General features: G+C 71.5%; 58 protein-coding genes and 1 pseudogene (1 of these 59 cut by a window edge). 32 read left to right on the plus strand and 27 right to left on the minus strand.

The genetic code is table 11. The features are described 5' to 3' along the window. A pseudogene (locus tag ACFHWS_RS11185) lies at positions 1-505 on the plus strand (hypothetical protein); the annotation flags it as partial. 9 nt (positions 506-514) lie between these two features. On the opposite strand, the gene ACFHWS_RS11190 reads toward ACFHWS_RS11185, so the two are convergent. From ACFHWS_RS11190 to ACFHWS_RS11250, 13 genes are all read right to left on the minus strand, one after another. Next, positions 515-871 (minus strand): hypothetical protein, encoded by a 357-nt coding sequence (locus tag ACFHWS_RS11190; RefSeq protein WP_416552982.1) that lies wholly within the window; start codon positions 869-871, stop codon positions 515-517. A gap of 442 nt (positions 872-1313) precedes the next feature. Continuing rightward, positions 1314-1886: a GNAT family N-acetyltransferase gene (locus ACFHWS_RS11195; RefSeq protein WP_416568131.1), complete on the minus strand. Its 573-nt coding sequence runs from the start codon at positions 1884-1886 to the stop codon at positions 1314-1316. Positions 1887-1923: 37 nt separating this feature from the next. Beyond that, entirely contained in the window at positions 1924-2421 is a 498-nt protein-coding gene (gene rnhA / locus ACFHWS_RS11200) for a ribonuclease HI (RefSeq protein ID WP_416552978.1), read from the minus strand. An 11-nt stretch (positions 2422-2432) separates the two neighbouring features. Beyond that, positions 2433-3050 (minus strand): hypothetical protein, encoded by a 618-nt coding sequence (locus tag ACFHWS_RS11205; RefSeq protein WP_416552977.1) that lies wholly within the window; start codon positions 3048-3050, stop codon positions 2433-2435. A 62-nt stretch (positions 3051-3112) separates the two neighbouring features. Then, entirely contained in the window at positions 3113-3919 is an 807-nt protein-coding gene (locus tag ACFHWS_RS11210; protein ID WP_416552975.1) for an IclR family transcriptional regulator domain-containing protein, read from the minus strand. A gap of 29 nt (positions 3920-3948) precedes the next feature. Next, the gene (pcaC, locus tag ACFHWS_RS11215; RefSeq protein ID WP_416552973.1) at positions 3949-4455 is read right to left on the minus strand and encodes a 4-carboxymuconolactone decarboxylase; all 507 of its coding nucleotides are present in this window, start codon (positions 4453-4455) and stop codon (positions 3949-3951) included. Continuing rightward, entirely contained in the window at positions 4433-5251 is an 819-nt protein-coding gene (gene pcaD, locus ACFHWS_RS11220; RefSeq protein ID WP_416568132.1) for a 3-oxoadipate enol-lactonase, read from the minus strand. Before pcaD ends, pcaC begins: the two co-directional genes overlap by 23 nt. Then, on the minus strand, positions 5251-6696 hold the full coding sequence (pcaB, locus tag ACFHWS_RS11225) for a 3-carboxy-cis,cis-muconate cycloisomerase (RefSeq protein ID WP_416568133.1): 1446 nt from the start codon (positions 6694-6696) through the stop codon (positions 5251-5253). Before pcaB ends, pcaD begins: the two co-directional genes overlap by 1 nt. Next, positions 6671-7258, minus strand: coding sequence for a protocatechuate 3,4-dioxygenase subunit alpha (gene pcaG / locus ACFHWS_RS11230; RefSeq protein ID WP_416568134.1), 588 nt, complete (start codon positions 7256-7258; stop codon positions 6671-6673). The genes pcaB and pcaG overlap by 26 nt, the downstream gene beginning before the upstream one ends. Further along, positions 7255-8001, minus strand: a complete 747-nt coding sequence (gene pcaH / locus ACFHWS_RS11235; RefSeq protein WP_416568135.1) for a protocatechuate 3,4-dioxygenase subunit beta — start codon at positions 7999-8001, stop codon at positions 7255-7257. Before pcaH ends, pcaG begins: the two co-directional genes overlap by 4 nt. A 36-nt stretch (positions 8002-8037) precedes the next feature. After that, a complete protein-coding gene (locus ACFHWS_RS11240) occupies positions 8038-8763 on the minus strand; it encodes a CoA-transferase subunit beta (protein ID WP_416553156.1) in 726 nt (241 codons plus the stop codon). Positions 8764-8801: 38 nt separating this feature from the next. After that, positions 8802-9641, minus strand: a complete 840-nt coding sequence (locus ACFHWS_RS11245; RefSeq protein WP_416552963.1) for a CoA transferase subunit A — start codon at positions 9639-9641, stop codon at positions 8802-8804. Positions 9642-9677: 36 nt separating this feature from the next. Beyond that, the gene (locus tag ACFHWS_RS11250) at positions 9678-10901 is read right to left on the minus strand and encodes a 4-hydroxybenzoate 3-monooxygenase (RefSeq protein ID WP_416568136.1); all 1224 of its coding nucleotides are present in this window, start codon (positions 10899-10901) and stop codon (positions 9678-9680) included. Positions 10902-11053: 152 nt separating this feature from the next. Here ACFHWS_RS11250 and ACFHWS_RS11255 point away from each other — a divergent pair, with 152 nt between their 5' ends. The 7 genes from ACFHWS_RS11255 (at position 11054) to ACFHWS_RS11285 (ending at position 18937) form a co-directional block, all read left to right on the plus strand. Then, positions 11054-12016, plus strand: coding sequence for an ABC transporter substrate-binding protein (locus tag ACFHWS_RS11255; protein ID WP_416552959.1), 963 nt, complete (start codon positions 11054-11056; stop codon positions 12014-12016). Continuing rightward, positions 12013-12882 (plus strand): ABC transporter permease, encoded by an 870-nt coding sequence (locus ACFHWS_RS11260; protein WP_416552957.1) that lies wholly within the window; start codon positions 12013-12015, stop codon positions 12880-12882. The genes ACFHWS_RS11255 and ACFHWS_RS11260 overlap by 4 nt, the downstream gene beginning before the upstream one ends. Continuing rightward, on the plus strand, positions 12879-13661 hold the full coding sequence (locus tag ACFHWS_RS11265) for an ABC transporter permease (RefSeq protein WP_416552955.1): 783 nt from the start codon (positions 12879-12881) through the stop codon (positions 13659-13661). Before ACFHWS_RS11260 ends, ACFHWS_RS11265 begins: the two co-directional genes overlap by 4 nt. 62 nt (positions 13662-13723) lie before the next feature. Then, positions 13724-14521, plus strand: a complete 798-nt coding sequence (locus tag ACFHWS_RS11270; RefSeq protein ID WP_416552953.1) for an ABC transporter ATP-binding protein — start codon at positions 13724-13726, stop codon at positions 14519-14521. Positions 14522-14550: 29 nt separating this feature from the next. Next, the gene (gene pcaF, locus ACFHWS_RS11275) at positions 14551-15756 is read left to right on the plus strand and encodes a 3-oxoadipyl-CoA thiolase (protein ID WP_416552951.1); all 1206 of its coding nucleotides are present in this window, start codon (positions 14551-14553) and stop codon (positions 15754-15756) included. A 194-nt stretch (positions 15757-15950) separates the two neighbouring features. After that, on the plus strand, positions 15951-16772 hold the full coding sequence (locus tag ACFHWS_RS11280; protein WP_416568137.1) for an SAM-dependent methyltransferase: 822 nt from the start codon (positions 15951-15953) through the stop codon (positions 16770-16772). 2 nt (positions 16773-16774) lie between these two features. Next, positions 16775-18937, plus strand: coding sequence for a putative bifunctional diguanylate cyclase/phosphodiesterase (locus tag ACFHWS_RS11285; RefSeq protein WP_416552947.1), 2163 nt, complete (start codon positions 16775-16777; stop codon positions 18935-18937). Here the strand turns inward: ACFHWS_RS11285 and ACFHWS_RS11290 are convergent. Then, positions 18888-19406 (minus strand): DUF309 domain-containing protein, encoded by a 519-nt coding sequence (locus ACFHWS_RS11290; RefSeq protein ID WP_416552945.1) that lies wholly within the window; start codon positions 19404-19406, stop codon positions 18888-18890. The two genes, ACFHWS_RS11285 and ACFHWS_RS11290, sit on opposite strands and share 50 nt — an antisense overlap. 49 nt (positions 19407-19455) lie before the next feature. Then, positions 19456-20424 (minus strand): hypothetical protein, encoded by a 969-nt coding sequence (locus ACFHWS_RS11295; RefSeq protein WP_416552943.1) that lies wholly within the window; start codon positions 20422-20424, stop codon positions 19456-19458. Positions 20425-20563: 139 nt separating this feature from the next. On the opposite strand from ACFHWS_RS11295, the gene ACFHWS_RS11300 reads away from it, so the two are divergent. Next, the gene (locus ACFHWS_RS11300; RefSeq protein WP_416552941.1) at positions 20564-20746 is read left to right on the plus strand and encodes a hypothetical protein; all 183 of its coding nucleotides are present in this window, start codon (positions 20564-20566) and stop codon (positions 20744-20746) included. A gap of 253 nt (positions 20747-20999) precedes the next feature. Next, on the plus strand, positions 21000-24698 hold the full coding sequence (locus tag ACFHWS_RS11305; protein ID WP_416568138.1) for a SpoIIE family protein phosphatase: 3699 nt from the start codon (positions 21000-21002) through the stop codon (positions 24696-24698). Here ACFHWS_RS11305 and ACFHWS_RS11310 read toward each other — a convergent pair. Continuing rightward, positions 24655-25041 (minus strand): STAS domain-containing protein, encoded by a 387-nt coding sequence (locus ACFHWS_RS11310; RefSeq protein ID WP_416552937.1) that lies wholly within the window; start codon positions 25039-25041, stop codon positions 24655-24657. The two genes, ACFHWS_RS11305 and ACFHWS_RS11310, sit on opposite strands and share 44 nt — an antisense overlap. A 128-nt stretch (positions 25042-25169) precedes the next feature. Between ACFHWS_RS11310 and map the strand changes: the two genes are divergently transcribed. Further along, entirely contained in the window at positions 25170-26030 is an 861-nt protein-coding gene (map, locus tag ACFHWS_RS11315; protein ID WP_278167949.1) for a type I methionyl aminopeptidase, read from the plus strand. Here the strand turns inward: map and ACFHWS_RS11320 are convergent. The 3 genes from ACFHWS_RS11320 to ACFHWS_RS11330 form a co-directional block, all read right to left on the minus strand. Continuing rightward, a complete protein-coding gene (locus tag ACFHWS_RS11320) occupies positions 26017-26544 on the minus strand; it encodes a PadR family transcriptional regulator (protein ID WP_416552935.1) in 528 nt (175 codons plus the stop codon). The genes map and ACFHWS_RS11320 overlap by 14 nt on opposite strands. A 98-nt stretch (positions 26545-26642) precedes the next feature. Continuing rightward, on the minus strand, positions 26643-27056 hold the full coding sequence (locus ACFHWS_RS11325; RefSeq protein WP_416552933.1) for a ferritin-like domain-containing protein: 414 nt from the start codon (positions 27054-27056) through the stop codon (positions 26643-26645). A gap of 33 nt (positions 27057-27089) precedes the next feature. Next, positions 27090-27701 (minus strand): hypothetical protein, encoded by a 612-nt coding sequence (locus tag ACFHWS_RS11330; RefSeq protein ID WP_416552931.1) that lies wholly within the window; start codon positions 27699-27701, stop codon positions 27090-27092. Positions 27702-27991: 290 nt separating this feature from the next. Here ACFHWS_RS11330 and rimP point away from each other — a divergent pair, with 290 nt between their 5' ends. The 16 genes from rimP to dapB all read left to right on the plus strand — a co-directional run bounded on the left by rimP (position 27992) and on the right by dapB (position 45016). Then, positions 27992-28639: a ribosome maturation factor RimP gene (gene rimP, locus ACFHWS_RS11335; RefSeq protein WP_416552929.1), complete on the plus strand. Its 648-nt coding sequence runs from the start codon at positions 27992-27994 to the stop codon at positions 28637-28639. Next, positions 28636-29673 (plus strand): transcription termination factor NusA, encoded by a 1038-nt coding sequence (nusA, locus tag ACFHWS_RS11340; RefSeq protein WP_416552927.1) that lies wholly within the window; start codon positions 28636-28638, stop codon positions 29671-29673. Before rimP ends, nusA begins: the two co-directional genes overlap by 4 nt. A gap of 42 nt (positions 29674-29715) precedes the next feature. Next, the gene (locus ACFHWS_RS11345; RefSeq protein WP_278174420.1) at positions 29716-30015 is read left to right on the plus strand and encodes a YlxR family protein; all 300 of its coding nucleotides are present in this window, start codon (positions 29716-29718) and stop codon (positions 30013-30015) included. A gap of 93 nt (positions 30016-30108) precedes the next feature. Further along, positions 30109-33054: a translation initiation factor IF-2 gene (gene infB / locus ACFHWS_RS11350; protein ID WP_416568139.1), complete on the plus strand. Its 2946-nt coding sequence runs from the start codon at positions 30109-30111 to the stop codon at positions 33052-33054. Positions 33055-33182: 128 nt separating this feature from the next. Then, the gene (locus ACFHWS_RS11355; RefSeq protein WP_416552921.1) at positions 33183-33476 is read left to right on the plus strand and encodes a DUF503 domain-containing protein; all 294 of its coding nucleotides are present in this window, start codon (positions 33183-33185) and stop codon (positions 33474-33476) included. A 100-nt stretch (positions 33477-33576) separates the two neighbouring features. After that, positions 33577-34110 carry a 30S ribosome-binding factor RbfA gene (gene rbfA / locus ACFHWS_RS11360; RefSeq protein WP_416568140.1) on the plus strand — a complete coding sequence of 178 codons (534 nt, stop codon included), beginning with the start codon at positions 33577-33579 and terminating at the stop codon, positions 34108-34110. Next, complete coding sequence (locus ACFHWS_RS11365) at positions 34107-35141, plus strand: DHH family phosphoesterase (protein ID WP_416568141.1); 1035 nt, start codon at positions 34107-34109, stop codon at positions 35139-35141. Before rbfA ends, ACFHWS_RS11365 begins: the two co-directional genes overlap by 4 nt. Before the next feature lie 120 nt (positions 35142-35261). Then, positions 35262-35669 carry a hypothetical protein gene (locus ACFHWS_RS11370; protein WP_416552915.1) on the plus strand — a complete coding sequence of 136 codons (408 nt, stop codon included), beginning with the start codon at positions 35262-35264 and terminating at the stop codon, positions 35667-35669. Then, the gene (locus ACFHWS_RS11375; RefSeq protein ID WP_416552913.1) at positions 35666-35884 is read left to right on the plus strand and encodes a DUF6186 family protein; all 219 of its coding nucleotides are present in this window, start codon (positions 35666-35668) and stop codon (positions 35882-35884) included. Before ACFHWS_RS11370 ends, ACFHWS_RS11375 begins: the two co-directional genes overlap by 4 nt. Before the next feature lie 420 nt (positions 35885-36304). Next, positions 36305-37687, plus strand: a complete 1383-nt coding sequence (locus ACFHWS_RS11380; RefSeq protein WP_416552911.1) for an MATE family efflux transporter — start codon at positions 36305-36307, stop codon at positions 37685-37687. A gap of 98 nt (positions 37688-37785) precedes the next feature. Beyond that, entirely contained in the window at positions 37786-38670 is an 885-nt protein-coding gene (gene truB / locus ACFHWS_RS11385; RefSeq protein WP_416568142.1) for a tRNA pseudouridine(55) synthase TruB, read from the plus strand. Positions 38671-38732: 62 nt separating this feature from the next. Beyond that, complete coding sequence (locus ACFHWS_RS11390; RefSeq protein ID WP_416552909.1) at positions 38733-39695, plus strand: bifunctional riboflavin kinase/FAD synthetase; 963 nt, start codon at positions 38733-38735, stop codon at positions 39693-39695. Between the two features lie 228 nt (positions 39696-39923). Further along, positions 39924-40193 carry a 30S ribosomal protein S15 gene (gene rpsO / locus ACFHWS_RS11395; RefSeq protein WP_123600601.1) on the plus strand — a complete coding sequence of 90 codons (270 nt, stop codon included), beginning with the start codon at positions 39924-39926 and terminating at the stop codon, positions 40191-40193. A 240-nt stretch (positions 40194-40433) separates the two neighbouring features. After that, positions 40434-42779 carry a polyribonucleotide nucleotidyltransferase gene (locus tag ACFHWS_RS11400; RefSeq protein ID WP_416552906.1) on the plus strand — a complete coding sequence of 782 codons (2346 nt, stop codon included), beginning with the start codon at positions 40434-40436 and terminating at the stop codon, positions 42777-42779. 11 nt (positions 42780-42790) lie between these two features. Next, positions 42791-44158 carry a M16 family metallopeptidase gene (locus ACFHWS_RS11405; protein WP_416552904.1) on the plus strand — a complete coding sequence of 456 codons (1368 nt, stop codon included), beginning with the start codon at positions 42791-42793 and terminating at the stop codon, positions 44156-44158. A 93-nt stretch (positions 44159-44251) separates the two neighbouring features. Continuing rightward, entirely contained in the window at positions 44252-45016 is a 765-nt protein-coding gene (gene dapB, locus ACFHWS_RS11410) for a 4-hydroxy-tetrahydrodipicolinate reductase (protein ID WP_416553152.1), read from the plus strand. A gap of 51 nt (positions 45017-45067) precedes the next feature. Here dapB and ACFHWS_RS11415 read toward each other — a convergent pair whose 3' ends face one another. Next, positions 45068-45646 (minus strand): GNAT family N-acetyltransferase, encoded by a 579-nt coding sequence (locus ACFHWS_RS11415; RefSeq protein ID WP_416552902.1) that lies wholly within the window; start codon positions 45644-45646, stop codon positions 45068-45070. 31 nt (positions 45647-45677) lie between these two features. Between ACFHWS_RS11415 and ACFHWS_RS11420 the strand changes: the two genes are divergently transcribed. After that, the gene (locus ACFHWS_RS11420) at positions 45678-46922 is read left to right on the plus strand and encodes a glycosyltransferase 87 family protein (RefSeq protein ID WP_416552900.1); all 1245 of its coding nucleotides are present in this window, start codon (positions 45678-45680) and stop codon (positions 46920-46922) included. A gap of 63 nt (positions 46923-46985) precedes the next feature. On the opposite strand, the gene ACFHWS_RS11425 is transcribed toward ACFHWS_RS11420, so the two are convergent. The 6 genes from ACFHWS_RS11425 to ACFHWS_RS11450 all read right to left on the minus strand — a co-directional run bounded on the left by ACFHWS_RS11425 (position 46986) and on the right by ACFHWS_RS11450 (position 51801). After that, entirely contained in the window at positions 46986-47633 is a 648-nt protein-coding gene (locus tag ACFHWS_RS11425; protein ID WP_416568143.1) for a GNAT family N-acetyltransferase, read from the minus strand. Beyond that, the gene (locus tag ACFHWS_RS11430; protein ID WP_416568144.1) at positions 47630-48394 is read right to left on the minus strand and encodes a GOLPH3/VPS74 family protein; all 765 of its coding nucleotides are present in this window, start codon (positions 48392-48394) and stop codon (positions 47630-47632) included. The genes ACFHWS_RS11425 and ACFHWS_RS11430 overlap by 4 nt, the downstream gene beginning before the upstream one ends. Then, positions 48391-48771 (minus strand): hypothetical protein, encoded by a 381-nt coding sequence (locus tag ACFHWS_RS11435; protein WP_416568145.1) that lies wholly within the window; start codon positions 48769-48771, stop codon positions 48391-48393. Before ACFHWS_RS11435 ends, ACFHWS_RS11430 begins: the two co-directional genes overlap by 4 nt. A gap of 316 nt (positions 48772-49087) precedes the next feature. Further along, positions 49088-49564, minus strand: a complete 477-nt coding sequence (locus tag ACFHWS_RS11440) for a GNAT family N-acetyltransferase (RefSeq protein WP_416568146.1) — start codon at positions 49562-49564, stop codon at positions 49088-49090. A gap of 50 nt (positions 49565-49614) precedes the next feature. After that, complete coding sequence (locus ACFHWS_RS11445; RefSeq protein WP_416568147.1) at positions 49615-50736, minus strand: hypothetical protein; 1122 nt, start codon at positions 50734-50736, stop codon at positions 49615-49617. Between the two features lie 489 nt (positions 50737-51225). After that, a complete protein-coding gene (locus tag ACFHWS_RS11450) occupies positions 51226-51801 on the minus strand; it encodes a GNAT family N-acetyltransferase (protein ID WP_416552890.1) in 576 nt (191 codons plus the stop codon). Positions 51802-51909: 108 nt separating this feature from the next. Here ACFHWS_RS11450 and ACFHWS_RS11455 point away from each other — a divergent pair, with 108 nt between their 5' ends. Beyond that, a complete protein-coding gene (locus tag ACFHWS_RS11455; RefSeq protein ID WP_416552888.1) occupies positions 51910-52374 on the plus strand; it encodes a MaoC family dehydratase in 465 nt (154 codons plus the stop codon). A gap of 6 nt (positions 52375-52380) precedes the next feature. Here ACFHWS_RS11455 and ACFHWS_RS11460 read toward each other — a convergent pair whose 3' ends face one another. Beyond that, entirely contained in the window at positions 52381-52659 is a 279-nt protein-coding gene (locus ACFHWS_RS11460) for a YggT family protein (protein WP_416552886.1), read from the minus strand. A gap of 176 nt (positions 52660-52835) precedes the next feature. Between ACFHWS_RS11460 and ACFHWS_RS11465 the strand changes: the two genes are divergently transcribed. From ACFHWS_RS11465 to thyX, 3 genes are all read left to right on the plus strand, one after another. Continuing rightward, on the plus strand, positions 52836-54071 hold the full coding sequence (locus ACFHWS_RS11465) for a winged helix-turn-helix domain-containing protein (protein WP_416552884.1): 1236 nt from the start codon (positions 52836-52838) through the stop codon (positions 54069-54071). Positions 54072-54161: 90 nt separating this feature from the next. Continuing rightward, complete coding sequence (locus ACFHWS_RS11470) at positions 54162-54740, plus strand: DUF2752 domain-containing protein (RefSeq protein WP_416552882.1); 579 nt, start codon at positions 54162-54164, stop codon at positions 54738-54740. An 86-nt stretch (positions 54741-54826) separates the two neighbouring features. Continuing rightward, on the plus strand, positions 54827-55261 hold the 5' portion of the coding sequence (gene thyX / locus ACFHWS_RS11475) for an FAD-dependent thymidylate synthase (RefSeq protein WP_416552880.1). The gene runs 321 nt beyond the window's last position; only the first 435 of its 756 coding nucleotides appear in the window; the start codon lies at positions 54827-54829; the stop codon falls past the right edge of the window.

Below are 55261 nucleotides of genomic sequence, written 5' to 3' on the forward strand. Positions count from 1 at the left end.
CCGACAGCAGCCACACAACCGCAGGCCACACCCCAAGATCAACTTAAGCTACGCAGCATTGGGCCCATCCTTCGCCAGCGGCGACACCAACACAGGTCGCAACATCAGCGCTGCGTCCACCAACCACGTCGGCAACCTCGTCTGCTCCGGCGGATCCTTCTCCGGCTCCGCCTGCGGCTGGACCGTCCAAGCGCTCAACCAGACCCTCACGCCCATCGGCGGACCCACGATTCGAGGCCTGGTCCGAGCTGAGGGCGCCAACCGCGTCGCCGCCGTCGGCAACGGCGACAGCGGCGGCCCCGTCTATGTGCAGTCCGGCAACAGCGGCACGGCCCGCGGCATCATCAGCCTACGCTCGGCCAACCGCGACGAAATTGTGCCCTGCAACGGAGTACCCAGCGGAGACATCAACGATCCCAACTCCCGGCAATGCTCGTGGAAGTGGTGGTACGTCGACATCAACGAGCAACTTTCCCGGCTCAGCGTAAACTTCCTCACCCCCTAACATTATTGTTCAGCTACTGGTCGGTCCGGACGGAATTCCGTCCGGACCGACCGAGAAAGGCGCAAACTCAGCTGAGCCCCGTTCCACCACGATCGGCTTCCGATAATGGTCAGATAGTCTCTCCGCCTCACCTGCTGCCCCATCCACCGTCATCACCAGAACAGCTGAGCCGTCGGGCGACGGACCCGCGCCGGAAACAGCGATACCTTCGCTGCGCCAGTACTCCACATCGGCCATGACCTGCTCGGTCAACACCAGCATCTCCTGCTCCGAGAGCCGGGCGTCCGCGAATCGGATTTCGACGTTGGCGAACTGATTTCGGACCACCACGTCGAGATCGCTGCCCGGCTTACGATAGACGGTCATCGTCCCGGCGGACTCATCCAGTATGATACCCGCATACCATCGTGCGTACCTTGTGCGCAGCAAATCCTCTACCTGCTCCGCAGCTTGGTCAGGCCTGGCCCCACCAACGTCGTCTCCCACGGCGCACCCAGTAGCGGCCAGCACCACGGCGACAACCAAGGCCAAGATTCTAGTTTTGCTGGGCACTACGCTTCTCCTCACTACACGAGTACTATCTCTCGCATTCGACGCTGCACGGGCTGCCCGGGTTCCCGTCCTGCTGCATCCCATGGGTCCTCGCATGGGGACGGTGAGCGCGCGGTGGGTCGGCGGATTGAAGCAGGCACAGAATGTCTTTGTCGACCATCACTGTTGGCATCACGTCGTCGGACACACCCTGGGCTCCCGGAAGCCGGCACGGACACGTCGCTGACAGCCTGAGCCGTCCGGCCGGCGATCGACGTCACAGCAGATCGAGCCGCATGAGCGCCCGCGCGAACCCGGCGAGCACCGAGGTGGTGTCGGCTGCCTTCACGAAACCGGCGTGCTCGAAGACCGCGCGGGTCCCTACGTAGGCCATCGTGAGGTCCACCTTCTCGCCACGGTTGTCGACGGGGTAGCCCTCGATCGCCGGTGCGCCGCGCTCGCGGGCGAAGCCGACGGCACCGGCGAGCAGGTGGTGCACGATACCCTGCTTGCGGTGGCCCGGCCGTACCCGAAAGCACCACACGCTCCACACATCGAGATCGTCGAGGTGCGGGATTCGCCTGTTGCCGGCGAAGCTCGTGTCGGCTCGCGGGTGCACCGCCGCCCAGCCGACGACCTCGTCGCCGTCATAGGCGAGTACTCCGGGAGGGGGATCGAGCCCGATGAGTCCGCGTACCCGCTCACCGCGCATCGGCCCGCGCAGCTGCAGATTCTCCTTCGAGCCGATGCGGTAGCTCAGGCACCAGCACACGTTCGCGTCCGGTCGCTTCGGGCCGACGACAGTCGCGACGTCCTCGAACACCGTCGCCGGGCGGACTTCGATCGTCATGACGCCTACCCTGCCACCGTCCACCGACACACGGCGGTCAGCTGCGGCGCGGTGTCGCTCGGCGGCGCGGCTGCGGCACCGGCGGCACCGGGACGCCGGCGGCCTCCAGGGCCTCCCGCTGACCGCGAGCGGCGAGCCGGTCGGCGCGCTCGTTCTCCACGTGGCCGGAGTGGCCCTTCACCCAGTGCCAGACGACCTCGTGGTGACGGGTGACGGCCGCATCGAGCTCCCGCCACAGGTCCTCGTTCTTGACCGGCTCGCCCGCTTTCGTACGCCAGCCGTTGCGTTTCCAGTTCGCCATCCACGACATGACACCGTTACGGACGTACGTGCTGTCGGTGTAGAGGTCGACGGCGGATGCCCGGGTCAGCGCGGCCAGTGCCCGGATCGGGGCGGTGAGTTCCATCCGGTTGTTCGTGGTCGGGCTGGCCTCACCGCCGCACAGTTCCTTCTCGGCGTCGCCGTAGCGCAGCAGGGCACCCCAACCGCCCGGCCCCGGGTTGCCGCTGCACGCGCCGTCGGTCCAGATCTGCACCCGTGTCGTCCTCAGCCCCGCCACCCGGACAACCTACTGGTCGGCTTCACCGCGGTCGTCCCGGCATGGACGTTTTCCTCCAGTCGGAGAGTCCGCTCCGGCGCGGCCTGCCCCACCTGCTGACCGGGCACGACGTCGCGGTCCGGGGTCAGCGCCAGCGAGCGCCGCAACGACGCGGTCGAGCACAGCCCGACGAGCCCGGCCGCCAGCGCGCCGTAGAGCGCCTCGATCATCGACCGCTGCGGCAGCAGGACGACCTCCAGCAGGATCCATCCGCCGAGCGCGATGCCCGCCAGTCCGGTGGCGGCCCACGACCAGTGCCGGCCGGTCACCCGTTGCACCGGGGCAAGCCAGCGCCACCGTGGTCTGCGCAGCAGCCCGAACGCGCTGACCAGCGAGCCGAGCCCGAGACCGAGCCCCAGTACCAGGCCGGGTAGCCGCCAGGTGTCGACCAACGGCAGGTCGTGCAGCCATTCCGTACGGACGAAGTCGTTGCCGTACGGGTACAGCCACATCTCCACGCCACCGCCGACCGCCGTGACGCCGACGAAGATCAGCAGGCCGGCCGCCACCCGTACCGTCCACGGGCGGGCCCTGGTCGGCCCGGAAAGCTCGGTGGTTGAGCCCATACCTCAACGGTGGCCGGCCGGCCCTGCGCTGGCATCGGGCCGAAGGTCCCGGGACGCGGCGGTCAGGCGCCGGGCAGGCGGGTGGCGCGGCCCGGTGCGGCGATCCGCAGATCGGCTTCGATCTTGGCGGCGGTGGCCAGCAGGTGCGGCAGCAGTTCGCGGCGGATCGACTCGACGGTGTTGCGGCTGGCGTGCACCGAGATGTTCACCGCGGCGACCACTTTGCCGGCCCGGTCCCGGATGGGTGCCGCCACCGACCGCAGGCCCTCCTCCAACTCCTGGTCGACGATGGCGTACCCCTGGGCGCGGACCCGGTTCAGCTCCGCCCGCAACGCCGCCATGGTGTGGACGGTACGGCCGGTGAGCCGGTCCAGCCGGCTGCGCTCCAGCCGGATGATCGCCTCTTCCTCGGGCAGGTGCGCCAGCAGCACCCGGCCGACCGAGGTGGCGTACGCCGGGAACCGGGTCCCGACGTTGATCGACACCGTCATGATCCGCGAGGTCGGCACCCGGGAGACGTAGACGATCGAGTCGCCGTCCAGCACGCACACCGACGACGACTCGTGCACCTGGGCGACCAGCCGTTCCAGGTGCGGTTCGGCCACCTCGGGCAGCGAGATGCTGGACAGGTAGGCGTAGCCCAGCTCCAGCACCCGGGGGGTGAGCGAGAACATCCGCCCGTCGGTGCGGACGTAGCCGAGGTCGACCAGGGTGAGCAGGAACCGGCGGGCGGCGGCGCGGGTCAGGTCGCAGATCCGGGCCACCTCGCTGAGTGTCAACTCAGGATGCTGGGCGTCGAAGGCGCGGATCACGGCCAGGCCACGCTCCAACGACTGCACGAAATGAGCTTCCCGCCCGTGCTCGCTCATAATTCTCCTGTGGTGATGGTCGCCGAACCCTAACCGGATTCCACGGTGCCCGGATCCGCCGATGATCTTGTTCCGCTGTCGGGGATCCGACCATCCGGTCCCAGGTTCTCGGCCAGCTCCCGCTGTGCCACCGCGTACGCGCTGTTCGCGGCCGGCACGCCCGCGTAGACCGCCGTGTGCAGCAGCACCTCGTTGATCTCCTGCGCGGTCAACCCGTTGCGCAGCGCCGCCCGCACGTGCATCGCCAGCTCGTCGGTGCAGTGCAGGGCGGTCAGTACGGCGAGCGTGACGCAGCTGCGGGTCCGCCGGTCCAGCCCGTCGCGGGTCCAGACGCTGCCCCATGCGTACCGGGTGATGAAGTCCTGGAAGTCGGCGGTGAACTCGGTCGTGTTGGCCACCGCCCGGTCCACGTGCGCGTCGCCGAGAACCGCCCGGCGTACCGCCATCCCGGCGTCATACCTCGGATCCGACGACGACGGTACGGCCCGAGGGCCGGGCGACGGGGTCGTGGCGTCAACCGGCGGATCGGTCGGCATCGCCGGTCACCTCCTGTCCAGTGAGATGCGTCAGGATCAGCTCGGACACCTGCTCAGCCTGCTCGACGCTGGCCAGATGGGCAGCGTCGGCGACGATCCGCAAAGTGGCGTCGGGAATGCCGGCGACGATCGTCTCGCTGTGCGACGGCGGGGTGGCCGGGTCGTCGGCGCCGGCGATCACCAGGGTCGGCGCGGCGATCCTCGGCAGCAGCCCGGTCAGGTCCATCTGTCCGATAGCGACGCAGCAGCCGGCGTACCCCTCGGCCGGGGTGGCCGCGATCATCTCGCGGGCGGCGGCGAAGACGTCGGGTCGCCGTACGGCGAACCCGGGGGTGAACCAGCGGACCGCCACCGTGTCGGCCACCGCTCCGGTGCCTTCGGCCCGCACCGTGGCCGCCCGGTCGGCCCACGCCTGCGCCGGGCCGAGCAGCGCCGAGGTGCAGCAGAGCACCAGCCGGTCGACCCGGGCACCGGCGTGTCCGGCCAGCCACATTCCGGTCATCCCGCCGAGGGACACCCCGGCCACGTGGACCCGGTCCAGCTCCAGACGGTCCAGCAGGGCGAGCACGTCGGCCCCGAGATCGTCCAGACTGTACGGACCGGGCGGTACCGGGGAGCGGCCGTGCCCCCGGGTGTCGTAGCGCAGCACCCGCAGCCCGGCACCGGTGAGCACCGGCACCTGCGGATCCCACATCGCTCTTGTGCTGCCCAGCGAGTTGGCCAGCAGCACCACCGGCGCACCGTCGGGTCCGACGATCTCGTGGTCGACCGCCACCGGGTGGCTGTCGGTGGTCATCAGCGGTCCTCCTGCGTCGGTCGGCTGTGGTGGTCGCGCAGCGCCCGGTCGATCAGCTCGCCGTACGCGCCGAGGTAGCCGGCGGGGTCGAGCAGCTCGTCCAGCTGTGCCCGGCTGAGTACCGTGCTGACCTGCGGGTTGGCGGCCAGCCGTTCGGCCAGCCCGGCGGCGGGCCCGCCGCCGGTGACCGCCGCCTTGACGATCTCGTTGGCCCGGTGCCGGCCGAGCTGCCCGGCCAGTGCCCCGCTGACCCGTTCGGCGAGCAGCGCCCCGCCGGTCAGGTCGAGGTTGGCCCGCATCCGTACGGCGTCCACCCGCAGCCCTTCCAGGCAGGTACGCAGCCAGTAGGCGGCCGAGCCGACCGACTCCAGCAGGTTGCGCAGCGCCCGCCACTCGGCGTGCCAGCCGCCGGCCGCCCGTTGGTGCTCCTGGGCCATCGCGGCCAGCAGGGTGGCGACCAGGCCGGGGACCTGGCCGGCGCAGGCGACGGCGGTGACGGCCGCGACCGGGTTGCGTTTGTGCGGCAGGGTCGACGACCCGCCGGAGCGTTCCTCGGCTAGCTCGGCGACCTCGGTCTGGGCGTGCAGCGTGACGTCGCGGGCGATCTTGCTGATGCTGCCGGCGGTGCCGCCGAGCACGCCGGCCAGGTCGGCCAGCCGGCTCCGGTCGGTGTGCCAGGGCAGCTGCGGGGCGGCCAGGTCGAGCTCGGCGGCGAGCCGGTCGACCAGGGCCGGGCCGTCGGCGCCGAACGCGGCGAGGGTGCCGGCGGCACCACCGAGCTGAACGGCGGGGACCTCGTCCCGGGCAGTGCTTAGCCGGCGGACGGCGGTGTCCAGCGCGGTCAGCCAGCCGGCGGCGACCAGTCCGAAGGTGGTCGGCAGCGCCTGCTGCAGCAGGGTCCGGGCGGGCAGCAGGGTGTCCCGGTGCGTCTCGGCCAGCCGGGCGGCGGCCGAGGCGGCCCGCCGCACGTCGTCCAGCATCGGGCCCAGCGCCCGGCGGACCACCAGCATGGCGGCCGTGTCCAGGATGTCCTGGCTGGTGGCCCCGGCGTGCACGTACCGGGCGGTGTCCGGCCCGACGGCGGCGCGTAACGCGGCGACCAGCGGCACCACCGGGTTGCCGGCGCTGGTCGCACCCGCGCCGATCGCCGCCGGGTCGAACCGGTGGTCGCGGGCGGTGGCGGTGATCGCCTCGGCGGCGGCTGCCGGCACCGACCCGCAGGACGCCTGGGCGCGGGCCAGCGCCGCCTCGGCGTCGAGCATGGCGTGCAGCCAGGCCCGGTCGTCAACGGCGGCCCGGACTTCGCCGGCGGCGAGCAGCGAATCGAACAGACCGACCGGCGAGGGTACGTCGACCGGCACCTCGTCACCGACGACCCGCCGACCGTCGGCGTGCTGGTCGTCGACGGCGGACCCCGGGTCAGACGGCGAAGAAGACGGTTTCATGCTCGCCCTGCAGCCGGATGTCGAACCGGTAGCCGTCCGGCTCGGCGGTCGCGATCAACGTGCCGCGTCGGGCCGGCGGCAGGCCGGCCAGCACCGGGTCGGCGGCATTTGCGTCGACCTCGTCCGGGAAGTAGATCCGGGTGACGACGCGGTGCAGCAGCCCACGGGCGAACACCGACACGGCGATGTGCGGGGCCTGCGGTCGCCCGTCCGGGCCGGGCACCGGCCCCGGCTTGCGGGTGCGTACCGCCCACCCGCCGGTATTGTCGGTGGGGCAGCGGCCGAAGCCGCGGAACCCGGCCACCGCGCCGCGCGGATCGTCCGGGTGGTCGAACCGGCCCTGCGGATCGGCCTGCCAGGTCTCGATCAGACCGTCCGGCACCGGGTCGCCGGCGCCGTCGAAGAGCCGACCGCGCAGCCAGATGGCCGCCGGATCGGTCTCGTCGACCACGAACGGCCCGTCCGGCCAGGGCAGGCCGATCCCCAGGTACGGCCCGACGGTCTGCGCCGGGGTCAGCCCGGTCTGCTGGTCCCAGTCCGCGGCGGTCACGCTGGTGGTCACGATTCCTCCATCGGGGTCGCCTCGGTGCCGCGCAGCACGATGTCGAACCGGAAGCCGAGCGCCCACTCCTCGACCGTGTTGGCCAGGTCGAAGCTGGCGATCAGCCGTTGCCGGGCGGCCGGGTCGGGGATCGAGTTGAAGACCGGGTCGTAGGCGAACAGCGGGTCGTCGGGGAAGTACATCTGGGTCACCAGCCGCTGGGTGAAGGCCCGGCCGAACAACGAGAAGTGGATGTGCGCCGGCCGCCACGCGTTGAAGTGGTTGCGCCACGGGTAGGCGCCGGGCTTGATGGTGACGAACCGGTAGCGGCCCATCGAGTCGGTCATCGCCCGGCCGACGCCGGTGAAGTGCGGATCGAGCGGTACGTCGTGCTGGTCGAGCTTGTGCAGGTAGCGCCCGCCGGCATTGGCCTGCCAGACCTCCACCAGGGTGTCCGGCACCGGCCGGCCGTCGCTGTCGCGGACCTGGCCGTGCACGACGATCCGCTGCCCCTGGGCTTCGCCGTCGCCGCTGCGGCTCAGGTCCGCGTCGGCGGCGGTGACCCGGCCCTCGCCGAGCAGCGGGCCGGTGATCTCGGTGAGCGTCTGCGGGAGCAGCACCGGCGACTCGGCCGGGGCGCGCAGCACCGTGGACTTGTAGTCGGGGGAGAGCAGCGGCGGATGCACGGCGGTGTCGTCGCGCCGGTAGCGCGGCAGGAGCAGCCCGCCGGGGCGGTCGGCCTGTACGGGCGTGGTGTCGGGCATGGCGGTGCCTCCTTGGATCAGCTCTACCCGCCGGGGTCAGGGGTTCAGCAGCTGGCGCAGGGCGGCCAGCTCCTGCGGGGTGGGTTCGTCGGTGGTCGTCAGGTCGGTGGCGATCTTCAGCGGCCAGCCGGTGGCCGCCACGGCCTGCTCGACACCCACTCCGGGGTGCAGCTGGGTGAGGGTCAGCTCGCAGGTGTCCGGATCCGGGCGCAGCATGCCGAGGTCGGTGATGACCAGGGTGGGACCCCGGCCACGCAGGCCGAGGCGTTGCCGGTCGCCGGGGCCTGCGCCAAAGCCGACCGAGGTGACGAAGTCGACCCGGTCGACGAACGTGCGCCGGCTCTGCGGCACGATGACGATCACTTCGCCGCACGAGGCGGCGATCTCCGGGGCGCCGCCCGCGCCGGGCAGCCGTACCTTCGGGTCGGTGTAGTCGGTGCCGATCACCGTGGTGTTGATGTTGGCGTACCGGTCGATCTGCGCGGCGCCGAGGAAGCCGACGTCGATCCGGCCGGGCTGCAGCCAGTAGTTGAAGATCTCCGGCACCGAGACGACGGCGTCGGCGGTCTCGGCGAGTACCCCGTCACCGATGGACAGCGGCAGCCGGCCGGGCTTCGCGCCGATGGTGCCGGACTCGTAGACCAGCACCAGGTTGGGGGAGTGGGTTTGCCGGGCCAGGTTGGCCGCGGTGCTGGGCCGGCCGATGCCGACGAAGCAGCGGGCGTCGTCGCGCAGCGCCCGGGCGGCGGCGACGGTCATCATCTCGTCGCGGGTGAACCTGTCGACGGCCGGTTGCTCGTTCACTCGGCACCACCGTACGTCGCGTCGCTCCCCGCCGTGGCCAGGACGTGTTCGTCGAGCCAGCGGGTGAAGGTGTCCCGGTCCCGGCTGATCTCGTCCCATTGCTGGTAGTAGTCGTTGGCCCGGTCGCTGTAGTCCATCGCGTACGACGGGTACGCCCCGCCAGGCACCTCGGCGACCCGGGTGACCGCCCAGCCGGGCAGCACCACCGCGCCGGGCCGGGGGGTCAGCTCGTCGACGGTCTCCTCGACGGTGACCAGCGACCGTGCGGACGCCAGCACGACCTCCTTGTGCACGCCGGTGATGCCCCAGATCTGCACGTTGCCGTGCCGGTCGGCGCGCTGTGCGTGCACGATGCCGACGTCGGGGTTGAGCGCCGGTACGGCGGTGAGCACCTCGCCGGTGAACGGACAGGTGATCGGCGCGATGGTCGGGGTGCGGTCGACGAGGTCGGTGCCGACGTACCCGCGGAGTACGGCGAACGGCAGGCCAGCGGCGCCGGCGACGTACCGGTTGGCCATCCCGGCGTGGCTGTGCTCCTCGATCTCCAGCGGACGGGGCCAGCCGCGCTGCACCGCGTCGCGGAACCGGTGCAGCGAACCGACCCCGGGGTTGCCGGCCCAGCTGAAGATTAGCTTCTTGGCGCAGCCGGCGCCGATCAGCTGGTCGTAGACGACGTCCGGGGTCATCCGGATCAGCGTGAGGTCGCGTCGGCCCTGCCGGATGATCTCCTGTCCGGCCGCGGTCGGGATCAGGTGGGTGAATCCCTCCAGGGCGACGCTGTCGCCGTCGTGGACCAGGTCGGCGACAGCATCAGCCAGCGAGGAAATTTCAGCCATACATCATTCCCGGTGCGTGTGATGAACAAAAGTTCGCTAAGCGAACGGTACGGCCGGGGTTGCCGGCCTGTCAACGCGGCTGCTCCAGTCCAGCGGCAGCCCCACGTAGTTCTCCGCCAGGGTGGTCGCCGCCGCAGTGGAGGTCGACACGTACTCCAACTGGGCCACCTGGAGCCGGTGACTGAACTCGTCGGCGTCGGTGGGCCGGTGCAGCAGCCCGGTCATCCAGGAGGAGAAGTGCTGGACCCGCCAGATCCGGCGCAGGCACCGGGCCGAGTACTCGTCCAGCCCGGTCCCGCGTCCCTGACGGAACCAGGTGGTCAGCGCCTCGGCCAGGAAGCGGACGTCGGCGACCGCCAGGTTCAGCCCTTTCGCGCCGGTCGGCGGCACGATGTGCGCCGCGTCGCCGGCCAGGAACAGCTGGCCGTAGCGCATCGGTTCGGTAACGAAGCTTCGCATCGGAGTCACCCCCTGTTCCAGGATCGGGCCCTCCTTCAAGGTGAAACCGTCGTTGGTCGCCAGCCGGGTGTGCAGCTCGTCCCAGATCCGCGCGGTCGGCCAGTCGCTCAGCTCGGTCCCGTTGGGCACCTGCAGGTAGAGCCGGGTCACCTCAGGGCTGCGCATGCTGTGCAGGGCGAACCCGCGCTCGTGCTGGGCGTAGATCAGCTCGTGTGCCGAGGGGGCGGCCTGGGCCAGCACGCCGAGCCAGCTGAACGGGTACGTGTGCTCGACGGTGCGCCGGGCCGAGGCGGGGATGCTGTCTCGGGAGACGCCGTGGAAACCGTCACATCCGGCGACCATCAGGCAGTTCAGTTCGCGTATCGTGCCCTCGTGCGCGAACCGAATGACCGGGGCATCGCTGTCGATCCCGGCCAGCTCGACATCGGAGACGTCGAACAGGATCTCGCCGCCGGCTGCCAGCCGGGCGGCGATCAGGTCCTTCACGACCTCCTGCTGGCCGTAGACGGTGATCCCTCGGCCGCTGGTCAGCGCGGCCAGGTCGATCCGTCGGCTGACGCCTTCGAAGCGCAGCTCAAGGCCGGTGTGCACGAGTCCTTCGCGGCGCATCCGGGTGCCGACGCCGGTGTCGGCGAGCAGTTGCGCCGTGTCGTGTTCGAGCACCCCGGCCCGGACCCTGCTCTCCACGTACGCCCGCCCGCGGGTCTCCAGCACGACCGAGTCGATACCCTCGAGATGCAGCAGGTGGGCGAGCATCAAGCCAGCTGGTCCCGCTCCGATGATGCCAACCTGGGTTCGCACGACGCTCCCTCCACCTGCCGGATTGGCAGGAATCTTCCGATATGTGACATTGACGCGAGCCCTCGCTGGGCCGTACGTTCATCATAAGAACCACCGTTCGGTCAGCGAACGCCCCTGACTGACCCAACTCGATCCCATCCCCTGGAGGTCCCATGCGACGGCCCCTCGTCGCCTTCACCCTGGCTACCGCGCTGCTGGTCACCGCCGCCTGTGGTTCCGACTCGTCCACCGACGAGGGCGGCGGCACCGACGACGTCACCGACGTCACCGTCGGCATCATTCCGATCGTTGACGTCGCGCCGATCTACCTCGGTGAGGAGAAAGGCTTCTTCGCCAAGCGCGGCATCAACCTGACCATGGAGAGCGGTCAAGGTGGTGCCGCGATCGTCCCCGGCGTGGTCAGCGAGCAGTTCCAGTTCGGCTTCAGCAACGTGACCTCCCTGCTCACCGCGCAGACCCGTGACGTGCCGGTGCAGATCGTCGCCAACGGCGTGGCCTCGACCGGAAACCCCGAGGCCGACTTCGGCGGCGTGGTGGTCCGCGAGGACAGCCCGATCCAGACCGCCGCCGAACTGGCCGGCAAGAAGGTCGCGGTGAACACGCTGAAGAACATCGGCGACACCAGCGTCCGCGAGTCGGTGCGCAAGGCCGGCGGCAACCCGGACGACATCGAGTTCGTCGAGATGGCCTTCCCGCAGATGCCGGCCGCCGTCGCCAACGGCGACGTCGACGCCGCCTGGATGGTCGAGCCGTCGCTCGCCATCGCCAAGGACGCCGGTGGCCGGGTCGTCGCCTGGAACTTCGTCGACACCGCCCCGAACCTGACCGTCGCGGTCTACTTCACCAGCACCAAGCTCGCCCAGGAGAACCCCGAGCTGGTCGAGAACTTCCAGGAGGCGATGGCCGAGTCGCTGTCCTACGCCAACGCCCACCCCGACGAGGTGCGCACCGTGCTGCGTAGCTACACCGACATCGACCAGGCGATCCTGGACGCGATGACGCTGCCGATGTGGCCGGCCGAGATCAACCGGGCGTCGATCGAGCGGGTGGCCGAACTCGGACTCGCCGACAGTGTCTTCGATGCCGAGCCCGACCTGGACGCGCTGCTGCCGTGACAGCGGTCGACAACGCCCCGGTCGGGGCCGGCGGAGCCGGCCCCGACCGGGGCACGTCAGCAGCAGCCCGCCGGGCCGCACCGAGCCGGCGCCGTCGGCCGCCGACGGCGCTGTTCGGCGTCGCCGGTCTGGCCGGTCTGCTGGTCCTGGTGCAGGTCCTCCCGTCGACCCCGCTCGTCTCGGCGCGCTACCTGCCGCCGGCCACCGAGATCCTCGCCGCCCTGGTCGAGCTGCTCGGCGACGGTGCCTTCTGGTCGGCGCTCGGTGACACGCTGACCGGCTGGGCGATCGGCCTGGCCATCGCGGTCAGCGCCGGCATCGTCCTCGGCGTGCTGATCGGTTCGGTGCCGGCGCTGCGCGCGGTCACCGCCTCGACGATCGAGTTCCTGCGGCCGATCCCGTCGGTCGCGCTGATCCCGCTCGCCGTGCTGCTCTACGGTACCGGCCTCGAATCGACCCTGCTCCTGGTCGTCTACGCGGCGTTCTGGCAGGTGCTGGTCCAGGTCCTGTACGGCGTACAGGACGTCGATCCGGTCGCCGACGAGACCGCCCGCAGCTACGGCCTCGGCCGCTGGGCCCGGATTCGCCACGTCATCTGGCCGACCTCGTTGCCGTACGTGATGACGGGCGTGCGGCTCGCCGCCGCGGTCGCCCTGGTGCTGGCGATCACCGCAGAGCTGGTCATCGGCGCACCCGGGCTGGGCAACCGGATCGCCGTCGCGCAGACCTCCGGCGCCGTCGACCTGATGTACGCCCTGGTGGTGGTCACCGGACTGCTCGGCGTCGGGATCAATCTGATCGCCCGGGCGGTCGAGCGGCGGGCACTGTCCTGGCACCAGTCGATGCGCGGCGAGGTGATCGTGTGAGTGTGACCGGGGTGTTGAAGCGGGCCGGGCTGGTCGTCGCGCTGCCGGCCGTACTGTTCGCCGTCTGGTGGTTCAGCAGCGCGGGTAGCACCAGCTTCTACGCGCCGCCGCTGAGTAAGATCCTCGGCACCTTCGCCGAGACCTGGACCGTCGAGCGCCTACGTGCCGACGTGCTGCCCAGCCTGCTGCGGCTGGCCGCCGGTTACGCGGTGGCGGTGCTCGTCGGCGTCGCGCTGGGCGTACTGGTCGGCAGCATCCGCACCGTGCGGGCCACGCTGGAACCGGTACTTGAGTTCTTCCGGGCCATCCCGCCGCCGGTGCTGGTGCCGATCATCATGCTTTTCGCCGGCATCGAGAACACCATGAAGATCGTGGTGATCGCGGCCGGCTGCGTATGGCCGATCCTGCTCAACACCGTCGAGGGCGTGCGCGCCACCGACGAGGTGCTCTCCGACACGGCCCGCTCCTACGGCCTGACCGGTCCGGCCCGGCTGCGGCACCTGGTGCTGCCGGCGGCCAGCCCGCAGATCGCCGCCGGCATGCGCCAGGCTCTGTCGATCGGCATCATCCTGATGGTGATCAGCGAGATGTTCGCGGCCAGCAACGGTCTCGGGTTCACCATCGTGCAGTTCCAGCGCACCTTCGCGATCCCGCAGATGTGGACCGGCATCCTGCTGCTCGGTCTGCTCGGCTTCGCCCTGTCGGTGCTCTTCCGCTTCGTCGAGATGCGGGCGTTGGCCTGGTACCACGGCCTGCGCCAGGCGCAGCGCAGCTCTTGACCCGCTGCCCGGCTCGGCTGCCCGCGTGGCGGCGCCGGAAAGGATAGAGAGGTAACGAGCCCATGCTCGATGTCCAGGGCCTGCGCAAGGTCTACGACGGGCGGCAACGCCAGGTCGAGGCGGTGCGCGACCTCACCTTCACCATCGACGACGGCGACCTGGTCTGCCTGGTCGGCCCCTCCGGCTGCGGCAAGACCACCCTGCTCAAGTGCATGGCCGGGCTGCTGCCGGCAACCTCCGGCGAGGTCCGGCTGCGCGGCCGGCCGATCACCGGGCCGCCGCCCGGCATGGCGGTCGTCTTCCAGGAGTACGGGCGCAGCCTGTTCCCGTGGATGAGCGTGCGGGACAACGTCGAGCTGCCGCTGCGGCAGAAGCGCATCGCCCGGGGCAAGCGCCGGGAACTGGTCGACGAGGCGCTGGCCGCCGTCGGTCTGGCCGACACCCACAACGCCTACCCGTGGCAGCTGTCCGGTGGCATGCAGCAGCGGGTGGCGATCGCCCGCGCGGTCGCGTACCAGCCGGATGTGCTGTTGATGGACGAGCCGTTCGCGGCGGTCGACGCCCAGACCCGCGCGGACCTGGAGGACCTGATCCGCCAGCTGTGGCAGCGGCTCGGGGTGACCATCCTGTTCGTCACTCACGACATCGACGAGGCGGTCTACCTGGGGCAGCGGGTGCTGATCCTGTCCTCGTCGCCGACCGTGGTGCAGGAGAGCCTGCGGATCGACCTGCCGGACACCCGCGACCAACTGCACACCCGCGCCGAGCCGCGCTTCACCCAGCTGCGCGGGCACGTCTACGAGCAGATCCAGGCGGCCAAGCGGGGGCAGCGACCACCCGCCCAGGCCGGCCGGCCCTGACCCTTCCCGCCCTTCCGAGGAGGACCGAGATGCCCGTGGCCTATCTCGTCGCCGGAGTGCGCACGCCGTTCGGCCGCTACGCCGGGGCGCTCGCCCCGGTGCGTCCGGACGACCTGGCCGCCCACGTGATCCGCGAACTCGTCGCCCGGCACCCCTCGGTCGACTGGGACGCCGTCGACGACGTGGTGCTCGGCTGCGCCAACCAGGCCGGCGAGGACAACCGCAACGTGGCCCGGATGGCGGCGCTGCTGGCCGGCCTGCCGACCCGGACCAGCGGCACCACGGTGAACCGGCTCTGCGGTTCCGGGCTGGACGCGGTGGCGATCGCCGCCCGCTCGGTGGTCGCCGGCGAGGCGGACCTGGTCGTCGCCGGCGGGGTGGAGAGCATGAGCCGGGCGCCGTTCGTGCTGCCGAAGGCGGCCACGGCGTACGCGCGCACCGCGGAGATCCACGACACCACCATCGGCTGGCGGCTGGTCAACCCGCTGATGCGGGCCGGCTGGGGCACCGACTCGATGCCGGAGACAGCGGAGAACGTGGCCGCCGAGTACGGCGTGGACCGGGCCGCGCAGGACGCCTTCGCGCTGCGGTCCCAGCAGCGGGCCGCCCAGGCCCAGGCGAGCGGCCGGTTGGCGACCGAGATCGTGCCGATCGAGGTGCCGCAGGGCCGTAAGAGCACGCTGACCGTTTCGGTCGACGAACACCCCCGGCAGACGTCGCTGGAGAAGCTGGCCGCCCTGCCGACGCCGTTCCGCTCCGGCGGCACGGTGACCGCCGGCAACTCCTCCGGGGTCAACGATGGCGCGGTCGCGCTGCTGGTGGCCAGTGACGCGGCCGTCCGGCGGTGCGGTCTCACCCCGCTGGCCCGGGTGGCCGGCGCGGCCACCGCTGGCGTCGAGCCCCGGGTGATGGGCATCGGGCCGGTACCGGCCACCCGCCGGTTGCTCGGTCGACTGGGCGTCGATCTGTCCGAAGTGGACGTCGTGGAGCTCAACGAGGCGTTCGCCGCGCAGGCGGTGGCGGTGCTGCGGGAGCTGGGCCTGCCAACCGAGGCGGAGCACGTCAACCCGAACGGCGGGGCGATCGCCCTCGGGCACCCGCTCGGGGCCAGCGGGGCGCGGCTGGCGCTGACCGCCGCGCTGGAACTCGGGGTCCGCGACGCCGACCGGGCGCTGTGCACGATGTGCATCGGGGTCGGGCAGGGCATTTCGCTACTGCTCGAGTCGGCCAGCTGAGATAGTGCCGGTCTGCCGATCCGGTGGTCGGGTGTCGGGCCGGATTCGGGCAATGTCGTGAACCTGCCAACGGTGCACATTCCACCGTCGTGGCGTTAGCATGGGCCGGCGCCCGGTGCGGCCGGCTGGTGCCCGTGCCGACCCGCCCGTCACGCCAGGGCCGACGCGGACATCGCGAACGAGCTGGAGGCAGGATGGCGGAGCAGGCCAGTGGAGTCCCGGCCGGAGTAGACCTGAGCCGCCCCAGCGCCGCGCGGGTCTACGACTACTTCCTCGGCGGGGCCCACAACTTCGACGTGGACCGTCAACTCGCCGAGCAGATCGCCGCGATGACGCCGCACCTGGCGGAGACCATGCGGGCCGGCCGGGCGTTCCTGCGTCGGGCGGTCCGGACGCTGCTCGCCGACGGCGTCGACCAGTTCCTGGACATCGGCTCAGGAATTCCGACGGTGGGCAACGTTCACGAGGTGGCCCACGCGGTCAACCCGGCGGCCACCGTGGTCTACGTGGACATCGATCCGGTGGCCGTGGCACACAGTCGGAGCATCCTGGCTGAAGTCGGGCGGGCCGTGGTCCTGCAGGCCGATCTGCGTGCACCGGAGGCAATCTGTGCGCAGGCCGCCGCGACCGGCCTGATCGACTTCGCCCGACCGGTCGGCATCCTGCTCGCCGGGGTGGCGCACTTCGTGCCCGACGCCGACGACCCCCAGGGCATCCTTCGGCGGCTGCGGGCGACCGCGGCGGTCGGCAGCTACCTGGTCATCTCCCACGCAACCTACGAGGACCAGCCGCCGGAGGTACTGGCCGCGCAGCGGTTGTCGGCCAGGACCGACACCGAGATCACGTTGCGCTCGCGGGCGGAGGTGACCGCGATGTTCGGTGACTTCACCATCGTCGACCCGGGAGTCGTCCATCTGCCACTGTGGCGGCCGGACCCGGACGCCGAATTGGACGCACACCCGGAGCGGTTCGGTGCCTTCGGCGGCGTTGCCCGCCTGGACGCCGCCGCGGTCTGACCATGGCGACGTCCGAGACGGGCGATGGCGGTGCCGATCCCGAGGGTGTGCGCCGCTTCGCCCGGAACTGGGCGGCGGCCGCCGCCGGGCTCGGCTATCTGCCGCTGAGCTTTGCCGAGAGCGCCGACATCCTGCACGGGCACACGCTGCGGCTGGCCGCGGCGGTGCTGGCCGGGACGTTCGACGGCCAGGCCGGCCGGGATGTCGGGCGCTGGCTGGTGGAGGGCCACCTGACCGAACCCGCCGTGCTGGGCTGGACCATCCAGGCCCTCGGCGAGGACTTTCTGCCGCTGGTGCTGCCGCAGCTGGCGACGTCGGCACCGGCCCGGGAACGGACCACCCACCTGCAGGGCGCGCTCGCCGAGGGGTACGCTCGGGCGCTGCGCAACCGGACCTTCGCGCAGCAGTCCATCATCCGGCAGGCGGCCTGGTCCGCCCGGGACGCTGCCGAGCAGGCGCTGCGGGACAGCGAGGTCCGGTTCCGGGCGGTATTCACCGGCGCGGCGATCGGCATCGGGCTGGCCGACCTCGACGGGCGGATCATCGATGTCAACCAGGCGTTCGCCGACATGCTCGGCTACACCATCGCGGAACTGCGGGAAATCAACGTCGGGCAGCTGTTCCACCCAGACGACGCGCCCGGCATGTACCAGTTCTACCTTGACCTCATCGAGGGCAAGCACGACCGCGCCCGGGTGGAGAAGCGCTACTACCGCAAGGACGGCGCACCGATCTGGACGGACCTCGCGGTGTCGCTGATCCGGCACGACGACGGCCGACCCCGGTTCACCGTCGCGATGGTCGAGGACATCACCGACCGGTACGAGCTGCAGGAGCGGCTGCGTTTCCAGGCCGAGCACGACCCGCTGACCAGGCTGCCGAACCGGGTGCTCTTCTTCGACCGGCTCGCTGAGGCGATGGCCGACCCGGGCGGGCAGGTCGGCGTGTGCTTCCTGGATCTCGACGGGTTCAAGTCGATCAACGACGGGCTCGGTCACGACGTCGGCGACCAGTTGCTCGCCGTGGTGGCGCGGCGGCTCGCCGACAGCGCTGCCGACTGCGGGCACCTGGTCGCCCGGATGGGCGGCGACGAGTTCGTGATCCTGGTGACCCGCTGCACCGGCACGTCGCAACTGGTCGACGTCGCCCAGGCCGCGCTGGCCGCGCTGGCCGCTCCGATCCAGGTCGACGGGCACCAGTTGACCGTGTCGGCGAGCATCGGGGTCGTCGCCTCGCCCACGGCCGGCACGACCCCCACCGAGGTGATGAAGGCCGCGGACACCACCCTGTACTGGGCCAAGGCCGACGGGCGAGGCCGGTGGGCGGTCTTCGACCCGGTACGGGGTGCGCGCGACGTGACCCGTTCGGCGCTCGCCGCCGCGTTGCCGGCCGCGCTGGACAGCGGCGAGTTCGTCGTCGAATACCAGCCGATCACCCGGCTGTCCGACCGGACGGTCTCCGCCGTCGAGGCGCTGATCCGCTGGCAGCATCCGATTCTAGGTCGGCTCGGGCCGGACCGGTTCGTCGCTCTCGCCGAGGAGACCGGGCTGATCGTCCGGCTCGGCCGGTGGGTGCTGGAACAGGCGTGCCGGCAGGCCAGCCGGTGGCGGGCCGAGCACCCACAGGCGCCGATCGTGGTCAGCGTCAACATCTCTGCCCGCCAGGTCAGCGACCCGCAGCTCGTCGGGGAGGTGGCCGGGGTGCTCACCCGGACCGGTCTGCCACCGGAGCTGCTGCAGCTGGAGCTGACCGAGAGTGCGGTGATGGCCACCGGTGGTGAGCCACTGCCGGCGCTGCGCCGGCTGGCCACGCTCGGTGTCCGGTTGGCCATCGACGACTTCGGCACCGGCTACTCCAACCTCGCCTACCTGCGGCGGATGCCGATCCACGTGCTCAAACTCGCCGGTCCCTTCGTGGAAGGGATGCGGGTCGCCGGTCCGGAGGGCGACCGCGACGAGCGGATCGTCGACGCGCTGGTCCGGCTGGCCCACGCGCTCAACCTGACAGTCACCGCCGAGGCGGTGGAGACCGGTGAACAGGCGGACCGGCTGGTGGCACTCGGCTGCGACCAGGCCCAGGGCTGGCATTTCGGCCGTCCGGTGCCAGCCGGGGAGATCACTGAGCGGCTGTCGCGTGGCCCGGATCGGCCCGTAGCCGGACAGTGAGGTCGACAGCCGCGTCGTGGGCGAGCCGGTCGGCCGTGTCCCGGCCGAACCGCACCAGATCCGGCACGGGTACGCCGTACGGCCGCTGCCCGGCGTACGGCGCGATCCGGTCTGCGGCCCTGGCCAGCAGCCGCGCCGCGCCGGCCAGGTTGCCCCGCCGCGCGTGGGTGAGCCCGACCGCCAACTGCGCCAGCCCGCGCCAGAACTCACGCTCCACCGGCGGTGCCGCCTTCCAGGCCGACTCCAGCACCTCGTGGGCGTGGAACGGCCGGCCAGCGTCGAGCAGCCGCTGCGCCTCGTCGAGCGCGTCGTGCGGCGTGAGTGCCAGGTCGTCGGGCATGGTCGGTACGCCCGACGCGCCCGGCGGCAACGGCCGACCCAGCTCGTCGCGCGGCCGGGAGTTGCGTGGCCGACCCGCTGGGTCACGGTCCCGCTCTGGACGGTGGTCACCTGGCGACAGACGAGCCATCGGTTAACAGTAGTGCGGGCGACCGGGCCGGCAGGTCAGCGGGTGCCGGTCAGCGGGTGTCGGCGACGGGCAGGTCGCCGAATCTGGCGCCGCCTTCGCGTACCAGGTCCGCTGGCAGCCGGCCACCCCAGCGCGGATCGAGGACGACGGCGAGGGCCTCCTGGTTGGTCAACGCCGTCGGTAGCGGAGTGCTCCGGGCCGGGCCACTGCGGCATCGGGCCAGATCCAGCCGGATCAGGGTGCCGTCGGTTCGGTGGTACCGCACCGAGCGGCCACCGAGGCAAGTGTCGGAGACATCATCGAAGATCACCGTGCCGCCGTCGGCCAGTGGGTAGCAGATCCGGCCGGCGGCGCAGCTCGCCGCCAGCGCGTCGTCCGGCAACTGGTCGGCCGACACCGAGAACCGGATCAGCAGGGGGCCGTCTCCCCGGTCCAACTGGAGCTGCACGGCCACGCCAGCCGACCCGGCCGGGTTGCCCTTGGCGTACCCGCTGATTCGGCCGGCCGGCAGCAGCCGGGTGAGCAGTTCCAGCGCACCCTCTGCGGTGACCGGTGTGGTGTCGCCGATGGCGGCCGGCGGGATGTCGAGGCCCCACACGGCGACCGGACAGTTGGCCACCTCGGTGGGCGCGGCCGGCAGCGCGGTGACCGTGGCCGTGCCGCCGTTGACGTCACATCCGGACCGGACCGTCGGCTCGCCGGTGGCCGGCGGCACAGGTGCGATGCTCGTCGCCTCGGCCAATTTCGCGTCGGGGGTGACCGATCCGGCCGGTGCCGCCGGCTGACCGACGCCCGGCGCACCGACGTCGGGCGGTCCACCGCCCGGCACCGGCAGCCCGACCCCCACCACCGTCGGGGCCAGCAGTACGGCACCCGTCGCCAGGGCGGCGGCGGTACCGACGCTGGCCGCCCGTCGGTTGCGGCGGCGTCGCCGCCCCAGGCGCACCGACTCGGCGACGAGATCCCCGATCGGTGGGGCCGGCCGCGCGGCCAGCTCCTGTTCCAGCAGTCGCCTCATCTCACCTGCCACGGTGACCGCCCTCTCCGGTTCCGCTGGCTATGTCCGCCGGGCGTCGGTTCGGCGCCCGTACCCGGCATGACGTCCCGGCCAGGCGGTCCGGTGACAGACCGCGCCGGACCGCCTCCAGACATCGGCGGTGCGCACCACGGTGATGTTCTGCGCCTTCGACGGTCCGCCCCTGGTCGTCCGGTTGCACGGCGTCGGCACGGTGGTGCCCGTCGGACCGGCGCTTCGCCGCGCTGGCCGGTGCCTCGGTGACGCGCTTGGTCAACACGGGGTGCGAGCGGTAATCGTCGTCGACGTGCAGCGGGGTCAGTGACTCCTGCGGTACGGCGGACCGCCGAGGACCTCGCCGAGTACCGGGCGACCCGCAACGCGGCCAGCATCGACGATTTGTCCGCCCTCTCCCCACCGCCCAGTCGACCACACGTTACGTTCGTGCGGCGCCGGGGTAGGAGGCGACCCACGCCGCACGACCGGGCCCGCCCCGGCCGGCGGACGTTGCGGGACTCCGCAAATGGACGCGGTGGCGGCGGCCGGGTGACGGGTTCGATGAGCGAGGGTGGCCAGCGATGACAGAGGGTGAGCGGCCGGTCGGCTCCCCGACGGTGCCGGCTCCGCGACCGGCCGTCCCCGCCTTGCTCGCCGCCGCCCTCGACCGGGCCGGCGAGACCAACCGGCTGATCCGGGAGCGTGACTGGAGCCGCAGTCCACTCGGCGCGCTGGACAGTTGGCCGGCCAGTCTGTGCCAGGCGGTTGGCATGATGCTCTCGTCGCAGGCCCAGATCGTGCTCTACTGGGGGCCGCAGCTGCGTGCCTTCTACAACGACGCCTACCTGCCCACCATCGGCGCGAAGCATCCGGCCGCCCTGGGTGAACCCGCCGCCGAGCACTGGTCGGAGCTGTGGGATGTGCTGGAGCCGCTGTTCGCCGGGGTGATCGAGAGCGGGGCTGCCTACCGTGGCACCGACCATCCGTTCCTGCTCGAACGGCACGGCTTCCTCGAGCAGACCTACTTCGACGTCTCCTACGACCCGCTGTGGATCGAGGACGGCAGCGTAGGGGGTATCTTCTGCATCGTCAGCGAGACCACCGGACGGGTGCTCGGCGAGCGTCGGATTCGTACCTTGGCCGGGCTGGGCAGCCGGTTGTCCGACCTGCAGAGCCAGACCGACCTGCGCCGTGGCGTGCTGGAGGTGCTCGACACCTGCCGCGGCGACATCCCGTTCGCCCTGCTCTACCTCGGATCGGACGCGGACTCCGCACGGCTCGCCGGCTGCACCGGCGTCGCGGCGCAGACCGTCACCGCGCCGACGCAGCCGAGCCCGGTCGACGCCCCGGCCGCGCTGCTGGACGCCTTGCACAGCGGTACCGCGCAGACCGCCCGGGCGGCGGACTTCGTCGCCGTACCACCGGACACGGCGGCGCCGGAGGTGCTCGTCCTGCCGATCAGCGCGGCGACCGAACCGGTCGGTGCCCTCGTCCTCGGCCGCAGCCGGCACCTGCCGTTCACCAGTGACTACCGCGACTTCATGGATCTGCTCACCACCCAGATCTCCAGTGCGGTGACCAGCCAGCGGGCCTATCTGCACGAGCGGGCCCGGGCCGCCGAACTCGCCGTGATCGACCAGGCCAAGACCGACTTCTTCGCCAACGTCAGTCACGAGTTCCGGACCCCGCTGACGTTGCTGCTCGGCCCGATCGAGGACCAACTCGCCGACGTGGACCTGCCGGTGCCACATCGCGAGCGGGCCGAGATGATGCACCGCAATGCCCTGCGCCTGCTCAAGCTGGTCAACACCGTGCTGGACTTCTCCCGGCTGGAATCCGGTCGGGCGCGGGCGGCGCTGCAGCCGGTCGACCTGGCCGACTTGACGAACCGGTTGGCCAGCACGTTCCGGTCGGCTGCCCAGCGGGCCGGGCTGGACCTGGTCGTGCATTGCCCACCGCTGCCCGGGACCGTGCAGGTGGACCCGGATCTGTGGGAGAAAATCGTCCTGAACCTGCTGTCCAACGCGGTGAAGTTCACCTTCGACGGCACCATCACCGTGCGGTTGCGGGCGCTCGACACGTCGGTCGAACTCACCGTCGCCGACACCGGGGTCGGTGTTCCCGCCGCTGACCTGCCGCACCTGTTCGAACGGTTTCACCGGGTGGCCGGCACCCGGGCCCGCAGCCACGAAGGCACCGGGATCGGGTTGGCGCTGGTCCGTGAACTCGTCCAACTGCACGGCGGGACCGTCGCGGTCCGCAGCGAACCCGGTCAGGGCAGTGTCTTCACCGTCGAGATCCCGGTCGGCACCGGGCCGAACCCGCCGGCCGGCCAGGACCCTGAACACCCGGCCGGGCGCGACGAGGCCGGCGACACCAGACAGTTGTACCTGGCCGAGACGCAGCGGTGGAGCGTCGGGCCGGCGCGGGAGGTGATCGAGCAGCCACGGGTCGACCAGCCCGTCGGGCGGATCCTGGTGGCCGACGACAACGCCGACCTGCGGGACCACGTGATCCGGTTGCTGGCGCCGCACTGGCAGGTGGTCGCCGCGGCCGACGGTGCCGCAGCGCTGGCCCTCGCCACCCGTACCCCCTTCGATTTGATCCTGACCGACGTGATGATGCCGGAACTGGACGGTTTCGGCTTGGTCACGGCGTTGCGTGCGGACCGGCGGACCCGGCATGTGCCGATCGTCGTGCTCTCCGCCCGGGCCGGTCCCGAGGCCGCCGTGCAGGGCCTGTCCGCCGGTGCCGACGACTACCTGGTCAAGCCGTTCGCGGCGCAGGAACTCGTCGCCAGGGTGCGGGCCAACGTCGAACTGGGTCAGCTGCGCGGCCGGATCATTTACCAGCTGCGGGCGCTCGCCGACGCAGCCGTCGCGGTCAACACCGCGCAGACCACCAGCGAGGTGCTGCGGGTCGCGGTCGAGCACATCCAGCAGCTGGTCCGGGCTTCGAAGGTGGTCGCCACTGCCCCGGGTGCCCGCTACGAGGCGGACGGTGGCGGCCAGCCCTCCGCCGACCCGGCGACGGTCACCCCGTTCATCGGTGCCGGCGGGGAACGGCTGGGCGAGCTGTCGGTCTGGCCCTTCGCCGGCGCCGACCCGGACCCCGACGAGGCGGCGCTGGCGGAATTCGCCCGGATGGTCGGGCTGCGGCTGGGCAACGCCCGGCTGTACGAGGCGGAACACCGCATCGCCAGCACCCTGCAGCACAGCCTGCTGCCCCAGACGCTGCCCCGGGTGCCCGGCGCGCTGATCGCCAGCCGCTACCTGCCCGGCAACGCCGAGGCAGAGGTCAGCGGCGACTGGTACGACGTGGTGGAGGTCGGCGGTGGCCGGCTGGTTCTGGTGATCGGCGACGTGGTCGGCAAGGGTGTGAACGCGGCGGCCACCATGGGCCAGCTACGCAACGCGCTGCGGGCGTACCTTCTGGAGGGGTTCTCGCCAGGTGACGCCCTCACCCGGCTGAACCGGCTGGTCACGACGATGGGCCGGCGTTCCCTCGCTACCGTGGTCTGCCTGTGGTTCGAACCGTCGAGCGGTGTGCTGCGCTACGCCAGCGCCGGCCATCCGCCACCGGTGGTGGCCGCCGGGGCAACGGTAGGGCTGCTGCACGACCGGGCGCTCGGCCCACCGATCGGGGCGATCCGGGGCAGCCGCTACGACACGTCGACCGACCGGCTCGACGTCGGCAGCCGACTGATCTGCTACACGGACGGGCTGATCGAGGACCGCACCGTGGGCATCGACGGCGGTCTGGACCAGGTCCGGGCCGACGCCAGAGCCGGCGGTGACCACGTCGAGGAGCTCGCCGACCGGCTGCTGCGCCGGGTGGCCCGCCGGCCCCGCCGTGACGACGTCGCGGTGCTGGTGCTGGAGGCGACCGACCTGGACCGCCTCAGGATGCGGCTGCCGGCGCAGGCGCGGGCACTGGCGCTGCTGCGTCGACGGCTGGCGGACTTCTTTGCCGCGCACCGGATCGACGACACCGACCAGTTCGATCTGACCGTGGCGATCTCCGAGGCGGCAGCCAACGCGATCGAGCACCCGGTCACCCCCGCGCAGCCGGACATTTGGCTAGAGGTCGGTATCGACGGGGACGACCTGGTCGCAAGCGTGCGGGACAGCGGCGGTTGGCGGGAGACCTCCGACACCGGGTTCCGCGGTCGGGGACTGGCGTTGATCGCCGCCCTGGCCGAACTGCGGATCGACCGGGACGGGCAGGGCAGCGAGGTCACGTTGCGCCGTCGACTGGCTCCCCGACCGGATCCGGACTGACCACCCGGGCCTGGCTGCCGTCCCGGATCGCCTCGGCGGCCAGCCACGGCTGCCCGCCGAGGCCGGAGATGTCCAGGACCCGGCGGACCTGCCGGGACGGCAGCACCGTCAGCGCCTGCGGGTAACGGTCGGTGAGCTGGAGCAGCGCGTGGATGGCCGCCGAATCGAAGAACGAGACCGTACGCAGATCGAGGGTCACCTTGCCGGCGTCCTGGTGGATCGCGGCGTGGTACATGTGCTCGGCGGTGGCCATGTCCACCTCGCCGCTGACCGTGACGGTCAGGTGGTCACCGTCCAGGTCACTGGTGGCGGAGAAGAGCTGCTCCGGACCCTGCTGATCCACGAAAGTAAAGATGGCACAACTGTGCGGCTCCAGCAAGATTCGGTGGTAAACGGTCGGTCGCTCAGCGTGTCCGCGGCGGCTCGGTCGCCGGCCGGTCGGGTCGACACCGACGGCGCTAGGCTGGACGCATGACCTCCGTCCGCGCTCCGCTGACCCCTGGAAAGATCTCCCCGTGGCGGCCGGTGCCGGCGCACATCACCCGGCCGGAGTACGTCGGTCGCAAGCAGCCCGCGCCCTGGCGCGGCTCGCACGTCCAGTCCCCGGACACCATCGAGCGGATGCGGGTGGCGGGTCGGCTCGCCGCCCGGGCCGTGCAGCTCGCCGGTGAGCACTGCAAACCGGGGGTCACCACCGACGAGATCGACGCGGTGGTGCACGACTTCCTCTGTGACAACGGTGCCTACCCGTCGACCCTGGGCTACAAGGGGTTCCCCAAATCCTGCTGCACCAGCCTCAACGAGGTTGTCTGCCACGGCATCCCCGACTCCACGGTGCTGGCCGACGGCGACATCGTCAACGTCGACGTGACCGCCTACATCGGCGGAGTGCACGGCGACACCGATGCGACCTTCTGCGTCGGGGAGGTCTCACAGGAGGCCCAGCTGCTGGTCGAGCGGACCCACGAGGCGATGATGCGGGGCATCCGGGCGGTGGCCCCGGGGCGGCAGATCAACGTGATCGGCCGGGTGATCGAGTCCTACGCCCGGCGGTTCGGCTACGGCGTGGTACGCGACTTCACCGGCCACGGCATCGGCGAGGCGTTCCACAGCGGGCTGTACGTTCCGCACTACGACAGTCCACGACCCACGGACGTGATGGAACCGGGGATGACGTTCACCGTCGAGCCGATGATCACGCTCGGCACGCACGAGTACGACATGTGGCGGGACGGCTGGACGGTGGTCACCAAGGACCGCCGGTGGACCGCCCAGTTCGAGCACACGATCGTGGTCACCGAGGACGGCTTCGAGATCCTTACCCTGCCCTGACCGGACCGGGGCCCAGCAGACTGGTCTCACAGTGGTCGAGCCAGCGGATTTCCGCCTCCGCCCGGAACAGCATCGCGTCGAGCACCAGCCGGCCGACGCGGTCGACGTCGGCCGACCTCGCTCTGGAACGGTTCAGCTCCCGTACCGCGTCCAGGGTTGCCGCCCGTTGCGCCGCGACCACCCCGCGGACGTCCGCCCCTGGCGTGCTCAGCGCAAGGGCAATCTTCACCGTCAGTTCGTCGCGGCCTTGGCCGACGCGGCCGACCGGGCTGCTGAACCAGGTGGTCAGCGCGTCCCGGCCGGCGGCGGTAATGGCGAACGGTCGCTGCCCGGCCGCGTTGCCCGCCAGCGCACGCACCAGCCCGTCGCGTCGCAGCCTGGCGAGCGTGGTGTACACCTGTCCGATGTTGAGCGACCACGCCCCACCGGTGGCCTCCTCGAAGGCCGCCCGGAGCTGGTACCCGTGCATCGGGCCCCGGTCGAGCAGCGCGAGCAGTCCGTGGCGGATCGACATGCCAGCTGAGTATGCATACCGGGTAGATGGGCGGCAACCGGGATCATGAATCGCGGTTCCGGTCACGCTTGCGCCGGGATGGACTGGCCAGGTCGCGCTCAGCCGGGCCGGCCCGGCCAGGTCGGCACAGCCGGTGTGGCGCCGGCCGCCTGTCGCCAGCGGGTCGCGCGGACCGCGTACTCGATCAGGGCGGTGAGCGCCGCCTCGCGGTCCGCGCCCGAGGTGACCGGCAGTACCGCCCGCCAGACAGCTGCGGCCCGCTCCTCCACCTCGGCGGCCAGCCGCAGGGCGCTGGTCGCGTCGGTGACCGGGAACGGCAGTTGATAGGCCGGTTCGACCGGCGGCGCGGCGGCACCGACCCGCAGGATCAGCTGGTCGCGCCGGTCCCGGTGGGCGGCCTCGGCGTCGTGTGCCCGGGCAGCGGCGTCGCCGGCGAGATGGACCCCGAGCACGCCGTAGGCGAAGATCGCCGCGTACTCGGCGGTGAGTGCCTGCTCCCATCCGTCAGCCACGGTCGGCGCTCCTTCTGATCCGGTGGTCCACGTTTATCGGAGCACCTCGAGGTGGCAAGCGCGGGCCGCGGCGATCGAGCCCAGTAGCGCGGCCCGGTCGGCGGCGGCGGTGTGGCACGCCGCGACGGCCTCGGCTGCGGCGGCCTCCTCTGCGGACCGCAACGCGGTGAGCGCGGCGGCCCGGTCGACTGGCGAGGCCGAGGTGCCAGCTCCCGGTGTGGCCGTGCCCGGCGGTACGGCGGAGCCCGGGGCGCTGGGCTGGCCGCCCGGGCCGGCGGCGGGCGTCGTCGGGGTCGGTAGGGCGATCCCGGTCAGCCGGCTGAGCTCCTCGGCGTGCGTCCGGTGGGTGGCGACGACCGGGGCCAGCAGCGGGCCGAGCTCGGCTGGCGCGGTCATCGCGGCGTCGTACCGCGCCACCAGGTCCAGCGTGGCGGCGAGCAGTCCGGCCAGTGGATCCGGTTCCGGCTCGGGCTCCGGCTCACCGCCGAGCAGGCCGCACCCGGCCAGCCCGGCCGGGACGGCGACGGCGACCGCGGCACCGACGGCACCCCGGATCACTCCGCGTCGGCTGCAGGGGCCGGCCGCAGCGGTGGCCGGGTGCGCGGTCCTGCCGATCGCCCGCCGGCCTGGTTGGTTCGCGAACACCGGACCAGTCAACACCATCGGCGCCGCAGCCGGTCCGCGCCTCCCGGGGATCGGCCCGCGCGAGCCTATCCGGAAAGTTCTGCAGTAGCGACTCAGTGTGGTCGTCGCTGTCCTGGTGGCTACCCGTGCCGGCTTGCGGTCGGGTGTCCGGTTTCCCTCGGTGCGCCGGGGGGCCGATCGCCTCGGCCGCGCGTTACGCTCTGCCCAGTCGCGTCGGAGTAACATCCGACGGCGCTCCTGGTGTCGCCTCGAGCGGCCAACGAAGAAGATAACGGTGGAAGGGTGCGGAGATGACACAGCGTGACCGTGCCGGTGGCAGGTCACCCGGTTCCCGCGCCCGCCGGGCCGCCACCCCCCGGCCCCGTCCGGACGGCGCCCAACGGCCCCAGGTCGCAGCTGCGGCCCGGCGCGACCGGTTGCGGGCGATCGTCGAGCCGGTGGTCCGGGCGGCCGGCTTCGACCTGGAGGACGTCTCGGTCTCCCGGGTGGGTCGTCGACACCAGGTCCGGGTGATCGTCGACGCCGACGGCGGTGTCGGGCTCGACTCGATGGCCGAGGTGTCCCGTGCGGTCTCGGCGGCCCTGGACGAGGCCGAGTCGGTGGCCGGTGCGGAGCTGATCGCCGGCGAGTACCAGCTCGAGGTCAGCTCGCCCGGCGTGGACCGGCCGCTGCGGTTGCCCCGGCACTGGCGCCGCAACACCGGCCGGCTGGTGCGGGTGACCGCGGCCCAGCGCCAGGTGACCGGCCGGATCGTTACCGCCGACGACGAATCGGTGCAGTTGGACGTCGACGGTGGCGTCCAACGGTGGCCCTACGACGACCTCGGCCCCGGGCGGGTCCAGGTGGAGTTCAACCGCCTCGACGAGGTCGTCGACGATGACCCGGCGGATGTCGACGACCCGTCCGACGACGACGAAGTGGAGGACGAGGAGAGGTGAACATCGACCTCGCGGCGCTGCGCGCACTGGAGCGCGAGCGGGAGATCCCGTTCGACACGATTCTCGCGGCGATCGAGGCCGCGTTGCTGACCGCGTACCGGCACACCGAGGGTGCGCAGACCCATGCCCGGGTCGAGATCGACCGGCGCAGCGGGATGGCGCTGGTCTACGCCCAGGATCTCGACGCCGAGGGCGCGGTGCTGCGCGAGTGGGACGACACACCGCATGGTTTCGGGCGGATTGCCGCGATGACCGCCAAACAGGTGATTCTGCAGCGGTTGCGGGAAGCGACCGACGAAGTTCACTTCGGGGAGTACGCCGGGCGCGACGGTGACCTCGTCACCGGAGTGATCCAGGCCCATGAGGCCCGTACCGAGAAGGGAATCGTCACCGTCGACCTGGGCAAGCTGGAAGCGGTGCTGCCGGCCGCAGAGCAGGTGCCGGGCGAGACCTACCCGCACGGCCAGCGGATCCGGTGCGTGGTGGTGCACGTTGCCAAGGGGTTCCGAGGGCCGCAGATCACCCTTTCCCGGTCCCACCCCAATCTGGTCAAGCGGCTGTTCGCGCTGGAGGTCCCAGAGATTGCCGACGGCACCGTGGAGATCGCGGCGATCGCCCGTGAAGCGGGCCACCGGACCAAGATCGCGGTACGGTCGACCGCTTCCGGGGTCAACGCCAAGGGCGCCTGCATCGGTCCGATGGGCCAGCGGGTGCGGGCGGTGATGAGCGAACTGCACGGCGAGAAGATCGACATCATCGACTGGTCCGACGACCCGGCCGCTTTCGTGGGCAACGCGCTGTCGCCGGCGAAGGCGTTGCGGGTCGAGGTGGTCGACGCGGCCACCCGTACCGCCCGGGTGACGGTGCCGGACTTCCAGCTCTCGCTGGCCATCGGCAGGGAAGGGCAGAATGCCCGGCTTGCTGCCCGACTGACCGGCTGGCGGATCGACATCCGGCCGGACACCGAGGCCGGTTCCGCCGGTCGGGATCCGGCCCCGGAACCGGGCGGCGCGGTCTCTGGCGCGTCGGGGTAGACTTTTCTCGTGGTACGACGTGCGTTGCCGGTGCGCACCTGTGTGGGCTGCCGACGACGTGCACCGGTTCACGAGCTGCTACGGGTCGTCGTAGTTGGAGGCGAGGACGTGTCGCGCCTGCGACCTGATCCGATCCGTGGTCTGCCGGGGCGGGGTGCGCACCTGCATCCCGATCCGGCATGTCTGGAGCTGGCGCAGCGGCGTCGCGCCTTCGGGCGGGCGCTGCGAGTGTCCGGTGTCGTCGACACCGGCGAGCTGGCCGAGTACATCAGCACGTCAACCGCTACGTCCGGTCATCCGGCCGGACGAGGGTCGCACAGCAAGGTAGGACGACCGACATGAGCACACGATGAAGTCCCAGCAATGAGCAGGCTTCTAGTGCACGAGTGAGGTCGCTGCGGGTGCTGCCCGCACGACCTCGGAGTGAGGAGTGCAGTGGCAGGCAAGGCCCGCGTACACGAGCTCGCCAAAGAGCTCGGGGTCGAAAGCAAGACCGTTCTCGCCAAGCTCAAGGAGATGGGCGAGTTCGTGAAATCCGCGTCGAGCACGGTGGAAGCACCCGTCGCCCGGCGCCTCCGTGGTGCGTTCGCGGCGGCGTCCCAGTCGTCGTCACCGACGGCACCGGCCCGACCGGCCGCGTCGCCGACGAACAGCACCGAGCCGAGAGTCTCCGCCAAGCCGGCGCCACCGCGCCGGCCGGCGGCGCCCTCGTCGATGCGCCCCAAGGGCCCGGTGCCCGGTCCGCCGCCGTCGGCGGCCCCGGTGGCCAAGCCAGCGAGTGCGCACGACATCGAGGTGGCCGCCGCCGAAGCGCGGGCGGCAGCGCTCAAGGCCGAGCAGGAGGCCAACGTCAAGGCCGCCCAGCAGGCGGCGAAGCAGCGGGACACCGGCCGGCGGGAGCCCCCGGCGGACGGCGGTCCCCGACCCAAGCCTGGGCCGGGGTCGGTGCCGCCGCGTCCGGGTAGCCCGGCAGCCGGTCGCTCGGCCGGTGGACGGCCGGCGACGCCCGGTGCGCCGTCGCCTGGGGCACCCGGTCGGCCGGGTGCCCGCCCGCCGGCGCGGGGCGGCAACAATCCGTTCGGCATCAGCCAGGGTGGCGGGCAACGACCCGCCGCCGGTGGCGGGCAGCGGCCCAACCCGGCGTCGATGCCACCGCGGCCGAGTCCGGCGTCGATGCCACCGCGGCCGAGCCCGGCCTCGATGCCGTCGCAACGCCCGGGTCGCCCGGGTGGTCCCGGCGGCGCCGGTCGCCCCGGTGGTCCCGGTGGCGGCGGTCGCGGCGGCGGTGGCGGCGGTTACCGTGGCGGCCCTGGCGGCGGCGGTGGCGGCGGTTACCGTGGCGGCGGCGGTGGCGGCGGTTACCGCGGCGGTCCCGGTGGCGGCGGCTTCCGTGGTGGTGCCCCTGCCGGTGGCGGCGGTCGGCCCGGTGGTGGCGGCCGTGGTCGTGGCGGCGGCACCGCGGGTGCCTTCGGCCGGCCGGGTGGGCGCCCGACCAGGGGCCGCAAGTCCAAGAAGCAGCGCAGACAGGAATTCGACAACCTCTCCGCGCCGACGATGAGCTCCGGCGCGCCGCGTGGCCAGGGCCAGGCGGTACGGCTGTCGCGTGGGGCGTCGCTGTCGGACTTCGCTGACAAGATCAACGCCAATCCGGGGTCGCTGGTCCAGGAGATGTTCAACCTGGGTGAGATGGTCACCGCCACCCAGTCCTGCTCGGACGAGACGTTGCAGTTGCTGGGTGAGCACCTCGGGTTCAACGTACAGATCGTCAGCCCCGAGGATGAGGACCGCGAACTGCTCGCGCAGTTCAACATCGACCTCGACGCCGAGGTGGACTCCGACCGGCTGGTCACTCGCCCGCCGGTGGTGACCGTGATGGGCCACGTCGACCACGGTAAGACCAAGCTGCTCGACGCGATCCGGCAGACCAACCTGGTCGAGGGCGAGGCCGGCGGCATCACCCAGCACATTGGTGCCTACCAGGTGCACGTGCCGCACGACGGGGTGGACCGCGCGTTGACCTTCATCGACACCCCGGGTCACGAGGCGTTCACCGCCATGCGTGCCCGTGGTGCGCAGGTCACCGACATCGTGGTGCTGGTGGTCGCGGCCGACGACGGAGTGATGCCGCAAACCATCGAGGCGCTGAATCACGCCAAGGCGGCCGACGTGCCGATCGTGGTCGCGGTCAACAAGATCGACAAGCCGGAGGCCAACCCGGACAAGGTTCGCCAGCAGTTGACCGAGTACGGTCTGGTCGCCGAGGAGTACGGCGGCGAGACCATGTTCGTCAACGTGGCGGCCAAGCCTGGCACCGGCATCGATCAGCTGCTGGAGGCGGTGCTGCTGACCGCCGACGCGGCGCTCGAGCTCACCGCTCCGGTCGACGGCCCGGCGCAGGGCATCGCGATCGAGGCGCACCTGGACAAGGGCCGGGGCGCGGTGGCGACCGTACTGGTGCAGAAGGGCACTCTGCGTACCGGCGACTCGATCGTGGCGGGCGGCGCGCACGGCCGGGTCCGGGCCATGCTCGACGAGAACGGCAAGCAGCTCGCCGAGGCGGGCCCGGCCCGACCGGTGCTGGTGCTCGGCCTCACCGCAGTGCCCAGCGCCGGCGACACCTTCCTCGCCGCGCAGGACGATCGGACGGTGCGGCAGATCGCCGAGCAGCGGCAGGCCCGACGGCGGGCGGCGAGCTTTGCCAACTCGCGCGGCCGGGCCACTCTGGAGACGCTCATGGAGCAGATCAAGGAGGGTGAGAAGACCTCGCTCAACCTGATCCTCAAGGGCGATGTCTCCGGCTCGGTCGAGGCGTTGGAGGACGCGCTGTTCAAGCTCGACATCCCGGACGAGGTCCAGCTGCGGATCCTGGACCGGGGTGTGGGTGCGATCACCGAGAGCAACGTGATGCTCGCGAGCGCGTCCGCCGAAGCGGCAACGATCATCGGCTTCAACGTCCGGGCCTCCAACAAGGTCCGGGAAATCGCCGACCGCGAAGGCGTGGAGATCCGGTACTACACCGTCATCTACCAGGCCATCGAGGAGATCGATGCGGCGCTCAAGGGCCTGCTCAAGCCGGAGTTCGAGGAGGTCGAGCTGGGCAGCGCGGAGATCCGCGACGTGTTCCGTTCGTCCAAGATCGGCAACATCGCCGGCTGTATGGTCCGGTCGGGCATCATCCGACGCAACGCCAAGGCCCGGTTGCTGCGCGACGGCGCGGTGGTGGCGGACAACGTCACCATCAGCTCGCTCAAGCGCTTCAAGGACGACGCGACTGAGGTCCGGGAGGGCTTCGAATGCGGTCTGACCCTGGGGAACTACAACAACATCCAGGTGGGCGACATCATCGAGACCTTCGAGATGCGGGAGAAGGCCCGTACCTGATCCGCGTAGCGTAAGGCTCGCAGCACGCCGACAGGCGGCCCACGACCGGTGTACCTCACCGGCTCGGGGCCGCCTGTCGGCGTCCAGTGCCGGCCTGGGCCGCCCGGCACGGCGTATCCTTCGGAACGATGTTCACCGGAACCGCGACCTTCGACATGCTCCTGCCGGGCGACTCCCAGTCGCTGAAGGCGAAACGCTCCTACGTGCGCCCGCTCGTCGCCGCGCTGCGCCGCTTCGAGGTCTCCGCCGCCGAGGTCGGCGCGCTCGACCGGCATGGTCGGGCGGAGATCGCGGTGGCCGTGGTAGCGGCCGACGCGGCGCACGTACGTGAAGTGCTGGACAACTGCGAACGGACGGTGGCCGGTCGGCCTGAGATCGAGCTGCTCTCCGTCCGGCGTCGGCTCTACGGTGCCGACGACTGATCTACGACACCGACCGGTCCGGCATGCGGGCGCACCGACCGGTCCGGCGTACGGCGCACAGGTAGGGTCGACACGTTGACCGGACACCGCGGAGGTAGAGATGACGGACCCGGCGCGGGTGCGCAGGCACGCGGAGCGCGTGCGCGAGCTGGTGGCTTCGGTGGTGCGTACCCAGATCAAGGACCCCAGACTCGGCATGATCACCATCACCGACGCGCGGATCACCGCTGATCTGCGCGACGCAACGGTCTTCTACACGGTCCTCGGTGACGCCGCCGCCCAGGCCGGCACCAAGGCAGCGTTGGACAGCGCGAACGGGCTGCTGCGCAGCACGGTCGGCAAGGCGCTCGGGCTGCGCCACTCACCGACGCTCACCTTCGTCCTCGACGACGTGCAGGAGCACGCCAAGCGCATCGACGATCTACTCGCCGCTGCCCGCAGCGCCGACGCCGAGGTGCAGCGGCTGGCAGCGAACGCGGAGTACGCCGGTGACGCCCAGCCGTACCGGGCCGAGTCGGACGACGACGAGGACGCAGCGGACGACGAGAACCCGGTGGAGGGGGCCCCGAAGGGCGCGGCGACCGCCGAGGCAGCCGGGTCCGGCCAGCCCCATTCGGACGGGCGACCTCGATGATCAGCGTTCCGTCCCCGGTCGGCCCGGCCGCCGGCCAGGCGGCCGGGCCGACCGGGGACGAGTGGGCGGCCGCGGTCGCCGCAGTCCGTGCGGTCCCGCCCGGCGGGAGGGTCCTGCTGCTGTGCCACGTCAATCCCGACGGTGACGCGCTCGGCAGCATGCTCGGCTTCGGGCTGGGCCTGACCCGGCTCGGCGGCTGCGCGGTGCAGGCCACGTTTCCCGGCGATCAGGAGCTGCCGCCGTCCCTGCGCGGAATGCCTGGCTCCCACCTGCTGGTCCAGCCGGACAAGGCGTGGGCCGATCCGGACCTGGCGCTCTGCTTCGACGTCGCGAGCGCGTCCCGGCTGGACACCCTCGCCGATCGGATGACGGCCCGGACGGCGATCGTGGTCGACCATCATGCCTCCAACACCCGGTTCGGCGGTATCCATCTCGTGGACCCGACCGCGGCGGCCACCTCGGTGGTGGTCGACCAGTTGCTCGGCCAGCTCGGCGTACCGCTGGACCGGGAAATCGCCGAGTGTCTCTACATCGCGCTGATCACCGACACCGGTTCGTTCCGGTTCGACATGACCACCCCGGCGGTGCACCAGTTCGCCGCCCGGTTGCTGGCCACCGGCGTCAGCCCGGCCGAGGTCTCCCGGCGGGTCTTCGACAGCCGACCCTTCGGGGCGGTCCAGCTCTTCGGTGCGGTGCTGCAACGTAGCGTCCTGGAGCTGGCGGCAGCCGGCGGCCAGGGTCTTGTCTGGACCCATGCGACCCTGGCCGATCTGCAACGTTACGACCAGCCGCCGTACGTGTTTGAGGCGTTGATCGATTCGGTCCGGTGCACGGTCGAGGCGGACGTGAGCTGCGTGCTCAAGCAGGTGAGCGAGACCGGCTGGGCGGTCTCGATGCGCAGCAAGGGCGGAGTCGACGTGAGTGCGGTGGCGGTGGCGCTCGGCGGTGGTGGGCATCGGCTCGCCGCCGGCTTCACCGGCGTCGGCAGCGCCGACGAGGTCATCGCCGCCATCCGCGCCCAGCTTGGCTGAGTGACCTCGACGCTGACCCGGGCGCGGGCCGATGTCCACGGGTGCCGGATCTCGCCAACCGAGCCTCGACCGCCCGCATAGACACTTCACTCGTCGTCACCGACCAGGGACAATCGAGTGATGGAGCAGTCGTCTGAGCTCACTGCGGAGGTGCCGCGGGCCTGGGACCGACCGGTCGTCTCGATCCCGGTCATTGCCGTGCTGTCGCTGGTGGGCGGGCAGTTGCCGTCGTTCTCGACGGCGGCGAACCTGTACGCCATCGGCACCGGCGGGGCGCTGATCTGGTTCGGTCTGTCGCACCGGGCGCCACGGCGGCCGACCCCGCGTCGACTCGGTGACGGTGCGGTGTGGTGGATCGTGCCGGTCGCGATTTTCACCGTCGTTGAGGGTGCCACGTTCGCGATGGGCTCGACCGACGACTTCCCGACCTTTTCCAAGCTGGCCGATCCGGTGCTGGACGGTCAGGTGGCCCGGTCGGCGGCGTACTTCGGCTGGCTGGCCGCGTTCTGGGTGCTGGTGCGGCGATGAGCGCCGTTCGGGCGTCGGTGATCGGCGGTTTCGTCGTCGCGCTGGCGCTGTTCGGGGTGCTGGAGCTGCTCGCCCGGCGGCCGGGCTCGCGGATTCCGACGTTCGGTGACGTCTGCGCGTACGTGATGCAGTACGAGGTGGGCAGGGTGCCGGTTGGTCGGATCGGGGTCTTTGGTTTCTGGTGGTGGGTCGGGTGGCACTTCTTCGCGCGGTGATCGACGTGGCCAAATATGATCCTCTCGCATTCTGGGAACAGTGCGCAGGATGTGGACCTGAACGATAACTTGGGTGTGGTGCGGGCCACACCTGCCCGCCGCTCGTCTGCCTGGTCACGGCCCCGGTGATCCCGGAAGTGTCGTCGTCGGCATCCGGTGTCAACCTGTGGGAAGGTCGTGGCGTCATGCCCAGCAAGCCCAAGCCCGAATCCGCCGACGAAGCGCGCGAGCAGGCCCGGCGGGCATTGCAGATGTCAATGGATACCCGCCAGTAACGTCTGTGGGGTCGCCGCCGGCCGCGCCGCCGCACGAAACCGCGCGGCCTGGGCCGGTGCCGTCGCCTCGGCGTGCGGTGATTCGCCTAGGTAAGTGACCCAGGCAATAGCACTCCTTACCAATCGGCTGTCAGGCTGTACCTCGATGGCCACCTCCCGCACGGCGCCCCCATCTCCACCGTCAGGCCTGGGGTCCGAACCAGGCCCGGGGTCCGAACCACAGTCGGCGTCCACCCGACGGATCGTGCGCCTGGCACTGCCCGCCTTTGTCGTGCTGGCGGCCGAGCCGATCTACGTCCTCGTCGACACCGCCGTCGTCGGCCGTCTCGGGCCGGTGGCCCTCGCCGCCGTCGCGGTGGGCGGCACCGTGATGTCGGTCGCCGCCTGGCTCGGCACCGTCGCGGCGTACGGCACCACCGGCCGCGCCGCCCGCCGTTACGGCGCCGGCGACCGGACCGCCGCCCTGGCCGAGGGAGTCCAGGCGTCCTGGCTCGGGGCTTTCGCCGGACTGCTGCTCGCCGTGGCGCTGCAGATCCTGGCCGGTCCGATCACCGCTGGGCTCGCCGGGCAGCACAGCCCGGTCGCCGACGCCGCCGAGCAGTGGCTGCGGATCGCTGCCTGGGGCGCGCCGGGTCTGCTGCTGGCCGCCGCTGGCAACGGCTGGATGCGCGGGGTGCAGGAAACCCGCCGTCCGGTGCGGTACGTGCTGACGGCCAATATCGTCTCCGCTGCGCTCTGCCCGGTGCTGGTATACCCGCTGGGTCTGGGGCTGACCGGATCGGCGGTGGCCAACGTCTTCGCGCAGACCCTGGGGGGTCTGCTCTTCGTCCGGGCGCTGGTGACGGCCGGGGCACCGCTGCGTCCCCGGCCGCGCCTCTTGCTGACCCACCTCACTGTCGGACGTGACCTGCTGATCCGAGGCGCCGCGTTCCAGGTGAGCTTCCTGTCCGCCACCGCGGTCGCGGCCCGGTACGGCACCATCCAGGTCGGTGCCCACCAGATCGCCATCCAGTTGTGGTTCTTCACCGCACTGGCGATGGACGCGCTGGCGATCGCCGGGCAGTCGCTGGTCGGCGCGGCGCTGGGCGCCGGAGACGCGGCGGGCGCCCGGCTGCTCGCCCGCCGGCTGGTGCTGTTCGGTGCCGTTGCCGGCGTCGGGTTCGCGGTGCTGTTCGCCATCGGTGCCCCGGTGATTCCCGGCTGGTTCAGCCCCGACCCCGGGGTGCACGACCAGGCGATGGTCATCTGGCCGTGGTTCGTGGCGCTGCAGCCGGTAGCCGGGGTGGTCTTCGCTCTCGACGGGGTCTTCATCGGGGCGGGTGATCTGCGTTACCTGCGTGACCTCACGATCGGTGGCGCGCTCGGCGGATTCCTGCCGGTCATCTGGGCCGGCTACCTGCTCGACCTCGGTCTGGCCGGTATCTGGGCCGGGCTGGCGGTGTTCATGCTGGTCCGGCTGGTCGGGCTGGTCCACCGGCTGAAGTCGCCGCGGTGGACGGTGCTCGGCGTGCCGGCCGGCCGGACCTGATCGCCGCGTCCGTCAGCGGGCCGGACCTGATCGCCGCGTCCGTCAGCGGGCCGGACCTGATCGCCACGGCGCATCGGGATCTGGCAGGCTTGGCAGTCGTGAGTACGCACGGACTGATCGTGGTCGACAAGCCGGCCGGGATGACCTCGCACGACGTCGTCGCCCGGATCCGGCGGCTGGCCGGCACCCGGCGGGTGGGCCACGGCGGCACCCTGGATCCGATGGCGACCGGCGTGCTGGTGGTTGCGGTGAACCGGGCCACCCGGCTGCTCACCTACGTGATCGGCGTCGGCAAGACCTACACGGCCACCATCCGGCTCGGCGTGTCGACGGTGACCGACGACGCCGAGGGGGAGGTCACCGACCGGTCGCCGGTGGACGGTGTCACCGAGGAGCGGATCCGGGCCGGCCTGGCCGCGCTGACCGGGGAGATCGACCAGGTGCCCAGCGCCGTGAGCGCAATCAAAATCAACGGGCAGCGGGCGTACCGGCGGGTCCGCTCCGGTGAGCAGGTCGAGCTGGCCGCCCGCCGGGTGACCATCTCCCGCCTCGACGCGGTCGCCGTCCACCCGCCGACCGACGGCAGCGTCGACGTCGACGTCGAGGTGGCCTGCTCGTCCGGCACGTACATCCGGGCCATCGCCCGGGACCTGGGAGCCGCGCTGGGCGTCGGTGGGCACCTCACCGCGCTGCGCCGGACCGCGGTCGGCGGGTTCACGGCGGCCGAAGCCGCCACCCTGGCCGAGCTTGAGCAGCGGGCACCGGAGGTGGTGCAGTTGCCCCTGGCGGCCGCCGCCGGTCGGCTCCTCACCAGCCGAGAGGTCGGCGCGGAGGAGGCCCGGGTGCTCGGCCACGGTGGCCCGATAACGCCGGTCGGCCGGCCCGGGCCGTACGCGGTCTACGCCCCGGACGGCGAACTGCTCGCGGTGGTGTCGGAACGCGACGGCCGGGCCCGCGCGGAGATCGTGCTCGCGCCGGCGTGACAGCATCGAACCCGGCCGGTCACCCGGTTGGGCAAACCTTGGCGGCACAGGCGGGAGGCATCATGCAGCGGTGGCGGGGAGTGGAGGCGGCCGGTGGCGGCTGGGGCCGCGCGGTGGTCACCATCGGGGTGTTCGACGGCATCCACCGCGGACATCAGGCAACCATCGGGTACGCCGTCAAGCGGGCCCGTGACCTCGGTATCCAGTCCGTGGTGGTGACCTTCGACCCGCATCCGGCGGAGGTGGTGCGGCCCGGTAGCCATCCGGCGGTACTCACCGGGCCGGCCCGCAAGGCCGAGCTGATCGAATCGCTCGGCGTGGACGTGCTCTGCGTGCTGCCGTTCACCGTCGAGTTCTCCCGGCTGACCGCCGAGCAGTTCGTTCACGACCTGCTGGTCGAGCACCTGCACGCCGCCGTGGTGGTGGTGGGGGAGAACTTCCGGTTCGGGCACCGGGCCACCGGCGACGTCGCGCTGCTGGCGCGGCTCGGCCGCCGGTTCGGGTTCGCCGTGGAGGACGCCAGCCTGATCACCGACAGTGGCACTGTCTTCTCGTCGACGTACATCCGAGCCTGTATCGACGCCGGGGACGTGACCGCCGCCGCCGCCGCACTCGGCCGGCCGCACCGCCTCGAAGGGGTGGTGGTCCGCGGCGACCGTCGCGGCCGGGAGATCGGCTTCCCCACCGCGAACCTGCTCACCCCGCGATACGCGGCGGTGCCGGCGGACGGCATCTACGCGGCCCGGCTGGTGCGCTCGGACGGCCCGGTCCGTCCGGACGGGCTCAGCGGAGGAGGCCCCGGACTGCCGGCTGCCGCCTCCATCGGCACCAACCCCACCTTCGCCGGCCGCGACCGCCGGGTGGAGGCGTACGTCCTCGACTTCGACCGGGACATCTACGGCGAGCAGGTGGCAATCGATTTCGTCGCCCGGCTGCGGGAGACCCGCCGGTTCGACGGGGTCGGTCCGTTGGTCGCCCAGATGAACGAGGACGTCGCCCAGGTCCGTACGGTGCTCGGCGCCTGACCCGAGCCGACGAGCGGGGCTGTGTCCCGGCCGACGAGCGGGGCGTGACTCGGCGTCGGCGACCCCGGTGGGCAGTGGCGATACGACGCACCGTGGCCTTGCCGGCCCCCGTGCCGACTGGCTGGTAGCCTGAAGGCAGCGTCGGACCACCGACGATTCGTCTCGTCTGCCTGCACGACGCCGCGGGTGCCGAGACGAGGGACGACCCCACACAGATTCAGGGAGACCATGGCGCTCGATCAGGAAGCCAAGCGCAAGATCCGCGAAGAGTACGCCACCGCCGACGCGGACACCGGTTCGCCCGAGGTCCAGGTCGCGGTGCTCACCAAGCGGATCGCCGACCTCACCGGGCACCTCAAGGTGCACAAGCAGGACCACCACAGCCGTCGTGGTCTGCTGCTGCTGGTCGGCCGGCGCCGCCGGCTGCTCAACTACCTGCAGAAGAAGGACATCAACCGCTACCGGTCGCTCATCGAGCGGCTCGGCCTGCGGCGGTGACGTAGCGGCGCGGCGGCGGTCGTCCGCGACCCCGCCGCGCCGCACCACCACCATTCGACACACCGGGCACCACGACCCCACCCGTCGAAGGGAGCCGGTCAACGTACCGGTCCTCGGTAGTGGCCCCCGGGCCAGCCGGCCACCACGCCGGCTCCCCCGGGCGCTTCGATCGATGACCGGCCGGTTGAGCAGCTCCCCGAGGTCGTGACCCCACGACGCGTAAAGGAGCGCGACATCACCATGACCGAGCAGCACAATCTCGGCACCCAACGCAGCACCGCCGTGATCGACAACGGAGCCTTCGGCACCCGCGAGGTCACCTTCTCCGCCGGGCGGTTGGCCCGCCAGGCCGCCGGCTCGGTGATCGCCCAGCTGGGCGACACCGTGGTGCTCTCCGCGACCACCGCCAGCAAGCAGCCGCGTGAGCACCTCGACTTCTTCCCGCTCACCGTCGACGTCGAGGAGCGGATGTACGCCGCCGGGCGGATCCCCGGATCGTTCTTCCGCCGCGAGGGCCGGCCCAGCGAGGAGGCGATCCTCACCTGCCGGCTGACCGACCGGCCGCTGCGCCCGACCTTCGCAAAGGGCCTGCGCAACGAGGTCCAGGTGGTGGCCACCGTGCTGGCGCTGGACCCGGCCCACCCGTACGACGTGATCGCGATCAACGCGGCGTCGATGTCCACCAAGCTGTCCGGCCTGCCGTTCTCCGGCCCGATCGGGGCGACCCGCGTCGCCCACGTCGATGGCGCGTGGGTGGCCTTCCCGACCCTGGACGAGCTGTCCCGGGCCACCTTCGACATGGTGGTCGCCGGTCGGGCCCTGCCGGACGGCGACGTGGCGATCATGATGGTCGAGGCCGAGGCCACTCCACACGCGGTCGGGCTGATCGCCGGTGGCGCCACCGCCCCCACCGAGGACGTGGTGGCCAGTGGGCTGGAGGCGGCCAAGCCGACCATTCGTGAGCTGTGCCGGGCGCAGAGCGAGCTGGCCGAGGTGGCGGCGAAGCCGATCGCCGACTTCCCGGTCTTCCTCGACTACGGTGACGACGTCTACGACGCGGTCGTGGCCGCCGGCCGCGACGAGGTCGCCGAGGCGTTGAAGATCGCCTCCAAGGCGGAGCGTGAGGACGCGCTGGACCGGGTCAAGGAAAAGGTTGCCGGCGAGCTCGGCGAGCAGTTCGAGGGCCGGGAGAAGGAAGTCGGTGCGGCCTTCCGGTCGTTGACCAAGTCCGAGGTCCGGTCCCGGGTGCTGCGCGAGCAGGTACGCATCGACGGCCGTGGCCCGCGGGACATTCGCCCGCTCACCGCCGAGGTCGGGGTGCTGCCCCGGGTGCACGGCTCGGCGCTGTTCGAGCGCGGCGAGACGCAGATCCTCGGGGTCAGCACACTCAACATGCTCCGGCTGGAGCAGACGCTGGACACCCTCTCCCCGGAGAAGTCCAAGCGCTACATGCACAACTACAACTTCCCGCCGTACTCCACCGGCGAGACCGGCCGGGTCGGTTCGCCGAAGCGGCGGGAGATCGGCCACGGCGCGCTCGCCGAGCGGGCCCTGGTGCCGGTGCTGCCGACCCGCGAGGAGTTCCCGTATGCGATCCGCCAGGTGTCCGAGGCGCTCGGCTCCAACGGTTCGACGAGCATGGGCTCGGTCTGCGCCTCCACGCTGTCGCTGCTGTCGGCCGGGGTGCCGCTGAAGGCTCCGGTGGCCGGGATCGCGATGGGCCTGATCTCCGACGAGGTCGACGGGCAGACCCGGTACGTCACGCTGACCGACATCCTCGGCGCCGAGGATGCGTTCGGTGACATGGACTTCAAGGTGGCCGGCACCCCCGAGTTCGTCACCGCGCTGCAGTTGGACACCAAGCTCGACGGCATCCCGTCGGACGTACTCGCCGGCGCCCTGCAGCAGGCCCGCGAGGCCCGGATGACCATCCTTGAGGTCATGCGCCAGGCGATCGAGGGCCCGGCTGCGATGAGCGAGCACGCCCCCCGGGTGACCACGGTGAAGATTCCGGTCGACAAGATCGGTATGGTGATCGGTCCGAAGGGCCAGACCATCAACGCGATCCAGGACGAGACCGGCGCGGACATCTCGATCGAGGACGACGGCACCATCTACGTCGGCGCCACCAACGGGCCGGCTGCCGAAGCCGCAGTCGAGCGGATCAACGCGATCGCCAACCCGACGCTGCCGAAGGTCGGCGACAAGTTCCTCGGCACGGTCGTCAAGACCGCTGCGTTCGGCGCGTTCATCTCGCTGCTGCCCGGCCGCGACGGCCTGCTGCACATCTCCAAGGTGGGCGACGGCAAGCGGGTCGAGCGGGTCGAGGACCACCTCAACGTCGGCGACAAGGTCGAGGTGCAGATCGCCGACATCGACGCCCGCGGCAAGATCTACCTGGACAAGGTTCGTCCGGAGGGCGCCGAGGCCCCGGTTGCGTCCGACGGCGGCGAGCGTCCCGGTGGCCGTGACCGTGGCGACCGTGGGCCGCGCGACCGTGGTGACCGGGACCGCGGCGATCGGGGCCCCAGCCGGGGTGACGGTGGCGAGGGCGGCGAGCGCCGCCGACGTAACCGGCACAGCTGACGCCGGCCGAGATGGCCAGGACCGAACCGGTCACCGGCCGGGGTCCGTCCCGGCCGGTGACCCGGACACTCACCGCCGACCCGTTGGGCGGCACGGTACGCCGTACCGTGCTGCCCAACGGGCTGCGGGTGATCACCGAGGCGATTCCGGCGATGCGCAGCGTCTCCTTCGGCGTGTGGGTCGGGGTCGGCTCGCGCGACGAGACCCCGGCCCGCTCCGGTGCCTCGCACTTCCTGGAACACCTGCTGTTCAAGGGGACGAAGCGGCGTACCGCGTGGGATATCTCCGCGCAGATCGAGGCCGTCGGTGGCGAGACCAACGCCTTTACCACCAAGGAGTACACCTGCTACTACGCGCGGGTGCTCGACGACGATCTGCCGCTGGCCGTCGATGTCGTCTGTGACCTGGTGGCCAACTCGGTGATCGATCCGGCCGATGTGGAGACCGAGCGTGGCGTGATCCTCGAGGAGATCGCCATGCACGACGACGAGCCCGACGACGAGGTCCACGACCTGCTCGCCGAGGCCGTCTTCGGTTCGCATCCGCTCGGCCGGCTGATCTCCGGCACCGAGGCGACGATCTCGAAGCTGACCCGCCGGCAGATTCACGACTTCTACCGGCGGCGCTACACGCCCGGAGCGATGGTGATCGCCGCCGCCGGCAACCTCGACCACCGGGCGGTGGTCCGCCAGGTACGGGCCGCGCTGCGGGGCAGCCCGTTGGACGCCCAACGGCCCGGTGCGCCGGCGCCGCTGCGCCCGGCCACCCCTGCGGTCCGCGCCCGTCGGCCCCAGGTGACACTGCGCCGCAAGGAGACCGAGCAGGCACATCTGGTGCTCGGTGGCCCGGGTATCAGTCGCGGCGACGACCGCCGGTTCGCGCTCGGGGTGTTGAACAACGTCCTCGGCGGTGGCATGTCCAGCCGGCTGTTTCAGGAGGTGCGGGAACGCCGAGGACTCGCCTACTCGGTCTACTCGTACGCCAGCCAGTACGCCGACGGCGGGACGTTCGCCGTCTACGCCGGTTGTGCGCCGAGCCGGGTCGACGAGGTGCTGGAGCTGGTCCGGGCGGAGCTGGCGGCGGTCGTCGAGCACGGGCTGAGCTCCGACGAGCTGGCCCGGGGCAAGGGCATGAGCCGGGGCGGGTACGTGCTGGGCCTGGAGGATACCGGGTCGCGGATGGGTCGGCTGGCCAAGGGGGAGCTGCTCTACGGCGAGCAGTTGACCGTGGACCAGCTGCTGGGTCAGGTGGCGGCGGTGACCGCCGAACAGGTCGGCGCGGTCGCCGCCGAGCTGCTCACCCGGCCGATGTCCCTGGCGGTGATCGGCCCGGTGGAGTCCACGATGTTGGCCGGCGCGCAGTCTCCGCCGGTGGGGTAGGCGCTGGCCGGACCGCTCTCCCCGCCGGTGGGATAGGTTGTGCCGGTGAGCGAATACGGTACGAATGTGACAGCCTCCCCGGGCGGCTCCGAGGTGGCCGCCCGGCCGTCCGCCGAGCCCGTCCGGGTCGGTGTGCTCGGAGCCCGTGGCCGGATGGGCGTGCAGGTCTGCAGAGCGGTCGAGGGGGCCGACGGTCTCGCACTCGTCGCCACGATCGACGAGGGTGACCGGTTGTCCGACGCCTCGGACGCCGACGCCGAGGTGGTCGTCGACTTCACCAACCCCGACGCGGTGCTGGACAACCTGCGCTGGTGCATCGACCAGGGGATCAACGTGGTCGTCGGGACCAGCGGGTTCACCGATCAGCGCCTCGACCTGGTCCGCTCCTGGCTGTCCGACAAGCCCGAGGTCGGCGTGGTGATCGCCCCCAACTTCGGCATCGGCGCGGTGCTGATGATGCAGTTCGCGGCGAAGGCGGCACGGCACTTCGAGTCAGTCGAGATCATCGAGCAGCACCACCCGGCCAAGGTGGACGCGCCCAGCGGCACCGCCGGGCACACCGCGCGGGTGATCGCGGCGGCCCGGGCCGCCGCCGGGTCGGCCGCGATGCCGGACGCCACCACCGCCGAGGTGCCGGGCGCGCGGGGCGCGGACATCGACGGGATCCGGGTGCACTCGGTACGGGCAGCCGGCCTGGTCGCGCACCAGGAGGTGCTGTTCGGAACGGCGGGGGAGACCCTGACGATCCGGCACGACTCCTACGACCGGGCGTCGTTCATGCCCGGCGTCCTGCTGGCGGTACGGGCGGTGACGCGCCGCCCCGGCCTGACCGTCGGACTGGACAGCCTGCTCGACTGATTCCCTATTGGGTCCTGCTGCCGGTCCTGCCGGTTCCTGCGGCTGGCCGGGTTACTGCTCCTCGGCGGCCGGTGGGACCGCCACATGCAGCCGCAGCTGCGGCACCAGCATGTCGGCCACGTCCAACGCCCGCGTCGCTCCGTCCGGCTCCCAGCCGGCGGAGCCGAGGAACTTGCGGGTCGCCGGGTCCCGTTCGTACGCCCAGGCGAGCGCGGTGTCGAAACCGTCGGTGTGCCACAGGTCCACGGCGGCGGCGAGCAGTCGGCTGCCGTGTCCCCGCCGGCCCCAGCGCGGCTCGACCAGCAGGTCGGTGACGGCGGTGACCCGGTCACCGAGCGCCTCGGCCGGTTCCTCTGGAGCCAGGGCCTGCTCGTCGGCCGGGCCGGACGCGGTGAAGCCCACCAGATAGGATTGCTCGGCCTGCTCGACGGCGACCAGGACCCGGTGCCGCTGCGACGGCGGATCGTTGATCGCCGCGTCCCACCGCTGCGCCAGCCAGTCCTCGTCCACCTCGTCGAGCACCTGCCGGGGCAGCAGTCGCCGGTAGGCGACCCGCCAGGTGGTCAACTGGATGCGGGCAATCTCACCAGCGTCGCCCGGTCGGGCAGGACGGACATATCCGAGCGCCATGAGTGGTCAGCGTACGGACAGGGGGGCGGCCATGCCGCAGCGGGCCGCCGAAGGCACCGGTCGGCGGGTGGCGATCGTCGCGGTCCTCGCGGTCGTCGTCGCCGCCTTCCTCGCCGTCGCCGCCGAACGGCACGGCTTCTTCGACCTCAAGGTCTACTACGGCGCGATGCACCACTGGCTGCGCGACGGTGGCGAACTCTACGACTACATGAAGCCGTTCAGCCAGTACGGGTTCACCTATCCGCCGTTCGCCGCGCTGGTGATGTCGCCGATGGCGGTCCTGCCGTGGCATCTGGCGATCGTGGTGGGCGTGACGCTCGCCGTGGTGACCAGCGCGCTGGTGCTGTGGTGGCTGGTCGACCCGATCTCCCGCCGCGAGGGCTGGACCCGCTGGTTCGCCTTCGCGGTCGCTGCCTGCCTGGTGGCCGCGTACGAGCCGATGCGTGAGACGGTGAACTTCGGCCAGGTCAACACGCTGTTGCTGGTCCTGGTCGCGGCCGACCTGCTGTGGCTGGTCGCGGCCGGGTCGCCGGTGCCGCCGCGCTGGCGCCGGTTCGCCGGCGTCGGAGTCGGCCTGGCTACGGCGATCAAGCTGACCCCGGGCATCTTCATCGTCTATCTGCTGGTCACCCGGCGGTGGCGGGCGGCGGTCACCGCCGCCGGTACGGCGACCGTGGCGACCCTGGTCGCGGCGGCGGTCGCGCCGGACGCGTCCCGGGAGTTCTGGACGCAGGCGCTGTGGAACACCGACCGGGTCGGTGCGCTGGACTTCGTCTCGAACCAGTCGCTGCGCGGCGTCGTCGCCCGGATCGATCCACTGCATCCGAGTACCGTCGCCTGGCTGGTGCTGGTGCTGGTCACGTTGATCTGGTGGGCGTGGCGGTGCCGCCGCGCGGTCGCCGCCGGTGACGAGGCGACCGGGCTGGCGTTGACCGGCGTGGTCGGCTGCCTGGTCAGCCCGGTCACCTGGGTGCATCATCTGGTGTGGTTGCTGCCGGCGCTGATTCTGCTGGTGGACAACGGGCTGGCCGCGTCGCGGGGCAGTCGGCGGCGCCGGGCGTTGCTCGGCTTCGCCGTGGTCGGCTATCTGCTGCTGATCAGCCGGCTGGTGTGGATCTGGCGCGAGTCCGACGCCGCCAACCCGGCCGGCTTCGTCGGCAGCAACGCGTACGTGTGGGTCAGCTTGGGGCTGCTGCTGTTCCTGCCGGTGCGCGAACTGGACCCGTCCGCCCGCTGGCCGGCACCGGCCGCCGGTCGACCGATCACATCGAGGTGAGGCTGGCGCACGTCAAGACGCGAATATGACGTGCGCCAGCGTCACCTCGATGTCGCGCGCGGGTCATCGTGCCGCGCCGCCGGTGGTTGGGCTGGTCGGATGCGGTTGGCGCCACATCGGCCACAGTGGCGGGCCGTTGTCGGGTAACGCCAGTGGGTGTCGGGTGGTGGGTCGGTAGCCGTGGCGTAGGTAGAGGTCGCGGGCGGCGGGGCTGGTGGCGACGAGGTAGCTGGCGATGCCGGCGGTATCGCAGATCCGGTGTCTTTGGCGTAGTAGCGCGCCGCCGATGCCATTGCGCTGCCGGTGCGGTGCCACCCCGAGGTACGCCAGGTAGGTGTGTGGTTGGCGCGGGGCGTGGGTGTGCAGCAGGGCGGCGAGTTGGAGGAACCGGTCGGCGTGGCGGCCGGTGAGGCGTCGTAGCCGGGCGGTCTGCCGGTCGGTGGTGGTGTGGGCGACCGGGTACGGCAGCCACAGCGCCGCTGCGGCCAGATCGACGGTCGTGTACACGATGCCGGCGGTCATCGCCTGGGCCAGCAGACCGGGGCAGAGCCGCTGGTAGACGTCGCGCCGTCGCGCCCGGTCTCGGATCAGCCACCGGGCGTCCGGGGTGTCGACGAACGCGTCGACGAGCATCCGGGCCAGGCGCGGTATGTCGTCGACCCCGGCCCGCCGTATCCGCACGGTGCCGGCGGGGCCGGCGGTCGCGGTCACCGCCGGCCCTGTCGGCCGTGCCGGCTCCGTCGGCCGTGCTGACTGTGCCGGCTTCGTCCGTCGGCGGCGGCAAGATGCCGCACCAGCTGGTCGACCCCCGGTGGTACGGGGGTGAGCAGGTGCCGGAGCTGTCGTCGGGCGGTCAACGTGTCCGTGCCGAGGATGTAGCCGCCGAGTCCGGTCGCCACACAGAGTCGGGCCAACGTGCTGTCGTGCACGCTGAGGCGGGTGTGGCGGCGTACCCGCATCGACAGCCGCGCCCACGGCCAGGCCGCGACGTTCGTGTCGACCGGCGGGTAGACGGTGTCCCGACGCCACCACCAGCGGCGGACCGTACGCGGCCGGACCAGCCCGGCGACGGTGAGCCGGTCGGCGACCGTGCGGTACGCGTGCCCGGCGAGCCGGTCGATCCAGGTGGCCGGTGGGTGTGGCGCGTCGGTGTCGATCCAGCGCAGCACCGTCCGCCCCCACGGGTCGACGGCACCCGGCGCGGCCGTGCCGGTGACGACGCTGCCGGTCGCGGCGACCGTGACCGCGCCGACGAGGGCCAGGTCGGCGAGCATCGCGGCGGCCAGCCCACGCCCGACGACCCTGGTCGGCACGCGCGGCTTGCCGGTGACGTCGTCGTGGGCGATGAGGAACAGTTCGTCGGCGAGCCGACCGGCGGGCGGCAACGGTACGGCCGGCTCCGCCAGCGCCGCCGGTGCCGCTGCGGGTGAGGTGGTGGACCAGTCGCGGGTGCAGGTGCGGTAGACGGTCACCGGCCGGCCCGCCTCGTCCAGGCCAGGAACCGGGTGAACATCTCCCCCGGCGTCGCCTCGGCCGGCAGGTCGGCGATCGCCTCGACCATCCGTTCGGCCGCGTACATGCTGCGGGAGATCGGGTCCAGGTTCGCGGTCAACTCGGCCCGCGCGTACTCACACGGCCAGTCGACGTGCGGCCCGCACCCCGAACAGGACCAGACCGGCCGTACGGGCACGTGCAGTACGTCGTCCAGCCCGGTCACCGGTGCTGTGCCCCGGCTTGGTTGCGCCACCGCCGCCCGCGTGGGTCCGACTGCGGCGGCGGTGGTGGCGCGGTGCCCCAGGTCCGGTCGATCGGCGCGGTGCAGTCCGGGCAGGTCAACGTCTGCCCGCACACCGGACACCACCGGTGCCGACACCGACACAACACGAACCCACCCACTACGCCAGCGAGAAAACCGGCCACGGCTGCAAACAAAATCCACAACGTTCCTCCAAGAGCAGACGCGAGTTCGGTGTTTGATCGTGCGATCCGTTCACCCCGCGACGGCGTCGATGATGTGAGAGCGGGTCGCAGATTCAGTCGACCAGTATCGAAACGATCTGGGAATGCGCCCGAGCCGTGAATGCCGGGAATGATTGGAGTAGCGGGTGAACTACGTGAACTTCAAACGCGGCGATTTGCTCAACCGGGAGGATGATGAGTGATCGCTATCGGGAGGTGGCCCGCTCGACTGCCGGCTCGGAGACCGGAGACAACCACTTCATAAATGCCCTGTTGATCGCCGGATCGCGGCCAGCAACGTACGCATCAATTGGCTGATAACCGCGCTCGGCGAAAAACGTAAGCGCGTCGGTGTTGCGTACACCGGTTTCGAGGACTGCTCGCCGCGCACCCCACCTGGCCGCCTGATCTTCGAGGCAGGTCAACAGCGCGTGTCCGATCCCGAGGCCGCGTGCCTCGGGAAGGAGGAACGTCTTTTTTATCTCGACCGTGCCGGTGTCCCGCTCGTACCAGCGGCAACCACCACAGCCGACCGGACCGCCCGGCCCGTAGGCGACGAGGAAGATGCCGTTCGGAGCAGCGAACGCCGCCGGTTCAAGAGTCACCGGCTCAGCGAAGCCGTACCGGCCAACCTGCTCCTGGTAGAAGCTGCGCAGCAGGAGCGCCGCGTCCGGGTGCTGCACGCTGCGTTCGAGCAGAGCAAACCCGGCAGGGAGCGCGGTGTGACTGTTCCTCACATCCTCGATAATGCCGCATCGAACTCCGGAAGGAATTCAGCTACCGGTGCGGAGCGGGATCGACGGGCCAGCATCGGGCGGAGCCCTCGGAGGTAGCTTCGCCCGCGTGGCGACTGCACCAGCGGCAGCAGCCCCAGGCCGACCCGCATGACCGCCACGGCTTCCGGCGCGTCGCCGCGGAGGAGGTGCGCCCTGGCGAGGAACGTGAGGTGCAGCAGGCCGGACCGTGCATACGGAGGCGCACCACCGGCCCGGCGTGGAGTGATCATGGTGGTGACGGCACCCGTCAACAGGTTGATCCCCTCGTCGAGGAGCCGGCTGCGATTCGCGGTGGTCCGCTCCGCGAGGACGACCAGTCCCTGCCCGGTTTCGGCAGTGAGCTGCTCCGGACTCAGGTAGTAGAGGAACGACGCTTCCGCAGAATCCTGACCAGGGTCGAGCGCTTCGATAGCCCGATCGGCGGACCGACGAAACCTGGACAGGTCCCCGTCAGCTGCCGCAGCGGTGGCTTCTCGTCCCAACAACCGAGCCCGCAACCGCCGGTATGGGGAACGCCCCTCAGTGGCGGCAGCCTCCGCCAGCCGGACAGCGTGCGCGCCATGGCCGGCGAAAGCCGACACGTAGCTCAGCATCCCGATGGCGTTGGCCGCCCGGTCGCTCGCACCGGACGCCCGACACACGCCGACGCTCAGCAGCAGATACCGCTCGGCAGAGCCGTAGCGACTGGAATCGAAGTGTAGCCAGCCCAGGAGCTGTGCCAGATCGGCGACGATGGCCAGCAGTCGCCGGCCGGTCGCCGCGTCATAGTTCGCGTGATTGACGAGATCAACCACGTTGCGCAGCTCTGCCGTGACGTATCGAAGACTCAACGTGCCGCCGCCTTGGCGGTCGTCGAGTTGGCGCAACGCCGCGACATGAGCTGCGATCAGGTCCACCTGCTCCGCGAGCACGTGCTCATGACCGGTCCGATTCCGCGCCGCGAGGACAGCTCCCCGGAGCTGGTCGAGGATCACAGCCGTCAGGTCAGCGCCAGACGCATCAGCGATCGGGCTGCTCGGCGCGGGTGTGGTGACGGCGAGTCGGCCGAGTTCACGCAGCAGATCGTCAAGATGCGCCATCGAGCCGAGGTCATCGACTGCCGACTGTTGCCGGGTCGCCGTGCCGCCTCGCCCTGGCCACAGTTGAGCTACGGAAACCGGGTAACCGAGCCGTTCGGAGAGCACAGCCGCAGCCAGGTCCGGAATGGGCTGCCGAGGGCAGAACCCACGTCGGACCCAGGCGTACCCAGCCGTCGGATCGAGCCGGAGTCGATCCCGCCCCTGACTGGAGAGCCTGGCATTGATCGCCGCCACAAACTGTCTTGGCCCCCACTCCGCATGCTGCAACAGCTCGACCAGCGTTGCCGACGCCCCGTCCACCAGAACCTCCGCGTGTCGGTGTCCCCACCGCAAGCTACCGAGTGAGTGGTACCGGCGGCTGTCCGCAAGCGACCCACTCGTCAAAGTTCACGAGATTCACGGATGGGACTGCGGTGGACCGGCCCGGCCGACCCCTGGCGGGCTCTCATGGCCCTCGTAGCACGGATGACGAACTCTTCCGATCGCCGGTCAACCGGCCAGGGTGAGGATCCGGTCGCCGGCGATCCGGGCCAGGTAGCGCACCTCGTCGAGCCCGACCGGGGTCTGCCCCGGTAAGCGGGGCACCTGGTAGACGCTGCGTTCCCCGTCCGGGCGCAACCCGGCCGCCTGGTAGAACCGCCGGGCCCGCTGGTTGCCGTCGAGCACCCACAGCCGCATCGTGCGCCAGCCCTGCCCGGTCATCCCGGCGATCGATGCGGTGAGCAGGAGCCGACCGACCCCGGTGCCCCAGTGGACGGGGTCGACGTACATGCTGACGATCTCGCCGTATGTCGGATCGAGTTGGTCCCGGTCCTGGTCGATCCGGTACGGGCCGAAGGTGCTGAACCCGATGATCTGTTCGCCCTCGGTGGCGACCAGGGTGCGGAACGGCTGCTCCGGGTCGGCGGTGCCGACGTCGCGGCGGCGCTGCGCCCAGGCGGCGACGTTGAGCCGGTCGAGCACGTCGGCGGGGATCAGGCCCGCGTAGCCGGCCTGCCACGCGCGCACGTGGACCCCGGCGATCGCGTCGGCGTCCTCCGGAGTCTCCTGCCTGACTTCTGGCATATGGGGAGTTCTATCCTGTTTCACAACCGACGTCCAGCAGCGCCGGCCGGGTGTCGGCTGGGCCCGGCCGACACCGCCACGCGTCCACCCGGTTGGGATACTGTCCAGATGAGGATCTTCGCCTCCGTCGACGACCTGGCCGGGGCCGTGGGCGAGTCGCTCGGGCCAGGGGACTGGTTCCCGGTCGACCAGGCCCGGGTCGACCAGTTCGCCGAGGCCACCGACGACCATCAGTGGATCCACACCGACCCGCACCGGGCGGTCGACGGACCGTACGGCGGCACGGTCGCCCACGGATTCCTGACTGTCTCCCTGATCCCGGCCCTGATGCGCCGGCTGTACCGGGTGGACGGGGTGCGGACGAGGATCAACTACGGGCTCGACAGGGTCCGGTTCCCGGCTCCGTTGCGTACCGGTTCCGCCGTACGGGCCGAGGCCGCCATCGCCTCGGTCGAGCCGGTCGTCGGCGGTGTACAGACGGTCATGTCGGTGACCGTGACCGCCGACACCGGTGACCGGCCGGTCTGCGTCGCCGAGACGGTCAGCCGGCTGCTGGTGGCAGCGCAGCGCTGACCCCGGTCACGGCAGCAGGGCTCGGATCAGCACGATGGCGACGAAGACGACGATGAAGGAGAGGTCGATGGCGGTGCCGCCGACGCGTAACGGCGGCAGCACCCGCCGGACCGGGGCGAGCACCGGCTCGGTGACCGTGTGCAGAGCGGAGGTGGCGCGGGAGCGGAGCGAGTCGCGCGGGCTCGGCCCGGCCAGCACCGTGCTCCAATCGAGAACCGCGCGGGCGATGAGCAGCAGCTGGAAAACCAGCAGCAGCAGGCTCAGGAGTGCGAGCAGGGGACCCATCGAAGCAGACCTCCAGGACGACCGGTGAGCGTTCCACTATGCCTGGCGATCGTGTGTGGTCGCTGTGAATCGCCGGGCGGAGGACGGCCCGATCGGCCGAAGATCGGCCGCGCCCGGTAACCGGGTGAGCCGGCACCTCCCGTCGATGTCGTACCGGGGCGGTAGCTTGCCTGGCGATGCCCGTACCAGACAGTCTCTCGCTCGCCCAGGCCCGCCGGATCGCGCTGGCCGCCCAGGGCTTCACCGACCCCGCACCGGCCGGGGTGCCAACCCGTCGGCACCTGCGCCGGGTGCTGGACCGGGTCGGCCTGATCCAGATCGACTCGGTCAACGTCCTGCAGCGCGCCCACTACCTGCCGCTGTACAGCCGGCTCGGCCCGTACCCGACCGACCTGCTGGACCGGGCCGCCGGGCACGCCCCCCGGGAGCTGTTCGAGTACTGGGGCCACGAGGCGTCGCTGATCCCGGTCGACCTGCAGCCGGCGCTGCGCTGGCGGATGGCCCGCGCCCGCGACGACGCCTGGGGCGGCATCCGGCGGATCGCCGTCGAGCAGCCGGAGCTGGTCGACCGGGCGCTGGCCGAGGTCCGCGCGCGCGGCCCGGTCACCGCCGCGCAGATCGAGCAGGACACGACGCGGCCGAGCGGCAACTGGGGGTGGAACTGGTCGGCGGTGAAGACCGCCCTGGAGTACCTGTTCTGGGCCGGCGAGATCAGCTCCGCCGGGCGGACCAGCACCTTCGCCCGCCGCTACGACGTGCCGGAGCGGGTGCTGCCGCCCCGGGTCATCGCCGCGCCGACGCCGACCGAGGCGCAGGCGCACCGGCAGCTGGTCGAGGTCGCCGCCCGTTGCCTCGGCGTGGCCGCCGAGCCGGAGCTGCGTGACTACTTCCGGCTGTCGGCGGCGGCGGTCCGGCCGGTCGTCGCCGACCTGGTCGCCGACGGCGTTCTGCGCCCGGTCCGGGTGCAGGGCTGGTCACAGCCCGCCTACCTGCACCACCAGGCCCGGCTGCCGCGCTGGATCCGGGCCGCCACGCTGCTCAGCCCGTTCGATCCGGTGGTCTGGGAGCGGGTCCGCACCGAGCGGCTGTTCGGGCTGCGGTACCGGATCGAGATCTACGTGCCGGCCGCGCAGCGGGTGCACGGCTACTACGTACTGCCGTTCCTCGACGGCGACCGGCTGACCGCGCTGGTCGACCTCAAGGCGGATCGGGCCGCCGGGGTGCTGCGGGTGCCGGCCGCCTGGCCGGTGCCCGGTGCCAGCACCGACCCGGAGCAGACCACGACCGCCCTGGCCGACGAGCTGATCCGGTTGGCCGGCTGGCTCGGCCTGTCGCAGGTCGCGGCACCGACCGCCGGAGACCTGGCCGGGCCGCTCACCCGGGCACTGCACGGCGCCGTGGCAGCCGGTTGACCGGGAGTCCGCGCGGGCGTGGTCGTCGGCTGAGCCGGCGGGACCGGCCAGTGTACGGTGGGACGATCGGCATCAAGGGAGGCGTGACGGATGGCGGGTCCAGACGGCGTGGCGGTGCAGCGGCCCGTCGGCGACGGGCCGGCACCGACCGGCGACGCCGGTCCCTACCCGGACGCCCACTCCCACTATCACCAGCAGTACGCGTACCAGCCGCAGGCCCAACCGGACCGGTTCACCCGCCTGGTCAACCGGCTCTGGGCGCGGTCGCCGCGCTGGCTGGCCCCACTGGCGGTGCTCGGCTGCATCGGCGCGGCGGCCGGCTACACGGTGATCACCGACCCGACGACCAGCAGCGCGGAGGCGGCGCCCAGCTGCCTGCTGAAGCTGACCACCGGCCTGGATTGCCCGGGCTGCGGCGGGACCCGGGCGGTCTGGTACCTGCTCAACGGTGATCTCGGCGCTGCCGCCCGGCACCACCTGCTGGTGGTGTTCGCCGTCCCGTTCCTGCTCTACGTCTACCTGGCCTGGGTCGGCCAGCAGCTGTTCCGCTGGCGGCTGCCGCAGCTGTCGTTCAGCCCGACGACGGTCGGCTGGTCGCTGGGCGTCTGGCTGGCGTTCGCGGTGCTGCGCAACCTGCCGTGGGAGCCGTTCAGCTGGTTCTACGTCTGACCCAGGGCGGCCTGCCCTGCGGGCCGGCCCGGCCCGGTGGACGCCGTGTTTGCCCGTCGTGCCGGCCGGCAACTAGAGTCCGAGAAATGCCGGAAATCGTGTCGCCGCAGGTCACGCTGATCGCCTGGACCCAGTTCCAACCGCCCGCCGACGTCGACTGGTCGACCGACGCCGACGGCGGTCAGGCCCTGGCCGAGTTCGCCGGCCGCGCCTGCTACCAGTCGTGGCGCAAGCCCAACCCGGCGACCGCCACCAACGCCGGCTACCTGCGGCACATTCTGGACAGCGGTCACCTGTCGGTGCTGGAGCACGGCAGTGTCACGTTCTACCTGACCGGGATCTCCCGGTCGCTGACCCACGAGCTGATCCGGCACCGGCACTTCTCCTACTCTCAGCTGTCCCAGCGGTACGTGCCGGAGCGCGACGCCGCCATGGTCGAGCCGGCGGTGATCGCCGAGGATCCCGAGCTGCACCAGCAGTTCGTCGCCGCGGCCGAGGCGAGCGTGCGGGCCTACACCGAG

This window comes from Micromonospora sp. LOL_013, assembly GCF_048060315.1.
In the GTDB taxonomy this organism is placed as follows: Bacteria; Actinomycetota; Actinomycetes; order Mycobacteriales; family Micromonosporaceae; genus Micromonospora_E.

Excerpts from the sequence above, each read along its gene's own strand:
- ACFHWS_RS11400 (WP_416552906.1), top strand. The coding sequence starts at position 40,434 with ATGACCGAGCAGCACAATCTCGGCACCCAACGCAGCACCGCCGTGATC.
- map (WP_278167949.1), top strand. The coding sequence starts at position 25,170 with ATGACCTCCGTCCGCGCTCCGCTGACCCCTGGAAAGATCTCCCCGTGG.
- ACFHWS_RS11245 (WP_416552963.1), bottom strand. The coding sequence starts at position 9,641 with ATGGCTGAAATTTCCTCGCTGGCTGATGCTGTCGCCGACCTGGTCCAC.
- pcaC (WP_416552973.1), bottom strand. The coding sequence starts at position 4,455 with ATGCCGACCGATCCGCCGGTTGACGCCACGACCCCGTCGCCCGGCCCT.
- ACFHWS_RS11205 (WP_416552977.1), bottom strand. The coding sequence starts at position 3,050 with ATGGGCTCAACCACCGAGCTTTCCGGGCCGACCAGGGCCCGCCCGTGG.
- rpsO (WP_123600601.1), top strand. The coding sequence starts at position 39,924 with ATGGCGCTCGATCAGGAAGCCAAGCGCAAGATCCGCGAAGAGTACGCC.
- ACFHWS_RS11415 (WP_416552902.1), bottom strand. The coding sequence starts at position 45,646 with ATGGCGCTCGGATATGTCCGTCCTGCCCGACCGGGCGACGCTGGTGAG.
- pcaH (WP_416568135.1), bottom strand. The coding sequence starts at position 8,001 with ATGCCCGACACCACGCCCGTACAGGCCGACCGCCCCGGCGGGCTGCTC.
- ACFHWS_RS11295 (WP_416552943.1), bottom strand. The coding sequence starts at position 20,424 with ATGAGGCGACTGCTGGAACAGGAGCTGGCCGCGCGGCCGGCCCCACCG.
- ACFHWS_RS11210 (WP_416552975.1), bottom strand. The coding sequence starts at position 3,919 with ATGAGCGAGCACGGGCGGGAAGCTCATTTCGTGCAGTCGTTGGAGCGT.
- ACFHWS_RS11240 (WP_416553156.1), bottom strand. The coding sequence starts at position 8,763 with ATGATGACCGTCGCCGCCGCCCGGGCGCTGCGCGACGACGCCCGCTGC.
- ACFHWS_RS11365 (WP_416568141.1), top strand. The coding sequence starts at position 34,107 with ATGATCAGCGTTCCGTCCCCGGTCGGCCCGGCCGCCGGCCAGGCGGCC.
- ACFHWS_RS11195 (WP_416568131.1), bottom strand. The coding sequence starts at position 1,886 with ATGACGATCGAAGTCCGCCCGGCGACGGTGTTCGAGGACGTCGCGACT.
- ACFHWS_RS11285 (WP_416552947.1), top strand. The coding sequence starts at position 16,775 with ATGGCGACGTCCGAGACGGGCGATGGCGGTGCCGATCCCGAGGGTGTG.
- ACFHWS_RS11270 (WP_416552953.1), top strand. The coding sequence starts at position 13,724 with ATGCTCGATGTCCAGGGCCTGCGCAAGGTCTACGACGGGCGGCAACGC.
- ACFHWS_RS11190 (WP_416552982.1), bottom strand. The coding sequence starts at position 871 with ATGACCGTCTATCGTAAGCCGGGCAGCGATCTCGACGTGGTGGTCCGA.
- pcaD (WP_416568132.1), bottom strand. The coding sequence starts at position 5,251 with ATGACCACCGACAGCCACCCGGTGGCGGTCGACCACGAGATCGTCGGA.
- ACFHWS_RS11420 (WP_416552900.1), top strand. The coding sequence starts at position 45,678 with ATGCCGCAGCGGGCCGCCGAAGGCACCGGTCGGCGGGTGGCGATCGTC.
- ACFHWS_RS11320 (WP_416552935.1), bottom strand. The coding sequence starts at position 26,544 with ATGTCGATCCGCCACGGACTGCTCGCGCTGCTCGACCGGGGCCCGATG.
- ACFHWS_RS11280 (WP_416568137.1), top strand. The coding sequence starts at position 15,951 with ATGGCGGAGCAGGCCAGTGGAGTCCCGGCCGGAGTAGACCTGAGCCGC.
- pcaF (WP_416552951.1), top strand. The coding sequence starts at position 14,551 with ATGCCCGTGGCCTATCTCGTCGCCGGAGTGCGCACGCCGTTCGGCCGC.
- ACFHWS_RS11290 (WP_416552945.1), bottom strand. The coding sequence starts at position 19,406 with ATGGCTCGTCTGTCGCCAGGTGACCACCGTCCAGAGCGGGACCGTGAC.
- ACFHWS_RS11370 (WP_416552915.1), top strand. The coding sequence starts at position 35,262 with ATGGAGCAGTCGTCTGAGCTCACTGCGGAGGTGCCGCGGGCCTGGGAC.
- rimP (WP_416552929.1), top strand. The coding sequence starts at position 27,992 with ATGACACAGCGTGACCGTGCCGGTGGCAGGTCACCCGGTTCCCGCGCC.
- ACFHWS_RS11390 (WP_416552909.1), top strand. The coding sequence starts at position 38,733 with ATGCAGCGGTGGCGGGGAGTGGAGGCGGCCGGTGGCGGCTGGGGCCGC.
- ACFHWS_RS11445 (WP_416568147.1), bottom strand. The coding sequence starts at position 50,736 with ATGGCGCATCTTGACGATCTGCTGCGTGAACTCGGCCGACTCGCCGTC.
- ACFHWS_RS11380 (WP_416552911.1), top strand. The coding sequence starts at position 36,305 with ATGGCCACCTCCCGCACGGCGCCCCCATCTCCACCGTCAGGCCTGGGG.
- rbfA (WP_416568140.1), top strand. The coding sequence starts at position 33,577 with ATGACGGACCCGGCGCGGGTGCGCAGGCACGCGGAGCGCGTGCGCGAG.
- ACFHWS_RS11355 (WP_416552921.1), top strand. The coding sequence starts at position 33,183 with ATGTTCACCGGAACCGCGACCTTCGACATGCTCCTGCCGGGCGACTCC.
- ACFHWS_RS11455 (WP_416552888.1), top strand. The coding sequence starts at position 51,910 with ATGAGGATCTTCGCCTCCGTCGACGACCTGGCCGGGGCCGTGGGCGAG.
- ACFHWS_RS11450 (WP_416552890.1), bottom strand. The coding sequence starts at position 51,801 with ATGCCAGAAGTCAGGCAGGAGACTCCGGAGGACGCCGACGCGATCGCC.
- pcaB (WP_416568133.1), bottom strand. The coding sequence starts at position 6,696 with ATGAAACCGTCTTCTTCGCCGTCTGACCCGGGGTCCGCCGTCGACGAC.
- ACFHWS_RS11255 (WP_416552959.1), top strand. The coding sequence starts at position 11,054 with ATGCGACGGCCCCTCGTCGCCTTCACCCTGGCTACCGCGCTGCTGGTC.
- ACFHWS_RS11460 (WP_416552886.1), bottom strand. The coding sequence starts at position 52,659 with ATGGGTCCCCTGCTCGCACTCCTGAGCCTGCTGCTGCTGGTTTTCCAG.
- ACFHWS_RS11405 (WP_416552904.1), top strand. The coding sequence starts at position 42,791 with ATGGCCAGGACCGAACCGGTCACCGGCCGGGGTCCGTCCCGGCCGGTG.
- ACFHWS_RS11470 (WP_416552882.1), top strand. The coding sequence starts at position 54,162 with ATGGCGGGTCCAGACGGCGTGGCGGTGCAGCGGCCCGTCGGCGACGGG.
- ACFHWS_RS11305 (WP_416568138.1), top strand. The coding sequence starts at position 21,000 with ATGACAGAGGGTGAGCGGCCGGTCGGCTCCCCGACGGTGCCGGCTCCG.
- ACFHWS_RS11465 (WP_416552884.1), top strand. The coding sequence starts at position 52,836 with ATGCCCGTACCAGACAGTCTCTCGCTCGCCCAGGCCCGCCGGATCGCG.
- ACFHWS_RS11375 (WP_416552913.1), top strand. The coding sequence starts at position 35,666 with ATGAGCGCCGTTCGGGCGTCGGTGATCGGCGGTTTCGTCGTCGCGCTG.